52 protein-coding genes, 2 riboswitches and 1 other annotated feature (2 of these 55 cut by a window edge) are annotated in these 57,671 nt (G+C 39.2%); of the genes, 13 read left to right on the forward strand and 39 right to left on the reverse strand.

The features are described 5' to 3' along the window. Positions 1 to 445, forward strand: partial view of an endospore germination permease gene (locus LG307_RS14355; protein ID WP_404443204.1) — the 3' portion only. Its footprint begins 662 nt before the window's first position; 445 of the gene's 1,107 nt are visible here — the last part of the coding sequence; the start codon falls outside the window, past its left edge; its stop codon occupies positions 443 to 445. Between the two features lie 216 nt (positions 446 to 661). Here the strand turns inward: LG307_RS14355 and LG307_RS14360 are convergent, their stop codons facing one another. The 7 genes from LG307_RS14360 to LG307_RS14390 form a co-directional block, all read right to left on the reverse strand. Then, positions 662 to 1,264 (reverse strand): lysozyme inhibitor LprI family protein, encoded by a 603-nt coding sequence (locus LG307_RS14360; protein WP_404443206.1) that lies wholly within the window; start codon positions 1,262 to 1,264, stop codon positions 662 to 664. 525 nt (positions 1,265 to 1,789) lie between these two features. Further along, the gene (locus LG307_RS14365) at positions 1,790 to 2,143 is read right to left on the reverse strand and encodes a DUF3147 family protein (RefSeq protein ID WP_404443209.1); all 354 of its coding nucleotides are present in this window, start codon (positions 2,141 to 2,143) and stop codon (positions 1,790 to 1,792) included. After that, complete coding sequence (locus LG307_RS14370; protein WP_404443211.1) at positions 2,127 to 2,549, reverse strand: MarR family winged helix-turn-helix transcriptional regulator; 423 nt, start codon at positions 2,547 to 2,549, stop codon at positions 2,127 to 2,129. Before LG307_RS14370 ends, LG307_RS14365 begins: the two co-directional genes overlap by 17 nt. A 104-nt stretch (positions 2,550 to 2,653) precedes the next feature. Then, positions 2,654 to 3,151 (reverse strand): DinB family protein, encoded by a 498-nt coding sequence (locus LG307_RS14375; RefSeq protein WP_404443214.1) that lies wholly within the window; start codon positions 3,149 to 3,151, stop codon positions 2,654 to 2,656. A gap of 150 nt (positions 3,152 to 3,301) precedes the next feature. Next, positions 3,302 to 3,799 carry a GNAT family N-acetyltransferase gene (locus tag LG307_RS14380; RefSeq protein WP_404443217.1) on the reverse strand — a complete coding sequence of 166 codons (498 nt, stop codon included), beginning with the start codon at positions 3,797 to 3,799 and terminating at the stop codon, positions 3,302 to 3,304. Between the two features lie 115 nt (positions 3,800 to 3,914). After that, the gene (locus tag LG307_RS14385) at positions 3,915 to 4,502 is read right to left on the reverse strand and encodes a kinase (RefSeq protein ID WP_404443219.1); all 588 of its coding nucleotides are present in this window, start codon (positions 4,500 to 4,502) and stop codon (positions 3,915 to 3,917) included. 331 nt (positions 4,503 to 4,833) lie between these two features. Further along, the gene (locus LG307_RS14390; RefSeq protein ID WP_404443222.1) at positions 4,834 to 5,052 is read right to left on the reverse strand and encodes a hypothetical protein; all 219 of its coding nucleotides are present in this window, start codon (positions 5,050 to 5,052) and stop codon (positions 4,834 to 4,836) included. Between the two features lie 82 nt (positions 5,053 to 5,134). Between LG307_RS14390 and LG307_RS14395 the strand changes: the two genes are divergently transcribed. Beyond that, a complete protein-coding gene (locus LG307_RS14395) occupies positions 5,135 to 5,479 on the forward strand; it encodes a hypothetical protein (protein ID WP_404443224.1) in 345 nt (114 codons plus the stop codon). A 224-nt stretch (positions 5,480 to 5,703) separates the two neighbouring features. Here the strand turns inward: LG307_RS14395 and LG307_RS14400 are convergent, their stop codons facing one another. The 4 genes from LG307_RS14400 to nagE all read right to left on the reverse strand — a co-directional run bounded on the left by LG307_RS14400 (position 5,704) and on the right by nagE (position 13,918). Continuing rightward, positions 5,704 to 5,988, reverse strand: a complete 285-nt coding sequence (locus tag LG307_RS14400) for a hypothetical protein (protein WP_404443227.1) — start codon at positions 5,986 to 5,988, stop codon at positions 5,704 to 5,706. A 262-nt stretch (positions 5,989 to 6,250) separates the two neighbouring features. Then, positions 6,251 to 6,919, reverse strand: coding sequence for a DNA alkylation repair protein (locus tag LG307_RS14405; protein WP_404443228.1), 669 nt, complete (start codon positions 6,917 to 6,919; stop codon positions 6,251 to 6,253). Positions 6,920 to 7,235: 316 nt separating this feature from the next. Beyond that, on the reverse strand, positions 7,236 to 11,369 hold the full coding sequence (locus LG307_RS14410; RefSeq protein ID WP_404443231.1) for a S8 family serine peptidase: 4,134 nt from the start codon (positions 11,367 to 11,369) through the stop codon (positions 7,236 to 7,238). A 1,184-nt stretch (positions 11,370 to 12,553) separates the two neighbouring features. Next, entirely contained in the window at positions 12,554 to 13,918 is a 1,365-nt protein-coding gene (gene nagE / locus LG307_RS14415; protein WP_404443234.1) for an N-acetylglucosamine-specific PTS transporter subunit IIBC, read from the reverse strand. 201 nt (positions 13,919 to 14,119) lie between these two features. Here nagE and nagA point away from each other — a divergent pair, with 201 nt between their 5' ends. From nagA to LG307_RS14435, 4 genes are read left to right on the forward strand one after another with little or no spacing between them, the layout of a single operon-like run. Continuing rightward, entirely contained in the window at positions 14,120 to 15,310 is a 1,191-nt protein-coding gene (gene nagA, locus LG307_RS14420; protein ID WP_404443237.1) for an N-acetylglucosamine-6-phosphate deacetylase, read from the forward strand. 6 nt (positions 15,311 to 15,316) lie between these two features. Beyond that, entirely contained in the window at positions 15,317 to 16,054 is a 738-nt protein-coding gene (gene nagB, locus LG307_RS14425) for a glucosamine-6-phosphate deaminase (protein ID WP_404443239.1), read from the forward strand. A gap of 19 nt (positions 16,055 to 16,073) precedes the next feature. Next, positions 16,074 to 16,802: a GntR family transcriptional regulator gene (locus tag LG307_RS14430; protein ID WP_404443242.1), complete on the forward strand. Its 729-nt coding sequence runs from the start codon at positions 16,074 to 16,076 to the stop codon at positions 16,800 to 16,802. 15 nt (positions 16,803 to 16,817) lie between these two features. Then, positions 16,818 to 17,552, forward strand: a complete 735-nt coding sequence (locus LG307_RS14435) for a sugar isomerase domain-containing protein (protein WP_404443244.1) — start codon at positions 16,818 to 16,820, stop codon at positions 17,550 to 17,552. Between the two features lie 361 nt (positions 17,553 to 17,913). Here LG307_RS14435 and LG307_RS14440 read toward each other — a convergent pair whose 3' ends face one another. The 5 genes from LG307_RS14440 to LG307_RS14460 all read right to left on the reverse strand — a co-directional run bounded on the left by LG307_RS14440 (position 17,914) and on the right by LG307_RS14460 (position 22,548). After that, entirely contained in the window at positions 17,914 to 18,303 is a 390-nt protein-coding gene (locus LG307_RS14440; protein WP_404450466.1) for a sodium-dependent bicarbonate transport family permease, read from the reverse strand. Next, positions 18,287 to 18,550, reverse strand: a complete 264-nt coding sequence (locus tag LG307_RS14445) for a sodium-dependent bicarbonate transport family permease (protein WP_404443247.1) — start codon at positions 18,548 to 18,550, stop codon at positions 18,287 to 18,289. The genes LG307_RS14440 and LG307_RS14445 overlap by 17 nt, the downstream gene beginning before the upstream one ends. Before the next feature lie 142 nt (positions 18,551 to 18,692). Further along, positions 18,693 to 19,061: a DUF2294 domain-containing protein gene (locus LG307_RS14450; protein ID WP_404443250.1), complete on the reverse strand. Its 369-nt coding sequence runs from the start codon at positions 19,059 to 19,061 to the stop codon at positions 18,693 to 18,695. Between the two features lie 283 nt (positions 19,062 to 19,344). After that, positions 19,345 to 20,811, reverse strand: coding sequence for an alkaline phosphatase family protein (locus tag LG307_RS14455; RefSeq protein WP_404443252.1), 1,467 nt, complete (start codon positions 20,809 to 20,811; stop codon positions 19,345 to 19,347). Between the two features lie 63 nt (positions 20,812 to 20,874). Continuing rightward, a complete protein-coding gene (locus LG307_RS14460) occupies positions 20,875 to 22,548 on the reverse strand; it encodes a ribonuclease J (protein WP_404443255.1) in 1,674 nt (557 codons plus the stop codon). A gap of 624 nt (positions 22,549 to 23,172) precedes the next feature. Between LG307_RS14460 and LG307_RS14465 the strand changes: the two genes are divergently transcribed. Beyond that, positions 23,173 to 24,561 carry a PQQ-dependent sugar dehydrogenase gene (locus tag LG307_RS14465; RefSeq protein ID WP_404443258.1) on the forward strand — a complete coding sequence of 463 codons (1,389 nt, stop codon included), beginning with the start codon at positions 23,173 to 23,175 and terminating at the stop codon, positions 24,559 to 24,561. Between the two features lie 7 nt (positions 24,562 to 24,568). Here LG307_RS14465 and LG307_RS14470 read toward each other — a convergent pair whose 3' ends face one another. The 8 genes from LG307_RS14470 to LG307_RS14505 all read right to left on the reverse strand — a co-directional run bounded on the left by LG307_RS14470 (position 24,569) and on the right by LG307_RS14505 (position 33,914). Next, on the reverse strand, positions 24,569 to 24,730 hold the full coding sequence (locus LG307_RS14470; RefSeq protein WP_404443261.1) for a hypothetical protein: 162 nt from the start codon (positions 24,728 to 24,730) through the stop codon (positions 24,569 to 24,571). A gap of 49 nt (positions 24,731 to 24,779) precedes the next feature. Next, positions 24,780 to 25,340 carry a hypothetical protein gene (locus LG307_RS14475; protein WP_404443263.1) on the reverse strand — a complete coding sequence of 187 codons (561 nt, stop codon included), beginning with the start codon at positions 25,338 to 25,340 and terminating at the stop codon, positions 24,780 to 24,782. A gap of 192 nt (positions 25,341 to 25,532) precedes the next feature. Further along, positions 25,533 to 25,922 carry a cupredoxin domain-containing protein gene (locus LG307_RS14480; protein ID WP_404443266.1) on the reverse strand — a complete coding sequence of 130 codons (390 nt, stop codon included), beginning with the start codon at positions 25,920 to 25,922 and terminating at the stop codon, positions 25,533 to 25,535. Positions 25,923 to 26,405: 483 nt separating this feature from the next. Further along, a complete protein-coding gene (tyrS, locus tag LG307_RS14485) occupies positions 26,406 to 27,620 on the reverse strand; it encodes a tyrosine--tRNA ligase (protein WP_404443269.1) in 1,215 nt (404 codons plus the stop codon). Between the two features lie 85 nt (positions 27,621 to 27,705). Continuing rightward, positions 27,706 to 27,958, reverse strand: a binding site (T-box leader). A gap of 87 nt (positions 27,959 to 28,045) precedes the next feature. Continuing rightward, a complete protein-coding gene (locus LG307_RS14490; RefSeq protein ID WP_404443271.1) occupies positions 28,046 to 29,047 on the reverse strand; it encodes an ABC transporter permease in 1,002 nt (333 codons plus the stop codon). Beyond that, positions 29,037 to 30,551 (reverse strand): sugar ABC transporter ATP-binding protein, encoded by a 1,515-nt coding sequence (locus LG307_RS14495; protein ID WP_404443274.1) that lies wholly within the window; start codon positions 30,549 to 30,551, stop codon positions 29,037 to 29,039. Before LG307_RS14495 ends, LG307_RS14490 begins: the two co-directional genes overlap by 11 nt. A 60-nt stretch (positions 30,552 to 30,611) precedes the next feature. Then, positions 30,612 to 31,724, reverse strand: coding sequence for a sugar ABC transporter substrate-binding protein (locus tag LG307_RS14500; RefSeq protein ID WP_404443277.1), 1,113 nt, complete (start codon positions 31,722 to 31,724; stop codon positions 30,612 to 30,614). A gap of 109 nt (positions 31,725 to 31,833) precedes the next feature. Further along, a riboswitch (SAM riboswitch) is annotated at positions 31,834 to 31,939 on the reverse strand. A 304-nt stretch (positions 31,940 to 32,243) separates the two neighbouring features. Further along, complete coding sequence (locus LG307_RS14505) at positions 32,244 to 33,914, reverse strand: alpha-glucosidase (protein WP_404443280.1); 1,671 nt, start codon at positions 33,912 to 33,914, stop codon at positions 32,244 to 32,246. Between the two features lie 226 nt (positions 33,915 to 34,140). Between LG307_RS14505 and LG307_RS14510 the strand changes: the two genes are divergently transcribed. Further along, a complete protein-coding gene (locus tag LG307_RS14510; RefSeq protein WP_404443282.1) occupies positions 34,141 to 35,382 on the forward strand; it encodes a hypothetical protein in 1,242 nt (413 codons plus the stop codon). A gap of 649 nt (positions 35,383 to 36,031) precedes the next feature. On the opposite strand, the gene efp is transcribed toward LG307_RS14510, so the two are convergent. The 4 genes from efp to LG307_RS14530 all read right to left on the reverse strand — a co-directional run bounded on the left by efp (position 36,032) and on the right by LG307_RS14530 (position 38,820). After that, positions 36,032 to 36,589, reverse strand: a complete 558-nt coding sequence (gene efp / locus LG307_RS14515) for an elongation factor P (protein WP_063560322.1) — start codon at positions 36,587 to 36,589, stop codon at positions 36,032 to 36,034. Positions 36,590 to 36,682: 93 nt separating this feature from the next. Then, a complete protein-coding gene (locus LG307_RS14520) occupies positions 36,683 to 37,744 on the reverse strand; it encodes a M24 family metallopeptidase (RefSeq protein ID WP_404443285.1) in 1,062 nt (353 codons plus the stop codon). A 4-nt stretch (positions 37,745 to 37,748) separates the two neighbouring features. Continuing rightward, positions 37,749 to 38,186: a type II 3-dehydroquinate dehydratase gene (aroQ, locus tag LG307_RS14525; protein WP_404443288.1), complete on the reverse strand. Its 438-nt coding sequence runs from the start codon at positions 38,184 to 38,186 to the stop codon at positions 37,749 to 37,751. A gap of 106 nt (positions 38,187 to 38,292) precedes the next feature. Continuing rightward, entirely contained in the window at positions 38,293 to 38,820 is a 528-nt protein-coding gene (locus LG307_RS14530) for a YqhR family membrane protein (protein WP_404443291.1), read from the reverse strand. 183 nt (positions 38,821 to 39,003) lie between these two features. Here LG307_RS14530 and LG307_RS14535 point away from each other — a divergent pair, with 183 nt between their 5' ends. Together LG307_RS14535 and LG307_RS14540 are read left to right on the forward strand one after the other, a co-directional pair. Next, positions 39,004 to 39,951: a DUF1385 domain-containing protein gene (locus LG307_RS14535; protein ID WP_404443294.1), complete on the forward strand. Its 948-nt coding sequence runs from the start codon at positions 39,004 to 39,006 to the stop codon at positions 39,949 to 39,951. Positions 39,952 to 40,050: 99 nt separating this feature from the next. Next, a complete protein-coding gene (locus LG307_RS14540; protein ID WP_404443297.1) occupies positions 40,051 to 40,446 on the forward strand; it encodes an SA1362 family protein in 396 nt (131 codons plus the stop codon). Positions 40,447 to 40,469: 23 nt separating this feature from the next. On the opposite strand, the gene LG307_RS14545 is transcribed toward LG307_RS14540, so the two are convergent. From LG307_RS14545 to LG307_RS14575, 7 genes are all read right to left on the reverse strand, one after another. After that, entirely contained in the window at positions 40,470 to 41,354 is an 885-nt protein-coding gene (locus LG307_RS14545; protein ID WP_404443299.1) for a patatin-like phospholipase family protein, read from the reverse strand. Between the two features lie 136 nt (positions 41,355 to 41,490). Further along, complete coding sequence (gene mntR / locus LG307_RS14550) at positions 41,491 to 41,916, reverse strand: transcriptional regulator MntR (protein ID WP_047969258.1); 426 nt, start codon at positions 41,914 to 41,916, stop codon at positions 41,491 to 41,493. Between the two features lie 139 nt (positions 41,917 to 42,055). Then, positions 42,056 to 43,201 carry a Ger(x)C family spore germination C-terminal domain-containing protein gene (locus LG307_RS14555; RefSeq protein WP_404443304.1) on the reverse strand — a complete coding sequence of 382 codons (1,146 nt, stop codon included), beginning with the start codon at positions 43,199 to 43,201 and terminating at the stop codon, positions 42,056 to 42,058. Beyond that, entirely contained in the window at positions 43,198 to 44,658 is a 1,461-nt protein-coding gene (locus tag LG307_RS14560) for a spore germination protein (RefSeq protein WP_404443307.1), read from the reverse strand. Before LG307_RS14560 ends, LG307_RS14555 begins: the two co-directional genes overlap by 4 nt. After that, positions 44,621 to 45,742, reverse strand: a complete 1,122-nt coding sequence (locus tag LG307_RS14565) for an endospore germination permease (protein WP_404443310.1) — start codon at positions 45,740 to 45,742, stop codon at positions 44,621 to 44,623. The genes LG307_RS14560 and LG307_RS14565 overlap by 38 nt, the downstream gene beginning before the upstream one ends. A 156-nt stretch (positions 45,743 to 45,898) precedes the next feature. Beyond that, positions 45,899 to 48,469 (reverse strand): vitamin B12-dependent ribonucleotide reductase, encoded by a 2,571-nt coding sequence (locus LG307_RS14570; protein ID WP_404443313.1) that lies wholly within the window; start codon positions 48,467 to 48,469, stop codon positions 45,899 to 45,901. A 433-nt stretch (positions 48,470 to 48,902) separates the two neighbouring features. Further along, positions 48,903 to 49,739: a biotin/lipoate A/B protein ligase family protein gene (locus tag LG307_RS14575; RefSeq protein ID WP_404443315.1), complete on the reverse strand. Its 837-nt coding sequence runs from the start codon at positions 49,737 to 49,739 to the stop codon at positions 48,903 to 48,905. 172 nt (positions 49,740 to 49,911) lie between these two features. On the opposite strand from LG307_RS14575, the gene LG307_RS14580 reads away from it, so the two are divergent. Then, entirely contained in the window at positions 49,912 to 50,292 is a 381-nt protein-coding gene (locus LG307_RS14580) for a rhodanese-like domain-containing protein (protein ID WP_404443318.1), read from the forward strand. Positions 50,293 to 50,342: 50 nt separating this feature from the next. Here LG307_RS14580 and LG307_RS14585 read toward each other — a convergent pair whose 3' ends face one another. The 4 genes from LG307_RS14585 to gcvT all read right to left on the reverse strand — a co-directional run bounded on the left by LG307_RS14585 (position 50,343) and on the right by gcvT (position 55,071). Continuing rightward, entirely contained in the window at positions 50,343 to 50,837 is a 495-nt protein-coding gene (locus tag LG307_RS14585) for a DinB family protein (protein ID WP_404443321.1), read from the reverse strand. Positions 50,838 to 51,139: 302 nt separating this feature from the next. Next, a complete protein-coding gene (gene gcvPB / locus LG307_RS14590; protein ID WP_404443324.1) occupies positions 51,140 to 52,606 on the reverse strand; it encodes an aminomethyl-transferring glycine dehydrogenase subunit GcvPB in 1,467 nt (488 codons plus the stop codon). Further along, positions 52,606 to 53,949: an aminomethyl-transferring glycine dehydrogenase subunit GcvPA gene (gcvPA, locus tag LG307_RS14595; protein WP_404443327.1), complete on the reverse strand. Its 1,344-nt coding sequence runs from the start codon at positions 53,947 to 53,949 to the stop codon at positions 52,606 to 52,608. The genes gcvPB and gcvPA overlap by 1 nt, the downstream gene beginning before the upstream one ends. Before the next feature lie 18 nt (positions 53,950 to 53,967). Next, the gene (gene gcvT / locus LG307_RS14600) at positions 53,968 to 55,071 is read right to left on the reverse strand and encodes a glycine cleavage system aminomethyltransferase GcvT (RefSeq protein ID WP_404443330.1); all 1,104 of its coding nucleotides are present in this window, start codon (positions 55,069 to 55,071) and stop codon (positions 53,968 to 53,970) included. A gap of 198 nt (positions 55,072 to 55,269) precedes the next feature. Continuing rightward, a riboswitch (glycine riboswitch) is annotated at positions 55,270 to 55,369 on the reverse strand. Positions 55,370 to 55,638: 269 nt separating this feature from the next. On the opposite strand from gcvT, the gene LG307_RS14605 reads away from it, so the two are divergent. Continuing rightward, complete coding sequence (locus LG307_RS14605) at positions 55,639 to 57,336, forward strand: DEAD/DEAH box helicase (protein ID WP_404443336.1); 1,698 nt, start codon at positions 55,639 to 55,641, stop codon at positions 57,334 to 57,336. After that, on the forward strand, positions 57,314 to 57,671 hold the start of the coding sequence (locus tag LG307_RS14610; protein ID WP_404443339.1) for a YqhG family protein. 461 nt of this gene lie beyond the right edge of the window; the window shows 358 of its 819 coding nt (coding positions 1-358); its start codon is at positions 57,314 to 57,316; its stop codon lies beyond the right edge, outside the window. Before LG307_RS14605 ends, LG307_RS14610 begins: the two co-directional genes overlap by 23 nt.

The raw sequence follows: 57,671 nt of genomic DNA on the forward strand, positions 1-57,671 counted from the left end.
AGCAATTATCTTATATACCCTGTTCACTAGTTTTACTGCTTTCTTAGCTATTGGGGTACTCCACCCCAAACTCGCCTCTGGTTTTTTCTATCCGTTTATTATGTTAATCCAGGAAGTATCTAACTTTGATTTTATCGAAAGAGCAGATTTGTTAGTAGTTTTTTTTATTCTTTCCACAGCATATTTTAAGTTATCGTTTCTTGCTTATGCTTCAGCTAGACTCATTAAAGATGCATTCCCAGCCAACTCAATGAATATAGGAATCATCATTATTTTTACTACATTGTATTTTTTACCTTCCTATAAAGATGCTGATTTTTTGAATGAATTGATAGAAGGAAAATTAGCCATTTACTTTTTCCATTATTCGTTCCAGATTTATATTCCTCTTTTTCTTCTTCTACTCACGTTTTGGAAAAGACGAAAAAGCGGGATTCTCAAATAATTAAAAAGACACTTACCTTTTGACAGATAAGTGCCTTATAGTTGATATTAATATCACTAGATTGCTTTTTCCCAAAGATTAAGATTACACCAATTCTAGCTGCTAAAAATCGGCGAAATTGTTACTATTGTCAGTATCCTCGAACCACCATCTAAACTGACCGACATCCAAACTATCTAAACAGTCGGTTTATTGAGACTAGAGGATACAGTCACTTCACATCCGATTTGCAACTAACTCATAGCATCTTTCTTCTGTAAGATTTGCTAGCACAGCCACGTATTCCAGGTGTTCTTGGGTGCCACCTTTAAATTTGAGAGATGCTTCCAATGCAGTATCATCTCTATATTTTATCCAGTTCCGTTGTTCTTCCCGTAATTGGTTCATCTCTTCTGACGGCAGTTGGTCATTTAATACACTATAAATCTCATTTAATAATTCATCCCAAAGTTCCCATCTATCATTTTCTACTTTTTTCAAAGCGTAGGTAGATGAATCTGTTGCATTCCATTCTTCCGTTTCTTTTTTAGTATCATCAAATTGTTGGAGATACTTCTCCTGCATACTTGCTTCTATTTCATTAGTGGCAGATTCTTTTTCATTTGCAGCAACATCCACTTCTTCGTTTGTTTCATTCTTGTCTTTCATATCGGTTGCCGTACTGGCATTATCCAAAGGCTTTTCAGTTATGACTTCCTTTGAAGAATCATCATTTGTGTTTTGAGTAGCACCTGACTGATCAGTTGTGGTTCCGCAAGCAGCCAATATAAATAACCATAACGTCAACTTTACCATTATAATTTTTCGTTTGTTTTGCAATTTTAAAGCCTCCATACCTTTTGTCATTCTATTGCGACTTAATAATTTGATCGTTTATTAGTAAAGTAAAAAGATTCAGATAGTTTTAACAACACACATTTTAACATTCTTTACCAATAGAGTGGAATGCATTATTTTTTTAGTCTTCTCTGTAATTGATCTAAGGAAATCTATCGCTATTCATTCACACCTCTATTATAACATAAATATCCATTTTTGTTATTTTGTTAGAAATATATATTCGAATTTCAGTTGTCTATTAAATTCATTCTTAGCTTTTTAGACATTTGTTTGGATCAATTCTTCAACTGGCTGGCCAATAGTTTGCGGTTTGTATTAAGATCTCATTACGAGAGTCCATTTTTTTCTGAAGTACTGTTTTACCTTATTCACTATACTGCAAGATTAATAACTATTGTACATAGAAAAAGAACCTACCCTGTTCTAGATAAGCTCCCGATTGCAGAAGAAAATTATTTAAAGTGATTAATAAAGCCCTATTCTTTTGTTTCAAATCATCTTCCATTATTTGAAAAGATTTATTCTTAAAAAATCCACTAGGTTCTGTTGAATAAATAAGAATACTAACCATCCACTAATTCCAATAAAAATAGAAGCGTATAAATTAATTGATTGCTTTAATGACAGATAAACCATAAGTAGTAAAACAGCAGTAGCAGGAAATCCCCATAAAACACCAAGAACAAACTTACTCAAGCTCTCACTGGATTCACCTTGAACATATAACCAGATTATACTTAACAAACTTACGAGAGGAAGGGCTGCTATAACTCCTCCATATGTAGGAAATCGCCGAGCAATCTCCGTTACTATACCGATTATCACTGCTGATACGAGAATCTTAGTCAACAGGTACATTTTTCGCACGCTCCCTCAATAATTTAAAGGCAGACTCTACTAACGACTTTTCATCTGAAGACAAATCCCCCCATATATCAGTTAACTTGTTTTCGTCTAGACTTGTATTTCTTTGTAATACCTCTCTTCCTAGATCGGTTAATTTTAAGACTACCTTTCTTTCATCTAATGGATCTCTTTCTTTCATTAAATAACTTCGTTCGATAATGCGTTTAACATTTTCAGACGCTGTATTGTGAGACACATTTAGGTAGCAAGCAACTTCGTTAATGCCAATGTTCGGTTTTTTCTCAATAAGTTGCAGAACCCTAATGACCTGGTGTGTAATCTTTTCTTTATGCGGATAATGCAAATGAAAATAAATATCCGTCCAGTACTTATTTAACTCCTTGACGTTAAAACTCATTTTAAATCCACCTTTTTATATCGTATATACAGATTGTATCTTATAGTACGATATAAAACAAATAATTTCGGCGCCTCGTTATGGAAAGGCGCCTTTAACATCCTTTAAGTCCAATCAACACCACCCCAAGAGGATTGCAACTTACGGAGCAGGACAATTTGGCCGATATGGTACGTATCGTGCATCATGATATTACTGAGTAAACGCTCAGTAGAGGAGCTGTTTGCTGCATACGGACTTTTCAACTTTTCATCGTCAAGTTCCTCAATGACCTTTTTTAATTTATCTATGACCTCATTAAGGCGATGCACTGTCTGGGCCCACCCAATTTCATCTTCTGGCTCTCCTTGATTTCCAAAGGTTTCTTCATTATCTTCTGCCTTATGAGGATTCTCTGTGCCCTTCATTCGATGGATTACGTCTTCATTCCAAAATATCAAGTGGTTGACAATCTGCCAAATCGAATTGCTGATTCCAGAACTTGTCCATGCCGCTTCTGCTGCAGTAACTCCTTGAAGCGCCTGATCCATAGATGCAAACCACTCATTCTCATGGCAATGCATGTCAAGTTGTTCTAAAAACATTTTTGTTACAACTTGCATAAAATCAATCCCCTCACTGTTTAATTGCTTCCAAAGGAAATACGCCATTCTTTAAATGAAAATACAACCAATCACGCACTATGAATTATTCGACTCATCCAGCTTTGATTCCTTTAAAATAATTAAAAAGCAACTTTCAGGGAATGTCCGCTACAATAACTTTGCCATATAATACTCATCATAAGCTCTATCATTTATCATAAGTGAGTTTCTTTTCGTTCCTTCTATATCAAAACCACTTTTCTTGTAAAGTGCTACACCTGACTCGTTTTCGGTAACAACTGTTAACTCTAATCGTGAAATGTTTTGTTTTAAAGCCCAAATTGAAGCATGATCAAACAGTTTTGTACCTATTCCTTTTCCTCTATATTCTTGTAAAATACCTATTACAAGATATGCAGAATGCTTTGTTCTTTTAACGCTTCCGCCCATTACAAATAAGTATCCAAAGAATTTGCCATTCTCTTCTGCTATAAATATTGTTGAATTTTTTTGCTTATCAATTATTTCTATCCTTTTTTTCTGCTGTTCAAGAGTCATTTCTCGTTCCCCTGGCTCCATAAGCATAAAAGCAGATGTAGTCTCAACTTCCTCTATTAAGATTAATAAACTTTCTGCATCTTCGATTCTAATTTCTCTAATTATCATTCCAAACTCTCCCCATTCCTAGTTCAGTCCAACTCTTATGTATGGAGCGATCCATTGTGCTGCAATCACTCCAAATTTGCGGAAGATCCATTCAGATTCCTTCACTAGTTAGTATCTACGTCTCAATTATAGTGTCAGCAAATTTTATTGGGGTAAAGCTATTAATATAATATTCTTCTGCCTGCCAATATCTCTTTTCAAACTTTTCTCGATTAAGTTTTGTTTTTTCAGATTCACGAGAAAATCTTTTTTGTCGTGAACAATTCAAAAATAATACCTTGTCATAAAAGTCTTTCCACTCCTTGCGTTGGAGAAAAACTCCTTCAATAATTATTAGTCCATCCTGAGGCAACTTGATTTTTCTATTGTCATGCCTATCAGTTTTATTATCATAAAACGGTAGTTCAACATGTTGGCATTCTCTTAGTTTTTCAAATAAGTTCTTTCTTAATTTATCTACGTCCCACTGCAAATAAAAATACTCATACCACTCTTCAAATCCCGTATTATAACGTTGACTTCGCTTAACGATGTGATCATCAATATGAAAGATAGTGTAATCAATACCTTCTTTTTTCAAGTAATCACTTAAATGCTCTACAAAAGTTGTTTTTCCAGAACGGCTTAATCCATCTACGGCAAGGATGTGATTAGAATTAACTAATGCAATCAGATTAGAAATATCATAATTTTCGATCAACATGATTACAACCTTTCCCTTTTGCTGCCATCGCTCCCTCTTATCTTAACAACGAAGTTATATAAACTGTCCCCCAATAAAGAAAACTCATAGTTAAAAACACAGATCCAAATACAGTAATTGCTTTTGGTATTTTTCCATACAAATAAATTATTGCTAATCCTATAAATAAATGAAAAATAATAAAAAGAAAAATACTCACACATTTCACCCCTGCCAAATTTTAAGATTTTTTATTTGGTGATTATATACTTATTATTCCATTTAAATGCCCACTTCTTTTGCAAGGAGCGGTCCACTTGCAGCAATAGCTCCCAGTTTGCGGAATAACAATTTATTTTTTATCTCTTATCTCTTCCAATATTTCTATTACACGATTGTTTTGTTTTTCAATAGTTTTTAACCTTTTTTCAATTATGCTTGATGAGAAAAACACAATTAGTACGATAGCTGTTAAAATTATCAAATCCATCTCTATTCCCCCGTTTATGGACTTGTTTATCTGTACGTCCAACTGGTTTAAATTATTTGCTTGTTCATGTATTCCGCCCATTTTTAATTTCACCTTACATAAAAATTTTGCATTTGGGCAAAATTATAGAAACAAAACTTTAACTTATTGGAGTATAACATTTATGATTTTACTTTCTCTTTTATTAATGTTAGGTGGGTTATTGATTATTAATGCAATTTACGCTTACCAATCTAAGCATATTGACTCTAATTTTTTTCATACTTTATGGTACTATATTAAACTTGTACCTTTTTTCCTGTCTGCGAGTATGATGATCGGATACGGTGTGAAATATTTAACAAAAATTGTAGGTAACTTAACCTTTTCACTTATTGTATCTAAAGGAATGGAAATCCTAGTTTGTATTGTAATTGGATACATATTTTTCAAAGAAATCCCCAATTGGCGCACAGGATTCGGTATTACAATTATATTATTTGGTTTTTGGATATTAAAAGGAAAATAAGAAAAAACTGTTAAGTGGCAGAAAGGTTTTATAAATGACAATCATAACCGCTTGTGAATGGGGCTCAATCCTCTTTATGTAATAAGTTTCCTACACTCTCAAAAGAGCTTCCTAAAACTGAGTTTAACTACTTGCAATACTTGTCTATAGTAAGATTCAAAAATGACTTTCCATTTCTTTTACACAATAATTGAATATTATATAAATGGTGTGACAATAAGTCATTATTTCTTACCTTTTCGTTCTAAAAGTATAGGTGCTATATTTAGTAAGATAGAAACAATTGTCAAAAACCATAATGCCCTTTCCATACCAGGTACTACATCCATTAACGCAGCCCAATCTTCTACTTCTACCCACATCGATACAAGACTGTATTCTGCACAAAGTGTTAATGCTGTAAATGACAATCCCATCGCCATAGCGAGCCTATAATCCTTTCCTGCTGCAAACATATAAAGATTTATAAAAGTGATCACTATTGCAATAATCCCTAGTACTACCCACATAACAATTCCTCCAAATATTTTTATAAAATAATGCAAAATTGCTTCATCTCAATTTCTTTGCATTTTTTTCGTTTGCTTAATTCCAATTATTTCATAATCTAAAAATTCCTTCAATAAGATATTTTCCTTGGCCAAAATAAAAACGAGCACTAATCCTTGTTACAGGTTAGCGCCCATTTGTTGAAGAACGTATATATATTTCTAACTAGCCGCCATAATGCGGTGTGTTTGTGTGTTCTATTGATGATTTTTTCAGTGGAAACTAATTTATAATTCGTTTGTTAACTTCAATCGTAATGAATTCCGGCAAATAATTTGGTGTACATCCTTTTGATACCATTTCATCTTTGTAGAGTCCCGTTTTCTCACCAAGTTTTATACAACGTGCTCGATACTTTTCGTCATACACGCCTATCCATCCTGCGGTGAAATTCATAGCCCATTGAACTTCCGGTACTTCCTGCGTAATATTAGATTCAATTGTAGATAGTAAGTCTGCGGTGTTATCAGGCGGTGTCTGACCAGTCCATCTCAATCGAGCTTGATAATACCAGAAGGCACGCCTTTGAAGAGCAGAATGACTATTTTCCCATGACACCATCAATGCAATGTTCTTCTTGTCTTTGGTGAGTTGATTAGCCATTAACCAATCCATTAAGTTATTTCGCTCATCAAAAGTGTGGATCTGCATATCCTTATCAAGCTTATTTAGCACGTCTTGTGAAAGAAGTTTTTTGTCTATAATTAAAATTGCTAATAGTCTGGGCATAAACTCTTTGGTTGACCAAAGTTCCATGGCTAGTTCGTGATCTTTTTTAATGTCCTTTGCGATTTTTCGTAAGTCGCCTAGCTTAGTATTACTATTAATTTGAGATAGAATATTTTCTGCTTTTGAAGAGCGTTTTATTTCTGTATCTTTTTTTTCATCCATTTTATACAACTCCTTTTTTGACGGATGTATCTGTTAAACAAGAACTCTCTAATCTCATTTTACAATCCATAAAAATTTTATTTGGGTCAGACATTCTTCTTCAAGTCGTCACCCTCTCATATATTCAAGTACAACCTATTATTTCAAATGAAAGACATTTACTCAAGGTGCATTTCCCATAAAAAAGGAATCTTACCTTAGTTGAATTTAAGCTCTTAATTACGGTAGATATCAATAAATTTTTTTTATGTTGTGGATGAATAGTAAATGACCCCGGTCCAATACCGAGGTCATTTACTTTTTTCATAAGTTAATATTAATGAGTATGTCCATGCCCTTCTTCTTCAAGCAAGTGAGTTAATCCTAATTCTTCTAGAATGCTTAATAGGTTTACACCATCTACTTCTTCTTTGGGTTCAGGGGCATTTTTCAGCAAAGTATTTTGCTCTAAATAGTTCCTTACGACAAACCTCATGTCGTTTTCACCCACAGTACCGTCGTGGTCAAGATCGGCTGGACGTTCGTTTGAGCCGTAATGCTTTTTCATTTCTAGAGCATCTATGATATCAATGACTCCATCTTGATTTACATCTCCAGCAAGTGTCATGGCATAAAAAATGTATGTCATTCTACCTACGTCTACTCCGTTAAACTCATCTCCAAGGTGGCTAACTTCCACTACTCGCTCAAAGTGACCTGGTAGTTTAACAGAAAGTGTATATGGTTCATCTGTTGTAGGAAGGCCTTTGAAGATATATCTTGCTGCACTATTTATAGTCCCTTCATACACGGTTCCATCTTTTGAAGTCAGAGTAGCTGTTATTCCTGCGTTTAGCATGTCTTTCGTATAATCTAACCAAACTCCGCTCATGAATGCTTCCGGTAGAATTCCGCCTTCAAGTTGCGAAACAGTTGGCAAGATGTTGAATCCTTGACCAAACCTTTGCACATCACTAGAACCGTTATCATCATGAACGGTTGCCTTAGTTATATTAATATTCTGGATCCACTTTGCATAAGTAGCGTGATTTTCCTTCACAGTAAACGAAAGATCAAGTAACGGCATTTCATGAATACCTTCAATTTGACTATTTAATTCAAGCTGAATTCCCAACACTGCATTTGTACCAATGGTAGATGAACTAGTACTGATTGTCCCTTCTACTCCTTTGTCATCTAGTAATTGTTGCAATTCACTACTAATCTTCACATCTTCAAGCGTAAAAATATTTTGTGGGAATCGTAATTCTAAATTTGCTTTTTGCATTTTTTCTATATGTTGTGAAGATAACTTAACAGATACATCTTCTCCATATTTTACATCAATATTTTCAGAAGCAAGCTTTACGTAAGGTATGCCTGCTTTGATTAAATGGTAGGTTGAGTGCGGATGCTCTTGCATCCCGTTCATCGCTAAGTCTAATGTTCTAAGTGTAAACCTTGTAGTATTCGTTCCTTCATTCAACTTCAAATCCGTAGTAAAACTTCCGTCATCGGCTACCTCTAAATTTTTCGCGTTATAACGTGTAAGGTTTAAAAGGGTTACTTCGTTAGGAGCCTGTGATGTTTCCATACCATATTGGTTTAATACTTCTACGTGTTCATCAAAAATTTTTCCAGAAATAGTTAGCCCATTCTCATCTACTTCATATACTCCACCAAGATTGTTCATTGTTAATTCTGGCAATGTATTTTCAATAAATAACGGCTGGCTTTTACTGAAAACTTTCCCATTATCAGCTCTTGAAACTGCCTCTATCTCATAATTTCCGGGAGGTGCTAATTGTTTCGCATATTCAACCGGATGATCTTGGTTGCCGGTAAACGGGAAGTATAATCCAACAAACCCAAATTCCATACCGAATAATGTGTCTTCGTTTATATCTCCTTGATAGGATTCAATGATGCCTAACGCCTTACCAGTATCTCTTTCTTTAAGAACCAAGTCTAGGGCTACCATCGGGCTATTAAACGAGAATAAGACAGGAGTATAACCCATATAGCCATGATTATAGTCTCTTCGCGTTGTAAAACTCGTGTATGGAACAATTAATTCTTTAATCCCTTGTTTCATTAACACAGTGCCAAATGGAATATGGTATTGTTCGTTCTCGTCTTCCCGATTTGTCAATACAACCATTCCTTCATAGTAACCAGGCTCTGCATCTTTAGAAAATTCGAGCGTCACATCTCTTGTCATCGATTTTTTATGTGGTACTGTTAGATTTTTAGGTAGAGTTAGTTTCACTCCGTTTTCATCTAGTTTCTTTGAACCATTTGTATGGTTTTCTATAAATGAAACCGAGAATTTCTTGACCTTGTTACTATTGTTGGAAACTGTAATTGGCAACTTATACTTCATTTCCTTTTCAGAAGTATAGTAACTGCCAAAGCTTAAGCTGCCGCCATTTTCTACTAAAAGCTCTCCTTGGTGATTTTTTGTTTCCTGCCTAACAGAAATCGAGGTTTCTGTTTGTACCGCTTCATAAATATTGATTCTACCGGCACCACTTTCCCAAACACTTGTATTTCCGTTCAATTTTTCTGCGGTATTCATCAATGCTGCTTTGACTTGCTCTGGAGTAAGGTCTGGTTTAGCTTGAAGTAGTAGTGCAACTGCCCCAGCTACGTGAGGTGCCGCCATAGAAGTACCAGATGCTCTTCTATAGGAAGAGGTATAATCTTCTGTGTTAGTTGGATCCACTGTAAAGGCAGGAACCGTAGAGAAAACGTCCACTCCTGGAGCTACCACTTCCGGCTTGATGTCGTAAGTCAGTCGACTTGGCCCTTTTGAGCTGAATCCTGCAAGTACGTCCCCATCGGTTTTCACTGAAGATACATTTTGAAAAGATAATTTTGTTGTCTCTTTTTCTACTAACTGCTTAATTATCAAACCTTGGTCATACGTTAATGAAAAACTAGGAATATATGCATTTGCCTCTCCTAAGTAAAATGGGATATGCCCTTCTTCCTGGTTGTTATTGTACATAACAACTGCCTTGGCACCATTTTCTTTCGCAAAGACCACCTTGTCATGTAGAGCAAAATCACCTCTGGCTACTAAAACAACTTTTCCTTGCACATCTTTCCCTTGATAATCTTGCCTTGTCCCCTTTTGCACATAAACTATTTCTGTAGGGCTTTTCAAGAAGGACTGTAAATCTGCCATATAATCTTTACCTAGTAAAGGTAATTGTGTAAAAGTGTCATTGGCTGTTCCAGATTCATATGTTGCATCCATTGTTGGCCTTGAGATGGAGTAGCTGGATGCTCCGACTGCTATTCCCAGTGTGGAAGTCGCTGGAGAACCAATAGAGAAAGAGCCTAACGAACCCGAATTTCCTGAAGCTATTACCGCTACTACACCCGCTTTTACTGCGTTATCAATTGCCACTGCACTAGGATCAAATGGATGGTTTGCAGAAGAGCCTAACGATAAATTAATAACGTCCATCCCATCTTCTACAGCTTTTTCAATACCATCAATGACGATAGACATCATTCCTGATCCATAGGGACCTAAGACTCTATAACCGTATAAGTCTGCTTCTGGAGCAACCCCTGTTACAGCGTATTCCGATTCATTTGCCCCGTTTCCTGCAATAGAACCTGCAACATGTGTTCCATGTGACGTATAATAGGTGGTTTCTGACCATGGGTTTCTTTCCGGTTGACCTGAATTGAGCCAATCTTCAAATGTTGTTTCCATTGGGTCATTATCATCGTCTATTAAGTCATAGCCACCTTTGTACACTTGCTGTAAGTCAGGGTGGTTATAATCAATTCCTGTGTCAAGGACCCCTACCTTAATGCCTTTACCTGTAATTCCTTCCTCATGTAATCTATCAGCATTGATTTGTTTAATACTATCAAGTGCAGGAGATTCATTCGAAACTTTAGGAGATGCTACAGGCTCTACTGTCACCTCAAAATCTTCCCAAATCGCTTTTACGTATTCTAATTCCAATAATTTAGGGACTTCTTTGGAAGGTAGTGTCATAGAAACCCCATTAAAAGTTAGATCATAATTTCTTTTGATTTTTGCTTCCGAAGACTTAACTTTTGCGACATTTTTTTGAACGAAGCTTTTAAATTTATGATGTGTTTTACTTACTTTTTCTCTTTCTTTACTTAATGTTGTAGAAATTCCTTTTGCTTTCTTATTCTCGACTTCCACGATTGATGGCTCATCAGTGAATTGAACAATAATATTCACATCTTTGTCTGACTGAATATTCAAATCTGGAAATAATATTTTAGACTGCATACCTGTTGTTCCAGAGATTTCTCTCATTTTTTCACGATCATAACCTGTTACATTTTTTAAGTATTCTTCCACGTCATCAATCTGTTCACTTGTTGCTCTAACTTCATGTTGTCCAGGAAATACACTGCTAATCACCAACAAACTTACGAATAAAACGGATAATAGATACCGAAACCTACTCATTTTGACCTCCTAGTTTTCTAAATTTTCTTTCTACTTAAGGCTATAATAGAGAAGGTTTTTTGTCAGTTGGGGTTTTTAATTAATTCTTTAGACCTAATCATTGAAAATTTCCCATATGGAAAACCGTTGTAAGAAAACGGTAGAAACATTACACTTTAGGAAGAAATTTGAGTGAGGTGAATGATATGATGAAATGGTGGATTGTAGTGCTCGCTTCATTAATTGGACTAACTGTTTATTTTACACTTCAAAGATATGATTTATTTTATGTTGAGGTAACCATTCCTTCGTCTTTATTAGTGATATTAATGAGGAGGAGCGAATTTCCAGCTCAGAAAAGGAAGGAATCCTGGTTACCAAAAATGAGGATGGATCCATGACATATAGAATGAATAGATTAAAACATTACGAGAAAAAGTCTGAACATAAGAAAACATTCTACATACCATCCAAGATATCATAGCTGATGATGAGTACTATGAACCTATAAATGATGTGACCCATAACAAATCCCTTAACAATTTACTTTTTTCATAGATAGGTCTAAGAGTGAGGGGAGTCTTGGATTAGATAGAATTGTATCTTTGTTAATTGGCATGAATGCTGCTCTGTACCTATTGTACAATGGAGCCTCACTGGACAACTATCACGTAAATGTCCGCCTGCAAAACATGGACACGTATGAAATCATTAGTGAAACAACTCTTCCGTAGAGTGGACGGTGCTACAATTGCTACCAGTAATATGATCAAACCTATCGAAACTCTGAAAAGTAATTTTCTTTTTTACCCAATTAAACTCCCCCTTTGTAAAATAGCTTACCATAAGCTGCCATCTTTGCTTTCTAAAGTATTCTGCTCCCATTGCTTAATTCCAATATTTTATAATTTACAAATCCATACAATATGCTTACACTCTGGTAAAAATAAAATGAGCGCTGATCCTTGTTCCTAGATCGCGCCCTATGGAGGAATGATTTAAGTTAAAATATCAGATTACGAATGTACAAAATACCATATAACAAAGCCCCACCAACAGGAAGGTTTTTTTTCCTCTGCATTTTGATTTCTAATTGTAGGTTTTCCATGATGATTCACCTTTCTAGTATTCTATGCTTTCTACTAGTATATAATTTCATTTCAAATCTAAATAGATAAAAAAAAACCAGCCATACTAGACTGGTCTTATCCTTTCATTTTATCCCCTACAAATTGGACATCTGTTCCAACAATTACTTGCAGGTTTGTTTGGTTTACTTTTATGACCCCTTTGGCCCCATGTTGTTTTAATGAATTTTCTTGTACTTTACTCATATCCTTGATTGTTAACCTGAGTCTTGTTGTACAGTAATCAACCGCAGCAATATTTTCCTTACCACCTATATCATCAATAAAATTACGAGCCATTACAGAATATTTATCTTCACCTGTTCCACCTGTTCCTTTTTCTTCTATTATATCTTCTTCATCTTCCCGACCTGGTGTTTTTAAATTAAAGGTCCTAATAAGAAAATAGAAAACAAAGAAATAGATTGCACCATAAGCCAAACCGATGATTAAAAGTAACAACGGCTGTTGTGCTATCCCCCAATTCAGGAAAAAGTCGATGGCACCGGCAGAGAATCCGAAACCATGCTTAACATCCAATAAGTAAACAATAACCATGGAGCTTGCTGTTAATAATGCATGTATGACGTATAAAAACGGAGCCAGGAACATGAAAGTAAACTCAATCGGCTCTGTAATACCAGTTAAAAATGAAGTAAAGGCGATACCAATCAGCATTCCTGATACAGCTTTACGGCGATGTTTTTTTGCTGTTGCAACCATCGCCAGCGCTGCAGCAGGCAAACCGAACATCATGACAGGGAAGAAACCGGCCATAAAAATACCAGCTGAAGGGTCACCAGCAAAGAATCGATTTAAATCCCCAGTAGCACCATTATATTCTCCAAATACAAACCATACTAAACTATTGAGTACATGGTGCAAACCTATTGGAATGAGAAGACGGTTCAAGAATCCGAAGATACCAACTCCTACAGCTCCTGCATCTATTATCCACTGACCGATGTTGTTAATAAATTCTTGGATTGGAGCCCAAATGACACCAAATATTCCCGCTAAGATTACCATCACAGTAGCGGTAATAATAGGAACAAATCGTCTTCCTGCGAAAAACCCAAGCCAATCAGGCATTTTAATATCATGAAACCTGTTGTAAAGCAATCCTGCTACAACCCCTGATATTATCCCGCCAAGTACGGCCATATCAATCTCTTCATTGATTGCTTGCGTGCCACTTACCAATACCAGGTATCCTATAGCAGCAGCCAAGGCCGCAGATCCATTATTGTCTTTGGCGAAACCAATCGCTATCCCAATAGCAAATATAAGCGCAAGATTAGCAAATACTGCGTTCCCTGCATTTGCAATAAATTCAATACCCAATAAGTCCTCTTGTCCAATTCTTAATAATATTGCTGCAGCGGGAAGCACAGCAATCGGCAACATTAGTGATTTTCCGATTTTCTGTAAAAAACCAATCATTTATATCAATCCTCCTTAATCTTTTGTAAGTGCTTGCAACGAAGTAATACTAGCACATCTTACAAATAGTTGTCTATACCAATATTTCTGAAAAACACTTAAGATATCCATTATCAAACGATCAACAGAATAAAATTGGTATATACAACTATACATAATTCTGTTAGAATCAACATATAATAGTCGTGAAAGGAGACTTACATGAGTACTTTCTTAAATAGTTATTCCCTGCTTTCCGTCAATCTAATAAAAGAGAAAACAATTCAAGAAACTGGATTTATTAAAGTTAAAGAAGGAAAAATTTTCGAAATCGGAGCTATGGATCACTATCAAAACACTGAAAATCTGCAGGAAATTCGATTTTCCTCCGATCTGTATGCTGCCCCAGGGTTCATAGACATCCATATACACGGTTTAAACGGAGCTGACACGATGGATGCTTCTGAAGAGTCATTGAAAACAATGGCAGCAACATTGCCACAGGAAGGTACAACTAGCTATTTAGCAACAACTATTACGCAAGAGCGATCTGTTATTGAAGCAGCCTTACGCACAGTAAATAACTATTTAAAAATAGAGAAAAATGATTCAATAGGCAGTGAATTACTTGGAATACATTTGGAGGGTCCATTTATATCCCCGAAGCGCGCAGGTGCACAGCCATTAGAACATATTGTGAATCCAGATATCCAATTATTTGAAAGCTGGCAGGTTGAGTCCGGAAACCAAATTAAAGTGGTTACCATGGCACCCGAGCAGCCTAACGGAATAGAATTTGTCCATCATTTAACGAAAAATAAGGTCATCACTTCCATCGGACACTCTGATGCTGTTTATGATGAAATGCTCGAAGCTATGGAAGCAGGTGCAGAACACGTTACACATTTTTATAACGGGATGCGCGGCAGCCACCATCGTGAACCGGGTGTTGTAGGTGCCGGACTTGCCCATGATGACCTGTTGGTCGAAATGATAGCTGACGGTATTCACGTTCACCCTGCAGTCGTAAAAGCAACCTATCTTGCCAAGGGAGCAGATAGAATTCTTTTAATAACAGATTCCATGAGAGCAAAGTGGCTCGAAGATGGAGAATATGAATTGGGTGGCCAAAAAGTCGAAGTGGCAAACAATACTGCACTACTTGAAAATGGCACACTTGCAGGAAGTGTTCTAAAAATGAATGAAGCATTAAGAAATATGAAAAAATTCACAGGCTGTACACTAGTAGAAGCCGTCAGAATGGCTTCTTCAACCCCTGCAAAAAGACTTAATGTTTGGGAAAGAAAAGGAAGTATCGAAGTTGGTAAAGATGCTGATATTGTAATCATGAATCAAAATTGCGAAGTCAAGATGACCTTTTGTAAGGGTCAATTAGTTTATAAAGGAGAGTAGGCCAAAATGGATATTATCACCGCTAATACTTATGACGATCTAAGTCAAGTAGCTGCTGAAATTATTATTAATAAAGTTAAACTGAATCCTAACCTTGTAATTGGAATGGCAACAGGAAGCACACCAACAAAACTCTACGAATTTTTGATAAAAGACTATAAGGAAAACGGTACCTCCTATCAAGGTATAACTACTTTTAATCTGGATGAATATGTTGGTTTAGATAAAAATGATTCGAACAGTTATTACGAATATATGAATAGAAACTTATTCAAACATATCAACATCAGTATAGAAAATACTCATATTCCGAACGGAAAAGCAGAAGATCTCGAAATAGAATGCAGAAATTATGAACAGAAACTCCATAACAAAGGTCCTGTAGATATCCAAATCTTAGGTTTAGGAGAAAATGGACATATTGGTTTTAATGAACCTGGAACCCGTTTTGACAGCAGAACTCATGTTGTAAAACTTACAGAATCGACTAGAAAAGCCAATGCACGTTTTTTTGAAACGATGGAAGATGTTCCCTCTCACGCTATCACAATGGGTATAGATTCCATTATGAATGCGAAAGAAATACTACTTTTAGTGTCTGGAAAAAACAAAGCCAAAGCTTATGAACAACTGATGAATGGCAGCCTTTCTGACTCCTTTCCTGCAACTATCCTAAAAAAGCATCCTTGTGTTAGAATTATTGCAGACAATACAGTTCTTCAAAACTCCAGTATTATTGCTTGAAAGGAGATAAACAGGGTAAATGATAGATAAAAGTTCCCCCATACCATTTTATTACCAGCTAGAATCTTTCATTAAGGATCAAATTAACTCAGGTAATCTTGTTCCTGGAGATACTATACCTTCAGAGAGAGAATATGCCGAAGCTTACGGAATAAGCAGGATGACCGTTAGGCAAGCCATTAATTCACTGGTGACCGAGGGGCTTCTCTATCGTAAAAAAGGAAGCGGCACTTTTGTAGCAAATAAAAAAATCGAACAGCCACTTCAAGGCTTGACCTCCTTTACAGAGGATATGAAAAAACGAGGGATGAACCCGACAAGTGAATTGATTCATTTTGAAATAGTGCCAGCCTCCATTAATATAGCTGATGAACTTCATATCAAGGAACATGCACCTGTATATGAGATAAAAAGGATACGTTTGGCTGATGGTGAACCGATGGCACTTGAGACAAATTACCTCTCTGCTAATTTAGTCAAAGGACTAACGGAAGAAGTAGTAAACACTTCCATTTATGCTTATATCGAAGAGAAGCTAAACCTTGAAATCGCCCATGCAGATCAGATGATTGAATCCATACAAGCTTCCAGTGAAGATGCCAAACTTTTAAAAATTAATAAAGATCATCCAATGTTATACATTAAGCGAAACACATTTCTACAAGATGGGACTCCTCTGGAACTAGTAAAATCCCATTATAGGGGTGACCGATATAAATTCTACATCAAAATGAAGAGATTCGAATAGTAAGGGAGAGGTTTCATGGATACGAGTTATTTATCAGCTGTTCAACAGCTCCTGACAAAAGTGGAAGAAAAAAACAGTAAAGAGATAGAGCAGTCATCCTCTCTCCTTGCTGACTGCTTTGGAAATGAAGGCATTCTACATGTTTTTGGATGCGGCCACTCCCACATGATCGCCGAAGAAGTATTTTATAGAGCAGGTGGAATTGTCCCAATCAGACCTTTATTTGTGGAAGATCTCATGCTGCATAAGGGGGCTCTACGTTCCTCTGATTTAGAGAAAGATCCCTTGTTCGCAAAAACCTTTCTCCCTTCACAACCATTCCAACCAAATGATGTATTATTGGTTGTCTCCACATCTGGAAGAAATCCTGTTCCAATAGATGTTGCACAGTATGGGAAAAAGATGGGACTGAGGATCATGACTATATCATCTCATGCATACCACACCCTTTCTTCTCGTCATTCTACCGGTTTACATTTAGCGGCTGCAGCTGATATTGCTCTTGATAACCTTATCCCTGTAGGAGATGCATTGATAACATTACATAATCACCATTCAACCAATAGTATAGGACCAGGATCCACTATCATAAATGCAGCCATCCTGAATCAAATAATTGTTAATTCCGTTGAACTTCTTACTAAAAAAGGAAGGGAGATTCCTATATTTAAAAGCGGGAATGTTGACGGTTCTGAGGAGCACAATAACGAATTGATAAATAAGTATGGAAAGAGAATTGAATTCTTTTAAAAGTACCACCACTTCGGGTGCAATAGGAAAAGAGCCGGGCTGTCATGATCCGGCTCTTTTCCATTTAACAGTTCAGAAAAACTTATCCTATATCATCAAGCGTTCTAAAAATTTGCCGGGAGTAGGATAACTTTATAACAAATTTCTCCCGAAGGTTTCTCAGCCATTCAGGATGCTTTTCTGATTCAAGAATATCTAATTGAACGAAGGATTCTCGTATACGAATACAGTTGATGCATTCTTAGAAACCCCTAGATTTGTTGAAGGTAATTTTCATCCAGATTGGTTACCGTCCTATACCCTCTTATGAAGTTTTTCACTTGTGGCTTCTTGATATCTTCCTTATTCGCAAGAACATCTCCTAACGCAAAAACATTGGAATAATTTCTTCACCAAGAGCCAGCCCGATCAATAAGCTACCAAGTAAAAGTAAGATACTCTTACCAAAAAGGCTTTCTCTAATTACTTCTTTATCAAATAATTTGATGGATGTTGGTACAAACCCTACGCTATGAGTCGGCATATTTAACGTCGATTTGGTTTTCTCCGTTATTTCCATCAAAAAAATAGAAACCAAGATTGCAGGGCTTTCCATCAACACAACCATTGCATTCATAAAACCTTCATAATCTATACCATTGCTATCTAGAAAAGAAATGGCAGCACCATACGTAACAATACTTATAGAGCCGTAGGTAGCTGCAAGGCCAATGGAATTTTTAAGTCCATCTTCATCAGTCGCATAATACAGAGTATGATAAAAGGAACCATCCCCCTATTAGCAGCGTAGCCATAATCGGTCCAATAACAGAAGGAAGGGAGTATTGAGATAATATTATTCCGCCTTTAAGTCCTATGGCAATTAGAAGGTAAATGCTCAAACCTTCACTTAGGCCATTCGGAAATTTTAAATCGGATTTAAAAATTGCTGCTAAAAGTCCTAAAACAAAGAACAGGACTACAGGTGATAATAAGTTTGGTACAATAACTTCTGACATTGCAGGCTTCCCTCCTACATATTATTCAATAAAAAAACCGACAAATTCAGAAAAAATAGCCGTTTACAGCCACTTTCTTTCAAATTTGTCAGTTTACTTCCAATTGTTAAAATAAACCCTTGGAAAGTCTCCCTGCTTACTTTTATTTCTTGCCAACTATCTCTTCGAAGTTATTACCCAGCTTAAAGACTATAACCCGCTCTCCTGTAACAGTACTAATATTTGTATAAAAACTTTTGGTATCTTCCCCAGTAATATTTTCAATAATTTCTTTGAAATCTTCAATCCCAGACTCGACTAAATCGGAACGAGTTCTTTTTATTGATATCACCCCTTCTTTCGTGCCACATATCGTTAACTCAGCGGGTGTTAGAACTTCCTTTAAATTTACAATAATCATATCGCGCATTATATCAGTTTTAACAGACACAGAGCCGCGTCCCAAATAGTCCTTTTCCCACTGTGTCAAGGCTTTACTAATTTCTGATTCAATTGAACCTTTTGATTTCATAAGTGTTCCTCCCTTACATAACCAAAAAAATCGGTATACTTCTTATTCCCTCGTTAAGAAATATACCGATTTATCTTAATCTCTTTCTAAGTTTGAGTAAGAAAAGTCTTTTTCACACGAACAATCAATTATTAACAGTGCGCTAAAGCATTCTAAATCATCAGAAAGAATCCTGGTCTGTCGGTTACTAACTTAAATAATACTTTAACTTCCATTATCCGGGATGTAAATCTCTATCTTCATATGTACATCTTCTATTCATAATTTTAAACAACCTAATCCCTCATCCAATTAGTGACAAAACCCATTCTTTTATTTCTTTCATTCGTAAATAGGAAGGCTGTGAGTTAGTTCCTGTAACAACTAAAGGGACCAAGGAGTCTTGTTTATGCAGGCCGCCATGGCTCGCACCTCCTACATGAGTAGGGGAGCCTTCCCCGATGAACTCATAACCTGGCTTCGCACTAACAATGATGAAATCCCCTTGATGGGAATATAGACTGCTATATAGCCTTTCCAATGCATCAGGATAGTCCCCATAATGAATGCTTTTGCCCTTGACTGTCATATCCAATAAATTCAAGTTTCCTTCGATATCCCATGATTGGTTATAGGAATCAATTAATGGTCCTCCTTTTCGGAAACGAAGTTCCCCTTCCTCTTTTCCGGCCTTAACTTCTATGTAGGAGCCTTTTTTCCAAGCAATCACGTCAATTCGTTCCTCATTTTTCGCGACATGAACAAGCTCATCCATTGATAATTTTTCTTTATCTAATGTGTATACATAAGACATCCGTTCATTTACCGCCAAGACAATTTGATCGTGTGACTGAACTCCTTTTTTCAGCTTCATAATGTTGTATTCACCAAATAACTCCCTTAGATCTATCAGGGCAATTTTACGATTAGAATCAATCCATGCCTGCCCATTATCACCAATGGTAATCCAGATATTATGCTGTATGGCTTCTTCCCATGTATCATAAATATTCAGCAGTTTCTGCAAATGCCGATCAACTTTTTCTATGCCTTGAATATCCATACGACCATTCTTATGAACACGTTGGTCCAGTTCCGGAAAATATACAATTGTAAATGCGGGTAATTGGTCAGTTTCAATTAAATGAGTTAACTCCTGGACGGAAAAAGAATTGTTGAACCCAAACTTCTGCCAAAGCCGTTGAAATCGATTAGAACCACTGATTTTTTTCAACGATCCATACGTAAAAACGGTTGGTGCAAATGTGGGACGGTCTTTTTTTATGGAAGTAAACCATGTGATTAATCTCGGCAATTTATATGTATGGGACGTATTGCCTCGATAAACGAGTGCATTTATTGAAGCAGACTTTTTACCTTGCTCCTCAATCTGTTCATGGATGGTTTTTACATCTTTACTTATATGGCTTCCATTCATATGAAATAAAATATCTTCTAACGATTGGCTTATACCAAGTTTCCATAATTCACGAATATGTGTGCCATAATTTACGAGTCGATTTTCTTCACTATCAAACCAGACCAATCCCGGAAGACGATGTTCATTACAATAAGTTCCTGTCAGAATTGTCGTGTCCACATTAACAGACATAGTAGGAAAAGGACTGACCACATCAGGGAAATACTTGCCCTTCTCCATCAAAAATTTCAGTGCTGGTGCCCGGTCGCCTTTGATAGCTTCTTGTAGAGGCGTGTCCATTAATGTGTCAATTACAAGCATTATTATCGGCTTTGATTGTAGCGACACCATGTAAACCATCCTTCTTTACTTAAATTTATTCTTGTTATGGTGATGGAGTAATAATTTTCATGTTTATATCTCTATAATTATAGGTAAGATCATTGGTTTCCGTTTAGTTCGAGTAAACAAATATTGACCAACCGCTTTTCTAATGCTTTGTTTTATAACGGTCCATTGATTTCTGTCTCCTTTTTTCAATTCGTTAACCGTATTTTTTATTAGTGTGTTAACGTCTCTAAGGAGCTCTTCCGAATTTTTGTGATACACGAACCCCCGGGAAATGATGTCCGGATCATGAACTAGCTTTGCTTCCCTTTTACTCATTGTTAAAACAATTACGAGCATACCGTCTTCAGAAAGTTGTTTACGATCACGTAAGACAATATCCCCAACATCACCAACTCCAAGACCATCAATATAAGTATTTCCTGAATGTATTTTGCGAGTTTGGCGGGCGAGGGAATCGGTAATGTCAACAACATCCCCATTATTCATAATGAAGGTGTTCCCTTGCTCTACTCCAACTGATTCAGCCAATAAACGGTGATGATATAGCATTCTATATTCACCGTGAATAGGAATGAAATATTTTGGTTTCATTAAAGTTAGCATCAGTTTTAAATCTTCTTGGTAACCATGTCCAGAAACATGCATTCCTGAGGAACTTCCCGTTCCATAAATCACTTTTGCTCCTAGTGTAAGTAAATTGTCTACGACACGTGTAACATTTCGCTCATTTCCAGGTATAGGACCAGCGGCAATGATAACTGTATCCTCCGCTAAGATTTCAACTCCACGGAAGTTTCCAGTTGATAATCTGGAAAGGGCAGCTAACGGCTCTCCTTGACTCCCTGTACATAAAATAGCCACTTTTTCAGGGGCCATTTCATCGATTTCTTGTTGTTCTATCAACATTCCATCTGGTACTGTTAAATACCCCCTTTCCATGGCAACGTCTACTACATTCACCATACTACGTCCAAGCAACGCAACTTTACGATGGGTTTTTTGAGCCGCATCGACCACTTGCTGGATTCTATTGATATTGGATGCGAAGGTAGAAAGGATTACTTTCTGCTCCGCTTTCATAAAGGCTTCCTCTACATGTTTCCCTACCATTTGTTCCGACGGGGTTAAACCTGGACGTTCTGCATTGGTGCTTTCAGACAATAGAAGAAGTACTCCATCCCTACCGATTTGGGCCATTTTATGAATATCAGAATGCTCATTATTTGCAGGAGTTAAATCAAATTTGAAATCACCCGTATGTACTATTCTTCCCTCTGGTGTTTGAAACACTACCCCTAAGCAATCTGGAATACTATGATTCACTTTAAAAAAACTTATACTAATTTCATCAAAGTTTAAGTTTGAATTTGAATCTATTTCGATTAGTTCCGTTTCCCTTAAAAGTTTATGCTCTCCTAATTTCAATTCAATCAATCCTAAAGTGAAACGTGTGGAATAGACGGGTACATTAAGTTTTTTTAAGAAGAACGGGATTCCTCCGATATGATCTTCATGGCCATGTGTAACAATTAATGCTTTTATATTATCTTTATGTTCAAGCAAGTAGGTGATATCAGGAATGATCAAATCTATCCCTAATAAACTTTCATCAGGGAACTTATTACCACAGTCGATAATCACGATATTGTTTGAATATTCAATTGCATACATATTTTTCCCGATTTCATTCAGACCACCCAAAGCGAAGATAGATAATACATTCTCGTTTGTCCTCAAGAATTTCCCCTCCAAATCGATATTTATTTTTACTATCTCCATTGAGGAATCTATTTATTAAACGGGAAAATATTGAGGCTTTCTTTCTTCAATAATGGCCTTTTTCTTAATACCAGTAATTTCAGTTTTTAAAAAACGATTCAGTAATACGCCTTTTAGTTAGTACAATAACATCGGAGTATATATTTTCGAATGTAAAGGATTTTCATCTTCTTGAATCCAAGCTATGTCCTCAAGTTTGATTCGTTTTTCTACTAGATAATGAACAATTTTCATATTTCTCTCATGATTCGTTGTTCCTGTATCAATCGTAAAACTAGTTATAGAAATGGTGCAATGCCTTATCCGTTTCCCCGGCTAAATTTGGTACTATTAGACAGTTCCAATCATATTCTTATAAAAGGCTCTTTTCTCAAAGATTGTTGCTATTCACTTGTAAAAAGTCGGCAATTGGACTTTTTACTGCTTACATACTCTAGAAATTGCAAGTAGTATTCTTAGTACAACAGGGAAAAGAGCACGACAGTAAGTAATATATACGGTTGATTTGAATATACGAAACAGCATCAAAGTTTACAAAACAGCCTTATAAAAAGAAAAACACAGGAAGGAGTGCTAAGACTGTTGATAAAAGTTAAGGTTGGTTTACGCCCCATCGTAAGTAAGATAAATTTACCTACAGTTTTGAAAACAACTGTTCTTCCAGGCGACTCCATTGAAAGTTTATTTATCGCAACCCAGGTAGGAGAAATCTTTCTCGTAGGAAATTCTGGTTTAAGGACTTTTTTAGATATTCGCCAGCGGATTCTAAAACTTGACGGTTATGATGAACGGGGATTGCTGGGGTTAGCATTTCATCCACAATTTTATTATAATGGTCTGTTTTACCTTCATTATTCGTTAGCTGGAACACAGGGACCAGGTGCTCTCCCTGAATCTTTGAATCCTGACCCATGTAATCCTGACACTTTAAATCTAAGGTGGGTAGATAGGGAAACGCAATATGATCATATTGATACATTGGAAGAATGGGTTTTAAAAACGAATGGTCAACCCCAAAAAAGACGGACATTACTTAACTTAAGAAGGCCATTTAGTAATCACAATGGTTTCAATAGCTTAAACTTTTCACCTGAAACAGGAAGGTTAGTTTTAACCACTGGAGATGGTGGATCAGGTTATGATCCATTTAATTTAAGCCAGGACGATATGGAAATAGCTGGGAAAATAATTGAGGTGGATGTAAGTAAGAAAACATACATCGATCATCCACCCAATGTCACCCGCTTTAATGAACTTCCCGCAGCAATTCAGGAAACGCTCACGGTAATGGCCAAAGGGGTTCGCAATATACCAGGTATTTCCTTTCAAAGATTTCATAATCAGTATATTAAATATGCGGGAAATGTCGGTCAGGATCTAGTCGAGTCAATTTTTTCATTCGGTCCTTATAAGACAATACCTGTCCCTCAGATCACCATGAAATCCGGTATTAAGACAAAAGGATTGATCAACTTTGGCTGGAGGGGTTGGGAAGGTGCTTTTCCCACTTCGATTATAAGAGGCTGCAGTACCAATCCCGCAATCGATGAGAAAACAATTGCTTTTTATAATGAAGCAATAGCAATTTTAGAGAGTCGTCTTCAGCCTTTAACCAGTTATTTTCATAAGGATGCCAGACCCGATAAGTTTGCAGGAACGGCCCTTACGGGAGTGCAAGTCTATATGGGGAACAGAATCCCCGGTCTAACCGGTAGCGTTGTGTTTACCGATCTTGCTCGGAAAGAATCCCAATCTCAGGCTAGCGGGGCTTTAGCTTATACCAGAGTTAAGCCAAATGGCAAAAGCAATGATTTTAGCGTGATTCAAACCGAATATGATTTTGGGTCCCAATCAGCCTATTATGTTAGTTTGGGAACGAATCTGAATCAAACAAGATTATATTTAGGCGTTTATGGTTCTATGAAGGTGACTGATTTTAACCAAGGTACCATTTTTGAGATAGTTCCATGAATCACAACTAAAACCGGGCAGGATGATCAAAAAATATAATCATCTTTTTTCCTTTTTGATCTGTTAAAACCTTGATTTCCTCAAAAGGCGTAGCAATCGCAGGGCTGACGAGCACCTCTTCGTCCTGCGAAGTTTCCAGTCTACCGCTATTTCCCTCTGGAAACTTCAACTTTCGCTCCAATCACCACCTATGTCTAGTATGAAATTTTTTAAAAACACTATTCTTTAACAGCGGGCAATCTTTTAAAAATGATTAAAGCCATTTCCACCCATAACCAGCTATAAAGGAAAGCAAACAGTAAGATACTTCCGGTTGTTAGAAATGAAAAGGTAGAGGAGACGACTGGACCTAACACTGGATAGCGGAAAATATATAATAAACTCATAATTCCTGCCAATAAAAGAATCGCTCCAGTAGCAATAATACTCAGTCTCTTTCTGAAAAAGTTAAAGGCTCCCCCTATGCCAAGCCCCAACAATCCTGTTGTAAGAGGGAATATTATCAGTTCCGTTGGCTGTAGGATGAACAACAGCATCATTGCCGAAAAATAGCACATTATTCCAATTGAAAAGGAAAACATGGAGCATAACAGGATAGGTGCAGAGGCAAGCGCACTTAATACATATCCTATGCCCGGTAAAAACCCCCCGGAAGACTGCAGCATAGCAGCAATACAGGCAAGAATAGACGTTAAAATGAGCTTCATCGTTTTTTTATGCTTGTTGAATATAACCTGTGATAAACGAACTTCATCTGAAATAGGTTTCAAAAAGTACACCTTTCCACCTCATTCTAAATGGTTTATACGTAACCATACATTATATTTACCGTTCATTAGAGGAGGAACATTTATTAATAATTCAAACCTTCATTTAGTGAGGAAAGTAGGAAAGTAGGAAAGTTTACTGTTATGATGACTTTGGCTTATAACCTTTTTCTAATAAAAAGCAAGGCCATACTGGCCCTGCTTTTATTGAACTATTACTTTTCCAACCATTCCTTGCTGGAGATGGTACCTGCAAATCAGTTCATATGTACCTGGCCGTGTCGGCTTCACGGCAATGCTTTTTTCTTCTCCTGGCTGGACCTCTTCGTCAACTCCAAGCTTTTCCACTGTGAAGGTGTGCTCTTTGTTACCTTTGTTTTTTAATACCAACGTTAGGGATGCACCACTCGGAATAGTGATGACTTTCGGATCAAAGTAATCATCGTTCAACTCGACCTCAATTGTATTCACCCTCTCCATCGGATGAATTGCAACACGAGATTCGGCTATTACATCGATTGAACCTAGTGTTGTCACAACCACAACAACGGCAAGCACAACGACCAATCTTTTTACCCATTTTTTAATAGACATTCACAAACCATCCTCCCTTCCCATTATTTTCCTCCGATTCATAAAATATTATTACTTTTATTTTGCTTCCTTTGCGTTTGATATAAATCATCTCTAAGATGTTTCTCTGGAGGTTAATAGTTTATCCAAGATTTTGGGTGCCAATATTACGAATTGGGGTTCTGTTGCTTCATAATAAAGCGACTCTATAATTATGAATGCAAATATAAAGAAAAGGTCTTCCACCAGCTCATTGAACTGATAAAAGACCTCATAGGCAACCATGTATCAACGTAACAGCAATCTGTCTTCATCCCTGTTATGTGATTTCCACCTCCATGATAGTCGAATATTACCTCATAAAACTTCGTAATGGGAAGTTTTTATCCTACTTAGTATTTTCAAACTCCTTTACTAATAACATACGATATTGATTGCATAATTAATTAATATATGGGTTCCTATATTTTTTACAGTATTTATAAAACCATACTTACTTGATGTTTATTTTATAAACCGTATAAATCTCTTTTTACCGATTTGCAACACTTCATCGTTCATTAGTACGCGATCTAGCTCATCGATACTTAATTTTTCTTTGTTGAGTTGGACTCCGTTTTGCTTGATTAAGCGCATGAATTCACTTTTGCTTTTCACAAATCCTTTCTCTACAAGCTGTGGAATGATGGCTACGACCGTTTCTGCTCCGATTTCAATCAATAACTCTGGGATGTCATCTGGGATTTCTTTTTTGCTAAAGGCCGTTTCATAGAATGTGATTGCTTTTTTCGTTTCTTCTTCTCCGCAGTATAGATTCGTAATGATTCTAGCCAATTCAAGTTTGATATCTCTAGGATTTGCTCCTTGTTCTAACTGTTGGATCCAATTTTGAATCTCTCTCGGATGTTCATCCGTTGCTAGTTCAAAGTATTTGATAATGAGCTCATCTGGTACTTCCATCACTTTTTTGAACATTACTTCAGCTGGCTCATTGACACCGATGTAATTACCAAGGCTCTTACTCATTTTCTCTACTCCGTCCAACCCTTCAAGCAATGGCATGAAAATGGCAACTTGCTTTTCTAATCCCCATTGTTTTTGGAGAGTCCGTCCCATGAGAATATTAAATGTTTGGTCTGTGCCACCTAGTTCAATATCCGCTTTGATTTCTACGGAATCGTATGCTTGCATTAATGGGTAGAAAAATTCGTGAATGCCGATCGGCACTTGGTTATTGTATCTCTTTTGGAAATCTTCACGCTCTAGTATTCTTGCCACAGATGTGGTGGCTGCTAGTTTGATTACTTCCTCAAAGGTTAGTTTAAATAGCCACTCACTATTGAATCGCACCGTCGTTTTTTTTGCATCTAACACTTTAAAGATTTGTTCACAGTATGTTTGAGCATTCACTTTTACCTGCTCATCACTTAAGGCTTTGCGACCCTTTGCCTTTCCAGTCGGATCCCCGATACGCCCTGTGAAATCCCCAATGATGATAACAATTTTATGGCCTAGATCTTGCATTTGTTTCATTTTTCTAAGCACCACTGCATGACCTAAATGAATATCAGGTGCGGAAGGATCAAGCCCTAGTTTAACAGTCAGAGGTGTCTTTGATTCATAGGACTTCTCCAATTTTGCCAATAGCTCCTCTTTGTTTACTATCTCCTGAGCACCCTTCATGATGATGGTCAATTGTTCTTCTGGTTTTACTAACATACTAACATCTCCTTGGAATATTATTTCTAATATTGCAAGCTCTATAAGAACCAAAGGAATAAAAAAAACGCCCTTTTGGATTAACCAAAAGGACGATTATCTCGTGTTACCACCTTTAATTCATAAGCAATTCACATTGCCTACCTTTGAAAGTACAGTCATACGACGATACTCCAGCACATGATTACGGGTGCTTCACCGGTGTAGCCTACTCAAGTCTTCACTCTTCGGTACACAGCTCCAAGACGTATTCACAATCGTTCAACATGCACCTCTCATCAGCCGGTAACTTTCTGTCTGTTTACATGATTGCTACTCTTTCTTATCATAGCCTTTGTTCTTATACTCCGAAATGTTTATAACAAATCTTCGTTATGCAGATATTAATAGTTATTTTATCTATTTCATTTCAAATGTCAATAGTTTTATTTTTGCTTATAATACGTAATCCCCAACGCAAAGGCGAGCACAAGCCCTTTCACGATATCCATCGCATAATAAGGAACGGACATCATGACGAGGCCATTTTGTAGGATCCCGATCAATACCGCCCCGATGAATGTGCCGAAAGCGTTAGGTTTGCCTGCTCCAAGGACGGCAAAACCAATGAACGCGGCCGCTACAGAATCCATTAAGTACGGGGTACCTGCATTGATTTCTGCTGTCATAATCCGTGAAGCAAGCACCATCCCTCCGATTGCTGCTAATAAGGCGGAAAATAAATAAGCCGCTACTTTGTATTTGTTCACCGCTATCCCAGAAAGTTTGGCCGCTTCTGCATTTCCTCCGATGATGTACATGAATCTACCGTGCTTGGTGTAGGTGAGGAAAATATGAACCACCACCACAATCGTTAACATGATGACGATGATCCATGGTACCTGTCCAAATTTCTGAAATAGCGGGCTGATGGTTCCCGTTGCAAACGTTCCATCAGCCATGACCATATTTTGCGAAATTGTAGAGCCTTTTGTATAAGTCAACGCAATGCCCTGAATGATGAACATGGTCGCAAGAGTCATCAGCATATCAGGAATTTTCAGTTTTACAATCATAAAAGAATTGAAAGCCCCGACTACCAGTGCTGCCGCTATTGCTGAAAAGATTGCCACTGCAGTATTTTGCGAAAACCAGACAAACATGGAGATAACGATGGCATTGGACAGGGATGCAACAGACCCCACGGATAAGTCGAAGCCGTTTACTGTTAGGGAGATGGTGATGCCGATCGCGATAATCGTAACGATCGAGATGGACCTTAAAATATTTATCACATTATTAGATTGGATGAATGCTGGATTCGCAAGGGCAAACACGGCAATCAATACAAAAATGGTAATGATGGTCCCGTATTTGTATAAAAAGTCGAACAGTTCAAAGCGGAAGGCCGGTTTGGCGTTCTCCTGCACTGGTATGTCAGTTTTCATTTCTTTTTCCCCCTGTTGAAAAATATAAAAGCTCTTGTTCGTCTGTTTCTGCGGTGGAAAGTTCTTTTGTAACCTTGCCATCGTAAAGGACATACACTCTTTTTGTTAGGCCCACAATCTCTGAAAGCTCAGAAGAGGCATAAAGAATGGCTTTGCCGCGTTTCCCAAGGGCTGCAATCAGTTCAAAAATATCCCGTTTTGCTCCGACATCGACCCCTTTTGTTGGTTCATCAAAAATGTAGATTTCCGCATCGGAGACAAGCCATTTGCCTATGGCGATCTTTTGCTGATTTCCTCCTGAAAGGGTGTGTACACTTGTCTCCGGTGATGGCGTTTTAATCCCTAATGCTTGGATGATCTCTTGGGATTTACTTTTCTGCGCTTTTTTATCAAGAAAATGCAGGGCCTTCGTGAATGCGTGAAGATTGGCGGAAACTAAATTGGTTTGCACCGATTCATGGAGGATGAGACCTTCCTTCCTCCGCTCCTCTGGAACAAATGCCAGCCCATTTTGTACCGCTACATGGGGGCTTTTTACTTTGACCGTATTTCCTTTGATTTTTATTGTCCCTGTGGTTTTAGATGATCCAAACAACGCCTTACACAGTTCTGTTTTCCCCGCTCCGACAAGTCCAGCAATTCCCACCACTTCGCCTGCTTTTACGTGGAGGCTAACATCTTTAACTATAGTATGGTCGCTGAGTCCTTCTACTTCTAGCAGAGTCTCACCAATGGAAGGATGGTGTTCTGGAAACTGCTGCTCCAGTTTCTGACCAAGCATCCACTCGACTATCTTTTCAGGAGTTAGGTTTGCCACGTTGTCGCGCTTGACTACCTGTCCATTTCTCATAATGGTTATTTCATCACAGATCTCCACGATTTCAGGAATCCGGTGGGAGATGAAGATTATCCCTACCCCTTTCTCTTTCAATCTTTTGATGATGGAAAATAGCTTTTCTGTCTCCCTGTTGCTAAGTGGCGCTGTAGGTTCATCTAGAATCAAAAACTTGCAATCTGTTGAAATAGCTCTTGCCAAAAGGACCATCTGTTTCTCTGCCAATGTCAGCGAGCTTACTAGACGTTTGGTCGAGATGTTGCTATTCAACTTCTCCAATTGTGTGGCTGCTTTCTTATGTACATTTCTCCAACGGATCCACTGCTTGCTTCCAGAATTCTGCACCGTCTCCTGAAGCATGATGTTCTCCGCTACCGTCAGAGTCGGAATCAACGCCGCATCCACTTCCTGATAAACGATTTGCACGCCGGCCTTTTGGGAGTCAGTTGGTTTCGAAATAGAAAGTTGCTTTCCTCCGAGATGGATTTCCCCGCTAAAATGATCGTACGCTCCAGCCAGCACTTTCATTAACGTCGATTTCCCCGCTCCATTAGCGCCGATTAAGGCATGCACACTTCCGGGTTTCGCTGTAAATGTTACCTGGTCCAAAGCTTTCACTCCTGGAAACTCAATGGATACGCCTTTCATTTCAAGTGTTGTGTTTGTCATTCTGCTCCCCCTCTCTTCAAACATACAAACACTCTCTCCTGATGAAGAGAGTGCGTTTTATTATTTTTTATAATGCTCTTTCAACGTGTTCATCCATTCTTCTAAAAAGGCATCTGATTCACCCCATCCTTCCACGACTGATGAAAGGTTGCCCATGTTTACCGCTTCACTTGATTGTTGCAATTCTTCTTGAGAGATTAAGGAAGCTTCCAAATCATATGTTTGCGGGGTTTCTTCGCCGGCGATTTTTTTAGCAAGTAGGCGAAGATTCACAGCACCGATCAATTTTGGATCCACAGCAGCCGTGTATTTCCATGGACTTCCTTCCGTACTGATTTCCTGTAAGTCCGCATTAGAAACATCTATTCCGTAAATCTTGATCTCTTCACGGCCTGCCTCTTTCAACGCACGTGCCGCACCCACTGCGAATGCATCCCATGTGGCAAAAATAGCATCAATGCTTCCTTTTGGGTGCTTGTTCAACATTGCCGCAACTGCGTTCTGTGTTTGAACGGAAGTATCTGCCGCTGCAACGCCAAAGCGTTCCACTTCGTTCAGCCCAGGATTATTTTCTAATGTTTCTTTATACACATTGTTGCGTCGAACCATTGGCGGGAAACCGTCTACCCACAGATACACTACATTTGCTTCCCCCTTGAAATCGTTGACCAATTGATCAAGGGCTAACGTTGCCAGCTCCTCATCATCTTGAGAAGTTAAGGCTACCCCATCAATGTTTGCAAGGTCTCCATTGGAATCAAAGGTAACCACTTCCTTGCCGCTGTCAACAAGCTGCTGAACACCTTCCACTGTTGCCGCATCATCACCATGAGAAATGATCACCCCGTCATAATCTTGGTTAATGGTTTGATTAATGGCATCATGAAATTTTGGACTGTCTCCATTTGCCGTAAACACATCCACTGTAAATCCGAGGGACTCCCCTTCCTCTTTCGCTCCAGCTAAAAATTGAGCCGTATGATCATCCCCGCCAATCTTTCGAATCACCTTAATTTTCGCACCTTCTCCATCTGCAAACTTCTCTGGTACATTTTCAATCGGCCCGGTCGGCTTACTGCTAGCAGCAGAGTCGCCTCCTCCACTACAACCTGTCAATAATAAAGTTGCAGTTGTTAATGCAACAATTCCTTTTTTGAAAAAGTTTTTTTTCATTCTTTTTACTCCCCTTTTTACATTTTGCTTTATTGCTTTAATAAAATAAAAAAGCCTCTCCAAGAAAGAGAGGTTTGAGCGCTAAATGAAAACAAATAGACTTGTCCCTCTCTTATCTTTCAAAACATCACTGTTTTGCAGGATTTAGCACCAATTCCAAACGGAACGGTTGCTGGGCGTCATAGGGCCAGTCCCTCTGCCACTCTTGATAAGAGATCGAAATATTTAGTTTATTAAAAGAATTAAGTATTACTTTACCGCCTTAAAGGAGAAGTGTCAATGTTTTTTTGATAGATATAAAAAGTACACAAGAAAACTTAGGGTTGATAGTTTAATGGGCTGTTCATCTCGCCTTTATAGAGGCGATGAAGACCTCTCTTTCCTATTTCTCACGAAACTGACGTCTTCATAAGATTGATGAGGACCTCTCTCCTCCCTACTTCACCAAACTGACGTCTTCAATAACCTAAAAAATGAAAAAAGCCTCACCCAAAAGGTGAGACTTTCCCGTCACATTTATTATTTCGCCACTATATAAACACGAGTTTCATAAGGCTTCAATGTCAATTCAGACACTCTTTCATGCGCAGCAACCTCATAGTTTTGAAGACGAAGGTCTGCAGAAGAAACCTCAAGGTCTTCAAGCTCTACTGTTACTTCTTCTTCACTCAAGTTACATAATACAATCGCCACTTTGTTATCAAGCGTTCTTGTATAACCATAAACTTGTGTGTCATCTTCAAGAATCAGATTGTATCCGCCATAAACAAATACTTCTTCTTCCTTACGAATTTTAATCATGTCGCGGTAGAAGCTTAATACAGAATTCGGATCATTCCATTGCTTTTCTACATTGATGGTTTTGTAGTTTTCATTCACGCCCATCCATGGAGTACCAGTGGTGAAGCCTCCGTTTGGCTCGTCGTTCCACTGCATAGGTGTACGGGAGTTGTCACGGCCTTTAGCCCAAATGATCTCCATCACTTTTTGAGCATGCTCTTCGCCCTTAGCACTCTCTATGTCATAAAGATTTTTCATGCCAACATCATCGTAATCGTTAATGCTGTCAAACTTCACATTCGTCATACCAAGCTCTTGACCTTGATAGATGAAAGGAGTTCCTTGCATCAAGAAATACAACGCACCTAGTGATTTCGCACTTTCTACTAGGTATTCTTTATCGTTACCCCATGTAGAAACAGAACGAGCCTGGTCATGGTTTTCAAGGAATAATGCATTCCAGCCATTCCCTTCCAATCCTTTTTGCCATTTTGTCAATGTTTTCTTCAGTTGAAGAAGGTCTACGCCGCCTTCTGTTCCTTTTTCCCAAAGGCCAAGGTGTTCAAATTGGAAGATCATGTTGAACTTCCCGTTCTCTTCCCCAACCCACTCATCTGCTTGGTTCAGCTTCACACCATTTGCTTCCCCGACAGTCATGATGTCGTAACGCGCAAACGTTTGCTCTTTCAGTTCCTCAAGATGCTTTTGAATTCCTTCCACATTCATCATGTAGTCAAAAGATGGAACATAATCTAAGCCTTTTGGATTTGGCAGGTCTGGGAATCCTGGCTCTTTTTTGATATGAGAAATAGCATCCACACGGAAACCGTCAATCCCTTTATCCAACCACCAGTTGATCATGTCGTACAATGCAAATCGAACATCTTTATTTTCCCAGTTCAAGTCAGGCTGTTCTGTTGCGAAAATGTGCATGTAGTACTGTCCAGTTTTCTCGTCCAACTTCCAAGCGGGACCATTGAAAATACTTTCCCAGTTGTTCGGCTCCTTGCCGTCTTTTCCATCTTCCCAAATGTACCAATCGCGTTTTGGATTGTCCTTAGAAGATGCTGATTCAATGAACCACTCATGCTTATCAGAAGTATGATTGATTACCAAATCAATGATAAGCTTCATGTCACGGTTATGCACTTCGTCAAGTAACTCATCGAAATCCGCCATGTTCCCGAAGTCTTCCATGATATCTTGATAATCACTGATGTCATAGCCATTATCTACGTTTGGAGACTTATACATCGGACAGATCCAAATAACATCTATACCCATATCTTTTAAATAATCTAGTTTAGAAATAACTCCACGTAAATCACCAATACCGTCCCCATTGGAATCCATGAAACTTCTAGGATATACCTGATAGGCAACTGCTTCTTTCCACCATATCTTTTTCAATCTTGATACACTCCCTTATTAACTACACTGAACTATGATAACGGTTGCATGTTTTTGCGTAACCGTTTGCACAAATCTACAAAAAAAATATCACTTGGAATAATTCCACTACTTTACTATACCATCTTTTTCGCTAATTTCAACTTAAATTCTGATTTTGTTTTATTCATGAAATGTTGGCAGATGGTAACACTAACTGGTAGGAATATTTTAGGAGGATTTTACCATGAAATATTTATTGATTTGTTTATTGGCTGCATCCGTTGTTTTCGCACCTTTATCTAGCTATGCTGCAACCACTGAACACCCAAAAGCAGCTTTTACGAGATACCATTCTTTATGGCTGTTTGATAGAACTAAGGAAGTTCCATTACATGAAAACATCGATGTAGGTAAGTTCAGTTGGTCAAATGACGGTAAATGGCTTGTGTATGAAGCAAAGCAAATGGAGATGGCATCAGAATCAGAGGAATATGACATTTGGTTATATAATGCTGAAACAATGAGTTCTAGCAAACTGAAAATTGCCGGACATGATCCACAGTGGAACCCGACGGACCGTTCATTGGCTTTCCTGTCTGGGTCCATTCTTTGTGTCGTGGAGCTCTCTTCGGGAACACCTATTATTCATCAGCTTACGGGTGGTGTGTCTAGTTTCACTTGGGATGCTGAAGGTGTGAATTTAATTGCATCTGCTGGTGCCGCTTTGTTTCCCGATGGCTGGAGTCATCCGAGGCTTTACGAGGTTCACTGGGGGATAGAAAAGGAAGCACATGAAATGGATGTAAAAGTAACACCCATCCACACGATTGGATCTCCATTAAAGTATGAAGATATTTCGATACTCTCGGTAGATGTAGAGGACTTCTCCTGGTCACATGACGGGAAAAGCCTGGCAATGGTGGTGGCTCCGACTGCTTCGTGGTCTGCAGACAGCAACATGCTGAGCGTTTATGTAAAAGAAAATAAGCTTTTTATTCCACTTGGGGAAGTCCTTCTTGATGCCGGTTGGATTAAGTGGGCGCCGACTAAGCCTCTTCTTGCCTCTATTCAGGGCGGTGGCAGGATGACCAGTGGCGGTGTTAAAAATAAAGTGCTGACAACAAGCACCATTATCCCAAATTATAAAAAGGCACATACGCCAAAAGGCTTTGCGGATGTGGATTTTGACTGGGTGGATGATGAGAGAATTGTGGTGGCGCGGGGTCGTGAAACAAGTGACAGTTCGGATAAGTTTAAGTCCTCGTTGTATATGGTGAGTTTGAAGGAAAAAGAAGCAGTTAAGATTGTTGAAACACCGGAAGGTTACTCTGATGCTGAGCCCGTGGTGCTTAGAGGGGGTTCGTCGTTGGCATGGGTTCGGGTTGATGGGGATGGAAGAAGGCATATTTGGATGAGTAAGGTGGATGGATCGGATGCTCGGATGGTTGTGGAGAATGTGTTTGATGTGGTTTGGTTTGGAGATTGAGGTTGGGTGAGATTCTATGGGACCGTTTTCGTGGATTTGGGTGGTTTTCTGGCGTAGATAAGGCTTCTCTTTGACCGTTTTTGTGAATTTGATCGCTATTCGGGAGTAGAGAAGGCTTCTCTTTGACCTTTTTTATGAATTTGATCGCTGTTCGGGCGTAGAAAGAGCTTCTCTTTGACCATTTTTGTGAATTTGATCGCTATTCGGGAGTAGAGATTCCTTTTATTTCCTTCTATTGGACAGTTCGCGCGAATTTTGTTGCCGTTCGGGCGTATAGAACGCTTCTATTAGACATTTCACCACGATCTCCCTGCCGTTCGGGCGTATAGAACGCTTCTATTAGACATTTCACCACGATCTCCCTGCCGTTCCGGCGTATAGAACGCTTCTATTAGACATTTCACCATTATTTCCCTGCCGTTCCGGCGTATAGAGCCCTTCTATTAGACATTTCACCACGACCTCCCTGCCGTTCGGTCGTATAGAACGCCTCTATTAGACATTTCACACTAATCCGCCTATCGTTCAGGCATACAGAATCCTTATACTGGAAAACACACACTAAGTCCCCATCACCAAACAACAAAAAAAGGAGAAGCTCCCCTTACAAACACGGGATCTTCTCCTTTTTATTAAAAATCAACTCAAATTACGCTCTTGAAACGTAAGAAGAATCAGTTGTATTGATGATCAATACGTCGCCTTCATTTACGAAGAACGGTACGTTAACTGTTACTCCAGTTTCCATTATAGCAGGCTTGGATCCACCGGAAGCTGTGTCGCCTTTGATACCAGGCTCTGTTTCCGCTACTTTCAGTTCCACTGTGTTTGGAAGTTCTACACCTAGAGTCTCACTATGGTACATCATGATGGCAACTTCCATGTTTTCTTTCAAGAATTTCAATTCGTATTCGATTTGAGCAGATGGAAGTTCCAACTGGTCATAAGACTCGTTGTCCATGAATACGTGCATGTCGCCGTTTGCATAAAGATATTGCATTTTACGGTTGTCGATCTGTGCTTTTGCTACTTTTTCACCAGCACGGAACGTTTTTTCTTGGATTGCACCATTACGTAGGTTACGTAATTTTGAACGTACGAATGCTGCTCCTTTTCCTGGCTTAACGTGTTGGAAATCCATTACGCGCCAAATGCCATTGTCTACTTCAATTGTTAAACCTGTACGAAAATCGTTTACTGAAATCATTTATTAGTTCCTCCTAAAGCTATGTAAAATAATGCCCTAAACGTATTGTATCCTTGAGACCCATACTCTAGTCTACACCACGCTAGATACATTTTACAGTATAATAAGTTCTTTTGTAGAGAAGGAAAGTGTTTCGTTACCTGTTTCTGTAACGATTGTATCGTCTTCGATACGAACTCCGCCTAATCCTGCAACATAAATACCAGGTTCTACTGTTACAATCATTCCCGGTTCTAAAACAGTTTCTGATTTCACAGATAGAGATGGCCCTTCATGTACTTCCATTCCAAGTCCGTGGCCTGTAGAATGTCCGAAGTACTTTCCATAGCCTTTTTCTGTAATGTAATCACGAGTAAGTGCATCGGCTTCGCGTCCGGTAATACCTGCCTTGATGCCTCTCATGCCTCGCAACTGTGCTTCCAATACAGTATCATAGATCTTTTTCAGCTCATCGCTTGGCTCTCCCACAGCAAGTGTTCTTGTAATATCGGAGTTATAGCCTTTATAGTAAGCCCCAAAATCAAGCGTTACAAATTCACCTTTTTCAATCACTTTATCTGAAGCAACGCCATGAGGCAGTGCAGAGCGGTAACCTGAAGCGACAATAATATCAAAGGATGAGGAAACAGCTCCTTGCTTTCTCATGAAGAATTCCAACTCATTGGACACATCCAATTCTGTCAGACCTGGCTTGATGTATGTAAGAATATGTTCAAAAGCTGCGTCAGCAATCTGTGTAGCTTCCTTTAATATCTTAATCTCTTGTTCACTCTTAATCAAGCGTAACTTTTCAATAACGCCAGAAACAGGGACAAGATCTGCTTTAATGGTTGTTTTGTAGTTTAGGTATGTGGAAAAAGTGACATGGTCCTGTTCGAAGCCAAGCTTTTTTATTCCAAGGTCTTTCACTACAGCTGCAATTTCGTCGACTAGTCCGCCTGTGTGCTGGACGATTTCAAAGCCTTCGCATTGCTTCGCAGCTTGCTCCGTGTAACGGAAATCAGTGATGAATACAGCTTTGTCTTCTGTAACTACTGCTATACCTGCTGAGCCGGTGAATCCTGTGATGTATTGGCGGTTTTTGCCACTTGTAATTAGTAATGCGTCAATCCCTGAAGCTTGAAAGCTTTCTCTAAGTTTTGTTAATTTTGTCATCTTGCTATTCCCCCTTGTACTGATTCAATAAAGCTAATAGTGCTAGTTCGTATCCATAAAAGCCAAGCCCTACAATCTGGCCTACTGCTACAGGTGCGGTAACGGATGTATGTCTGAATTCTTCCCGCTTATGTATGTTGGAAATATGGACTTCCATCACCGGTACAGATATGCTTGCAATGGCATCGCGGATGGCATAGCTGTAATGAGTGAATGCACCAGGGTTGATGACAATCCCTTCATAGCTACCTTCCGCATCATGAAGCTGATCGATAAGCTCTCCTTCGTGGTTGCTTTGGAAACAAGTTAGTTCACATGAATGTTTGCCTGCAAATACTTGAAGTTGCGCTTCTAGATCCTGCAATGTTTGACTGCCATATACTGCGGGTTCTCTAAGTCCCAGTCGGTTTAGGTTGGGTCCGTTAAGAACAAGTAAGCGCATTCCTAAATCTCCTTTTCAAAAAAAAGTAACTCAAATCAACACCCTGATTTCAAAAGAAAAAGAATGTCCAATTACTGAACATTCTATCACATTCCGCTATTCCCTACTACTCATTCGATGAGGATTGTGTTTGTTGTTTCGAATGCTGATTCTGGTGTTGCATCTCATTGTGTTCAAAGGAGATAGAATAGCCCACAAAAACCCCGAAAAGTATGTATAAACATACATTTGTCACGTTCGTATCAAGAGTAAGTTCCCCAACTGTCTTGATAGAAGGAAACATTGGATTCAATAAGAAGAAAACAAGTCCCCATAGGGCGATTCCATAAACGATTCCTATCCAGAATTGCTGAAACTTCTTCAATATTGCTGCATAAATAAGGGCAGCGCCGATGCCAAACAACCCAAGCAGGATAATACTAATGATATGACCCAGCCATCCTTTTTTCCAATCACCAAGAGCCCATGGCTGAAGGACCACGTTTGGGCTGATTTCGGTAAAGCTAAAAATGTAGGCAATATAACCAATCATACTCCACAGCACCCCACCAACAAAGCCGGTGACAATAACTTTTGTCATGAAGCCCATCGGTTCTTCACGTTGATTTTGTTCTAATTTCTTCTTTTCACTCATTATTTGGCTTCCTTTCTTCTGCATCTATACACATATCTTTCCATTAGAATGACAGAACCATACAAAACAAGAGCAGTTTTTAAAAACAAAGAATCTCAAGGAGTAGAGGTTTTTTGAAGATTCGGGTAGAATATTAAGTAATAGAAATTTTTTCTTCTTAGAAAAGTTAGGTTGGTGCTATTTATGTCAAAAGATTCAAAACCTGTTTATGGCGGACAGGCTGTGGTAGAAGGAGTCATGTTCGGCGGAAAACGCCATTATGTCACTGCCATCCGCAGAAAAGATAATTCCATTGAATACCTCCATGTCCCAAGAAAAACAAATCCGACATTACAGTCTCTCAAAAAAATTCCTTTTATCCGTGGGATTGTTGCGATAGTGGAAGCAGCCGGGAACGGATCGAAGCATCTTAATTTCTCCACGGAACGGTATGATGTGGACCCAAGTCAAGATGAGGAAGAAATTTACAACAAAAAAGAGCCCTCCAAGCTGGAAATGATTCTAAGTGTGGCAGCAGTCGGGGTTTTATCCTTTATATTCGGGAAGTTCATTTTCACGCTTGTTCCAGTATTTTTGGCTGAATTGACCAAGCCGATTTTCCCGGGTGATTTTGCGCAGGTATTAGTAGAAACTGTTTTTAAATTGATGCTGTTATTGGCATACATATATATCATCTCCTTTACCCCGATCATTAAAAGGGTATTTCAATATCATGGGGCGGAGCATAAAGTGATTAACGCTTATGAAAATGGGAAAGAATTAACTATAAGCAACATCCAAGCGCAATCAAGATTGCATTACAGATGCGGCAGCAGTTTTATTCTTTTCACAGTTATCGTGGGATTCTTTGTTTACCTAACGGTTCCGCTAGATCCTTTATGGCTGCGGGTTTTAAACCGTCTTGCACTGATCCCAGTCGTTTTAGGTATTTCTTTTGAAGTTTTACAGCTTACGAACAAAGTCCGAGATATTCCTGTTTTAAAAGTTTTAGGGTATCCTGGCCTTTGGTTGCAACTATTGACAACAAAGGAACCAACGGACGATCAAGTGGAAGTGGCCATCCTTTCCTTTAACAAATTATTGGAGCTAGAACAAGATTCCGAGAAAAAGATTACCGAAGAAATAGTATAAAAATCCGCAACAAGCCTTATCCTAGAAAATATACTATTAAAACAATCAGTGGTGGTAACGGTTGTATAAAGCAAACCGATTACCTGGGAGGTGGCGAAAATGAAAAGAAGCTATCGAAAACCTATTTTTTACTCCCTCGTTTCCTTAGCAGCTTTTTATTTGATCATTGAATTAATCAGGAATCCAGGAGGGTTGTTTACCAATCTCCTTTTAATTGTAGGAGGTGCAACCGTATTTTATTTGATTTTCCGTTATTTTATCCAGGGGAAAATCGGTGCGAAAACGGATGCCCGGTATAGTAAAGCTGTCAAGCAATCAAAAAAGAGATATGCTCCTACAGGAAGCGCAAAACCATCTATCAGTCCGATTACAACTAGCAGGGATCGCGCAAGTTCGAAACCGTCAAAGCCATCGGTACCCAAACGCAAAGCCCCATCCCATCTGACCGTCATTGAAGGGAAAAAGGGCAAAAAGAAAAACCGTGCTTTCTTTTAAATAAGGAAGCTCGGTTTTTTCTATTAATAGCACCATTTCATCAGAAATGCCTCTGCTCGCTTCTTTCCTATTTCCACAAGTCCCCTTTTTCTTTCCTCTGTTAAGGCAAATTCCGTTACTGCTATATGGTCCATCGGGATGAAAATGACATCCTTTTCATGACGGCTTGAGATATGTTTGGCATCGTGTGCATCCTTCATCGTTTCAAATAAGGCGCCAAACATAGTGATGGCATTGTTTATTTGGTTGACCGGACGATCTTCTTGCTTGGCGCTTAACTGGATTCCAAGTACAGGCCGTACTTTAGGAATTCGATCATTATCAAAAAGCCAAATAGGAAAATTACTCAATACCCCGCCGTCCACAAATAGATAAGTAACTCCCTTCCCCTTTATCTTGACCGGTTCAAAAAAATAAGGGATGCTGCAGCTCATCCTTACCGCTTTCGCTACAGAAAACTTCTTCGGGTCCATATTATATTTTGGAAGGTCATCAGGAATGACCGCTATAGTCCCACTAGTAAGATCAGATGCAATGATTCTAAGATGATCTTTAGGAAGATCTCCAAATGTTCTGATCCCCTTGTCAGCAAGCTTCTTCTCTAGCCACCTCTCCAACACTTCCCCTTTATACAATCCTAGCCTCCAATATAGAAGCAGCCACTTTGTCATCGGCGATGGTAGAAACGTTCTTCTTTGGTCAAGGAAATTCATAATATCTGTTTCATCAAACATGTCATGAATTTCGGTTGCTGTATAACCGGCGGCTGTAAACGCAGCTACAATGGATCCTGCACTGGTGCCCGCTAACCGCTGGAATGTCATTCCCCTACCCTCCACAGCTTGCAGAGCCCCAATAAGTGCAAAGCCCTTAATTCCGCCTCCAGAAAAAACACCATCTATCTTCAATGGAACCCCTCCATCACATATAACCGAATACCTTCCTTTTACATCTTTAATAAGGAAGAAGGGGAAATATACCGTTTTCCTTGTTCCACTAAAAAAAAGAGACAGACCTCACTGCCAACCGGCAAGGTCTATCTCTTTATTGGTTTTCTTCATTTTGCTTCTGAATAGTTTGCAGTGCTTCCACCCGTTCTTTTTCTTCTTCAAAATATTGTACAAGATCACCAATACGATCAATTGCATTCCAACTCAGGTGATGTTCAATGCCTTCCACGTCTTCATAAATATTTTCCTCATCCACACCTATCACTCGCAAAAATTGCTCGAGCAACTCGTGACGATATACTAATCGCTTCCCAATTTTCTTGCCTTTCGAGGTAAGAACCAGTCCGCGATATTTTTCATAAATTAAGTATTGGTCCTTATCAAGCTTCTGGACCATTTTCGTTACAGAAGAGGGATGTACCGCCAATGCTTCGGCAATGTCTGATACTCTTGCGTATCCTTTATCTTCAATTAACATATAGATCTGTTCTATGTAGTCTTCCATACTTGGGGTAGGCATAATATCCCTCCGTTTCCAATCCACGTTCTAAGCCGTCATATAAAATGATACCCTAACTGATGGGGTATGACAAGTTAGGGTTTTGTTACAAAGAGAAGGCTGGGCTTATTTGGGAGACCACATTCTTTCTTCCACTTTTTCATTTCCTCTCGTATTCATAGCTATTGAAATGAAAAATCTGGACGTTAACATTTACTTCTTTTAAAGATTCTCTTTTGAGATAAAAGCTTTTGGAATTCTTTAATTCCTTATATTTCTGAGGACGTTCTCTAAACCACTTTTCCCCTACATTTAGGAGGTCGAGTCGGTTTTCAACTCCGGTATAATAAACGTTTTCGACTTTCTTTTTGATATCATCCTCTATTATTTTTTTTAACTTGTCTATTGAGATTTCCCCAATATTTTCAAGTAGTTCAGCACTTGCCGATATTTCTAAGGAGCATGTCGGTTCAGAAGAAATTTCATCATATATTACTTTCATATCTGGACTTGATAGATTCACCGCCGCAACCAATTCTTCCTCTTCTTCCACAGCGTGGTCCATGGAAATTTCCTTTTCTATTAACCAGTCGAGAACCACGGCTTCATCGAAAGGGACATTTCTCACAAATTCTTGTTGCTCAAATACCGTGTACCCATCAAAGAAAAGAACCGGATAATCCTGGTCTGCCTTCCATGTATCTTTATCAATACTAACGGAAGGAATTTTTGCTATCCCCATTGGTTCATAGTAATTCCTCAAAAAAATCATTAGTGAAGTAGGCTTTAATTCTTGTTGCCCCTGTCCTTTCACTTTCCCTTTAAAAAGGACTGTGTATATCGCAGGGTAATTGAATAAAGCTTTTATATTAAAAATGTCCTCTATCTCCTCCTCTGTTGTCACCAAGCGTAATGTATGCCTTAAAGATCGATTTCTTGCCACCTCTTCCAAGACCTCTTGTGATTTACTATTTATCAAACGTTGACTTAAAATTAGCGTTCTTACATGCCCAAAATAGATGGGGGGCTCAGATTTCTTATACAACTCGCTAACTGCAAGATTCAAGGTTTTCCCTCTTGAAGAAGCAACAAAACTTGGAATGCTCTCTACAGGCTTTCCTCCTTCCTGCTTTGCTACATTCGCAAAATTCAGTCCTTGGAGGTACACGATATACTCCTTTGTGGCATCATCATAATCCATCCCTATTGCTACAATATAGGTCAGGTCTTGTATATTCTTTACCCCTCCACAACCAGTAAGAAGAATCATGATAATAAGAATGCTAATGGTGCTTTTGTAGGTCAATTTTGATTCCCCCTTGTTGCATCATCCGGACTCGTGGATGCATTTCTAGATTTGTAAAATTGAACAGGGGCCCTCAAGAAGGATTTCACTGCTTCCTTTAGACTTATTGGAGCCAAGGAACCAAAATAAGGAACTCCAAATGAACTCAAAGTTGAAAAATAAAAAACGGTCAAGATAAATCCTAAAACTACCCCGAATAATCCGAAGAAGGTACTTAACAGGATAACGGTGAAGCGAATGATTGTTATGGCAGAACTTAATGATTGATTTACTAGTGTAAACGAAGCAATGTATGTGATCGCAGCTACCACCAACATGGTTGGGGAGGTTAGACCTGCTCTGATAGCAGCGTCCCCAACAATTAATCCTCCTAATACCGCTACAGTCTGTCCGATGGCTCTGGGCAAGCGCACCCCTGCTTCATTAAATAGTTCAAATAAAAAGAGGATAGTGAACATTTCTATAGGCGCCGACAACGGCAGGCCAAATCGCGAAACAGAAATAGTGGCAACTAGCAAATAGGGAATCTGTTCAATATTAAAGGATGAGAATGCAATCCAAATACCCGGAAGAAAAGCCGAAACCATGATGCCAACCATTCTAATCAACCGTTCAAGCGATACATATGCAAAATTTATATAAGTATCTTCCGGAGATTTCGTTTGTAATAGTAAATTTATCGGCGCAAAGGAAACAGTTGGATTTCCGTCCACCAGTAAGGCGAACCTTCCCTGATTCAGGGTTTGCACCACAAAGTCTGGCCTCCCTGTAAAATCCATTGTCGGGAAAAGGGAATAAGGATGATCACGAACGGATGATTCCAATTCATAGGTACTAGTCAAGACGTCCAATTCTACTTGGTCTAATTTTTTCCGTATTTCCATCAGGACCTTTTCATCCATCACATCGTCAAGATACATCAGTACAACCTTTGTCTTGCTCCTCTTGCCAATCGTGAATTTCTCCAGGCATAGTGATGGGGTATTGAGACGCCGTCTGATTAACGAGATATTGGTTTTTATATCTTCCACAAACCCGTCCTTAGGTCCTCTGATCGAAGTTTCCAATGCCGACTCTTCAGGTTGACGCTTTGGAAATTCTCCTGCTTTAATACTTAAAAGACTATCCTCCACTAAAAAAAGGACATTTCCTTCAAAAAGCAGAGAATTCATCTCTTCTAGTGATTTGGAAGTGACTTCTTCCACTTGAAATAACGTTTGCAGGTTCAATTTAACAGAAATACCCTTACACTCGTTAAGTTTAGGTAGTATGTATTGATCCAAATATTGTTGGTTTATGAGGCTCTCTATGTATAGGAGTTCAAATGTCTCGGAGTCTGTTGTATGCTTTTTACATACTACATCCTGGCTCTGACTAAACTGTGATTTCAATTGTACAATCTTTTTGGTGAGATTATCATTAAAATCCGACTTGGTTGCTTTTTCCACGGCGTTCATCTCTTTTCCTCAGTACTAGCATCAGTAAGGATGATACTAGTATTTGAAAAAGGAAAAATGCCATACATGCTGGTAAAAAATAACGAAAGATAAACTCATAGAAATAAAAGGTTTCCACTTTCACCCACATTACACCGAAGAATATAAGGTAAATGACTCCAATCAGTATTGGGTTCAACTTATAATGTCTCTTCTTCTTGGTAAAGAAAGCTGCAGCTAGATAAATAAATAAGCCGACCCTTATAATGGCCCCACTAAGCCATTGATAAAGAGCAAAAAAATCAAGATGCGAGATGTAATCCCCTATTTTTAGTACACGCCACTGTTCATAGGCAGGATAGCGGAAATTTGCCGATTCAACAGGTCCAAATTCCATGATGGAAGCAGTTAAAGGTCCTAAAATCAAACCAGTCAAAATTGTTAAAAGGATGAATAATTGACTGAATTTTATAGGGGCTTGAGAATACGGTTGTACCAATATTACGATATATATTTCAAGAAGGCCTGATAACGAATAGACAATTCCTTGCAAAAGAGGAGCGGACCCTTCACTCAACAGCGGGAATAGTAAGCTTGGATCCTTTATTGAGGTGTTGGTGAAAGCGATAAAAATACCAAAAAGCATAACTAGCGGCAATAAAAATCCACTCGAAATAGCCATGTACTTTATCCCACCCAACGTAATTACGCAACATACCACAATAAGAATCATATTAATTATCGTAACAGAAGCGTCCGCTAAGAAATACGCATTCAACCATATCATCAAGTCTCTTAACGTGATATAGGCACTAACAAAAAGAAATAGAACCACAGGCATCGATAACAGAAAGGATACTACTTTACCCATTCTCTTTTCAATCATGTAAAAAAAACCTTCTTCGGGACTATTTTTGGCTATATAGTAAACCAACCATAAGAAAAGAAGAGCAATAGGGTAAGCCAGTATCACGCTTAACCAACTGTCCCTGCCAGCAGCATTCAATAAATTAGGTATTAGGATAACATGATTAAGTAGCCCAGTAGACAAAACAAGCAGCATGAACAGCTGCCTTGGGAGTAGGACTTTCACTAAGTTCTGCATAGACATCTCCAGCTTCATAGAAGTACTGTTATTTTTACCAATAGATGATAAATTATTCCATCTTGGATGTCGTTGCATAGAGAGGATAAGTGGGGTAGTTTAGAAACTAAAAAAGAGTATGAAATCCGCCAAGATTCCATACTCCTTCCATTTACATTATAATCCGCACTTCAACTGCGCGCCGCAATCCGTACATGTATTGCAGCCGCCTATTTCCTTAACCGTTCCAATACGGCAGACCGGGCAAGTATTCCCTACTTCTGAGCCATATTGGACATTGGTGGAACGCAGGTCGTTAATTGTTTCAACGAGCACGACCGGTTTCTTCACTACGTCTTCCATTTGGATCTGTTCGCTTGTGTCATCCATTGTGTTCTCTTCTGCTTTTAACGTCAAGACTTGGGAGTCACGGCTTCCGTCTACATAAACGGTACCACCCTTAGCTCCACCTTTGTAAAGGCGTTCGTACACTTTTTTCACTTGATCAACTGTATATCCTTTCGGTGCGTTCACCGTTTTGGATATGGAGCTATCAATCCAGTTTTGGATAATGCATTGAACGTCAGCATGTGCTTCAGGAGCAAGTTCCATAGCAGAGATGAACCAGTTTGGAAGGTTCTCCGCATCTGCTTCTGGGTTCGCATCCAAGTACTCTTGAACGATGTCCGCTTTTACTTCAATGAACTTCCCTAAGCGTCCACTGCGGAAGTAAGAGAAGGAGAAGTACGGCTCAAGTCCAGTTGATACTCCTACCATTGTTCCTGTAGAACCAGTTGGAGCTACCGTTAACAGGTGAGAGTTACGGATACCTGAAGTCAAGATGCCTTCTTTAATATCTTCCGGCATTTTGCTCATGAAGCCTGTTTTCGTGAAGGCGTCACGAAGACGATTTGTTTCTTCTTCTGTTGCACCCTGTAAGAACGGAAAGCTTCCTTTTTCTTTTCCAAGTTCCATAGAAGCACGATACGCGGTAACTGCGATTGTTTCGAAAACTTTATCTACAAGCTCGTTGCCTTTTTCAGAGCCGTATTCTGTTTCACAATAGATTAGAAGATCGTGAAGACCCATTACTCCAAGTCCAACACGGCGCTCTCCCAATGCTTGCTTTTTATTTTCTTCTAAGAAGTAAGGCGTCGCATCGATAACGTTATCTTGCATTCTTACGCCGACTTCCACTGTTTGTTTCAGCTTTTCAAAGTTTACTGTTTTTGTTTCCTTGTCCGCAAATTGAGCAAGGTTGACTGCTGCCAAGTTACAGACGGAAAATGGTGCGAGGGGTTGTTCCCCACATGGGTTGGTTGCTACAACCTTTTGTCCGTAGGCTTTTGCATTTGTCATATCGTTAGCGTTGTCGATGAAGAAGATTCCAGGCTCGGCGGAATATGTTGCACAGATATTGACCAGGTTCCAAAGTTCTTTTGCCTTAATCTTTCTGTACACTCTCACCTTGTGACCAAGTTTCTCCCACTCTCGTACGTCTCCAACTTCTGACCATTGTTCATTGTAGATGGCCATTTCGTCTTTATCGTATGCTTCCACATCTGGGAAACGAAGATCAAAGTCAGCGTCGTTTTCAACAGCTTCCATGAACTCTTTCGTGAGGGTAATGGAAATATTGGCTCCTGTCAGAAACTCTGAGTTATGAACCGTGTACGTTCCGCCTACTTTTAACTTCTGCTCTGCATCCTTGATGATAGCTTCAGTAAATCCGCCATATCCAGGGATGTGTTTGAAGTTTGTCACAGATTGGTACATGGTGATTTCTTGGTCTGTTAATGGAGTGAACTTCAACTTGTCCTCTGCCGCTTTTTTAATGCTTTCGTCATTTGTATTTTCAATTAAATAACGAAGAATTCTAGGGTTTTGCATTTTGGAGATGATGAATTCTACGATATCTGGATGCCAGTCTGCTAGCATGATCATTTGTGCTCCACGTCTTGATCCACCTTGTTCCACAAGATGTGTCAATTTTGCAATGTCATCCAACCAGGATACACTTCCAGAGGATTTACCGTTAACCCCTCTTGCTAGCGCGTTTCGTGGGCGAAGCGTGGATCCGTTTGTACCCACCCCGCCACCGCGGCTCATGATTTCCATTACTTGTTTACGGTGTTCCGAAATTCCTTCACGGGAATCTTGTACAAATGGCATCACGTAACAGTTGAAGTAAGTTACATCTGTGTCCGCCCCAGCTCCGTATAAGACACGTCCTGCTGGCACGAAGTTCATGTTAACTAGTTCATGATAGAACTTTTCAAACCATTCCTGGCGCTTCTCTTCTGTCGTTTCTACCGCTGCCAATCCTTTAGCGTTACGTTTGGCAATTTGCTCATAGAAGACTTCGAGAGGCTTCTCAATAACATCCAGGGAACGAACGACAACGCCAGTTTCGGCTTCACCTTGCTTTGTCAAAACTCCACGATACTCTTCTTCAATTAGTACAGAAGCCTTTTTGGTAGACCAGTCTATGTCTTGAATATAACCAAGACCTCTTGCAGGGAATTTAGGATCTTCCTTTATCGTTAATACAACAAAATCTCCAGCTGTAAGGGTTACTTTCTCTGTATCTTTGAATGCGTAACGATCGAGCATGACCAGGCGGGAAACACCTTTATGTGTGGTGGTCATGTCCTCTGTAACGGGGTGTACTTGAGGAAACAAGCCGATGTCCTTGTTCAAGCGTTCTACATTGATTTTCAATTTGTTTTCATTAATTGCGATCGTCATTATTACAACTCCTCTAAAACTAGTAGTTCTACCAAAAGTTACTTTTGTAAAATTTGTTTGTACAGATAAGGTATCATATCTTCTAACAAAATATCAACATATAGTATATGAAATATTTTCGACACTACTATATATTGATTTTCCGCAGAATAAATCTAAATTTGTCAAATTGTAAAAGCGTCAAATCAGGGAGGAATATCAAGAGAAACGAAGAATATAATCTATTTTCGAGGCAGAATGACTTTTTTTGTCGCTTGCACATTTTTACGAAATATAGGGAGCCTACTGTATCAACGTTTTAAGAAAATCCTTCCTATTTGACGAAAAATATTTTTTATTTTCCATCTTTGACTTTTACATATCTAGATGACTCTTTACACTACCCTACTACATGTAGTGCAAAACAAAAAGATAACGAGAATTTAAATCCTCGTTATCTTTTATAATTCCACTCGTCTGTGGAATATTTCTTTTCCATTATGGCATGAACTTCAGCGAGTTCCGCTTCCGTCAGCTCATGTGGTTCAAGCGTAATGTTCAATCCCTTTTCAAAGCCATCATAAAAAGCTTTTTTTGCTTCTTCGATGGTTACTGGAGTTTCGCGAAGGGCATTAATCGCCACCGCTTTATTTTTAAAATTCTTTTGCATCCGTTCCTTCACTCGTTCACTAGGGTAGTTGAACAGGCTAAAAAGTAAGTCTTCATCAATATCTAGTAGGATGGAACCGTGCTGCAGGATTACACCTTTTTGACGTGTCTGTGCACTGCCGGCAACCTTTCTTCCCTCCACCACAAGCTCATACCAGGATGGTGCATCAAAGCAAACGGAAGAACGTGGATTCTTCAGCCCTTCCTTTTCTTCCTCTGTTCTTGGAATAGCAAAGTATGCATCAAGTCCAAGTGCCTTGAAACCTTCCAAAATGCCTTCTGAAATCACTCGATATGCCTCTGTAACGCTTTGCGGCATTTCTGGATGCTCTTCCGTTACGATGACACTATAAGTAAGTTCCTTATCATGAAGGACACCTCTTCCTCCTGTTGGACGCCTTACAAAGCCAAGTCCTAACCCTCGCACACGTTCCATATTGATTTCTTTTTCTGCTTTTTGAAAATAACCGACAGAAAGAGTCGGGGGATTCCAGCCATAAAAACGAATAGTAGGAGGAATTAGTCCCTCACTATGCCATTCTAGCAACTTTTCATCAAGCGCCATATTAAATGCAGGAGATTGATTTTGGGAATCAATAAACCGCCATGTTTCTTTCGTCATATTATGTACCTCATTTATCTCTATATGATGAATTAGTCTACCAAAAGTAAACGTGGATTTCAAAGTTAAAGCTTGGCAGTTTTTTTGAGGGAATAGTAGAAAAGGATGACATTTCGTTCAAGCTTTTATATAATATACTTTGGTATAAAAAGAAAAAGAGGGGTTGTCTAGCTTGGCTTTGTACGTAACATTAGGAATTTTGGCAGCATTTATTGTCTATTCAGTGATCATGTTCATCTACCAACGTAAAATTTTAACAACCTTAACGGAAGAAGAATTTCGCGCTGGCTATCGTAAAGCGCAACTGATTGATGTCCGTGAACCGAAAGAGTATGAAGGCGGACACATCCTTGGCGCAAGAAACATTCCTTTATCTCAAATGAAAATGAGAATAAGAGAGGTTCGTCAAGACCAACCTGTCTACATTTATTGCCAGAACACCATTCGCAGTGGTCGTGCAGCTCAAATGTTAAAGCGTAAAGGCTACACACAGCTTTATCAACTAAAGGGCGGCTTCAAGCAATGGGGCGGCAAAATTAGAACGAAGAACTAATAGATAAGAGCACTGGCAGAGAGAGTAACACTGCAGGTGCTCTTTTGTGTTTATTGAACGGTATTGTTTAATGTTTGGTTGATTTGTTCAATATGACGGCGCTCGTGGAATCCAATCAGTTGTACCCATTGCTGTGCGGAGAGGTCCCCTATCCAGCGATGATTGAAACCGTATTTATGTAAAGCTTGATCGTCCACTTCTTGGATGAATGTGTTCAAGTTGTTTCTCGATTGCTCCAACAGCTCAACTAGTTCTGCTTTTGTATAAGGATGTTCGGAAGGTACGATGTCTTCTGGCGCTTCCACCTTATATGTTCGATTGGCCAGCATTTTTGCTAGTGGCAAATCTTTTTCTTCTACTTCGTTTTTCACTTCAATCGCTTTTTTTAGGCCGTTGGTGATCTTGTTTTCAATCAGGTATAAGTGCTCGACGTTTTGTGAAACTGTCCAGAGGTTTTCGTGGTTTTGATGCAGTTGTTCTTCTGAGATTCCTTTTAGTAGTTCAAGTAGCTCTTCTCTTGCTTTGTAGGTTTGCTCATAGTACATTTGCTTTCCCTCCCTTTGGTTCTAGTTATATCTTACGGGTTTTTGAAGAGTTTGAGAAGTGATAAGCAGCCAGGTGTGCTGATTTGTGACACTATGACGATAGAATGGAGTCGGGATGCTGTCGATATCAAGAAAAATTTCCTTATATCAATAAAATCTGGGAAATTTCAATAATTTTCGAGATATATCAATAAAAATCAGATTATATCAAGAAATTTACATAGCTCGTCAAAATTTGACATCTTCACCCCCAACACAAAAAAGAGAACAGGTCCCCCTGTCCTCTCCAATCAATATCCTAGTCAAGCTTCCTTCTTATAACGCAACACCGGCTTACGCGCGGCCAACGTTTCATCCAATCTTTTAATTACGGTCGTATGTGGTGCTTCTTGTACCACTTCCGGATTTTCTTCCGCTTCACGCGCAATCTGAATCATCGCTTCGATGAAGGAATCCAATGTTTCTTTTGATTCCGTTTCTGTCGGCTCAATCATGATGCACTCCTCCACGTTCAGTGGGAAGTAAATCGTTGGCGGGTGGTAGCCGAAGTCAAGCAGGCGTTTGGCGATGTCCAATGTACGAACACCTAGTTTCTTCTGTCGCTTACCGCTCAATACGAATTCATGCTTACAATGTCTGTCAAACGGCAGGTCGTAATGCTCTGCCAAGCGGCGCATCATATAGTTCGCATTTAAAACAGCATATTCTGTTACTGCTTTCAATCCATCCGGACCCATAGAACGGATATACGTGTATGCACGAACATTGATGCCGAAGTTACCGTAGAACGGCTTCACACGGCCGATAGATTCTGGACGATCGTAATCGAATCCGAACGTGCCGTCTTCTTTTTTCACAACTAACGGTTTTGGCAAGTATGGGATTAAATCAGCTTTTACGCCGACCGGTCCGGAACCAGGGCCACCGCCACCGTGAGGTCCTGTGAATGTTTTATGCAAGTTCAAGTGAACCACATCAAAGCCCATGTCTCCAGGACGTGCTTTGCTTAATACGGCATTCAAGTTTGCACCATCATAATAAAGTTTTCCACCTGCATCATGGACGATGCGCGCCATCTCTAGGATGTTTTCTTCAAAAAGTCCAAGCGTGTTCGGGTTTGTTAGCATCAAAGCAGCCGTGTCTTCTCCGACCACTCTGCGAAGATCCTCTAAATCCACCAAACCGTTTTCGTTGGATTTTACCGTGATAGTTTCAAGACCAGCTACTGTTGCAGATGCCGGATTTGTTCCGTGTGCGGAGTCAGGAACGATTACCTTTGTACGGTTAAGGTCGTTGTTCGCTTCATGGAAAGCGCGGATCATCATAAGACCTGTCCACTCACCATGTGCTCCTGCTGCTGGTTGAAGGGTTACTTCGTCCATTCCCGTAATTTCAATCAGGTGCTCTTGCAAGTCGTGCATTAACTCTAACGCGCCCTGGACAGTGGACTCATCCTGTAACGGATGAATATGAGCGAATCCTGGGAAGCGTGCTACGTTTTCATTGATTTTCGGATTGTATTTCATCGTACAAGATCCTAGCGGGTAGAAGCCAGAATCCACACCGTGGTTACGATTACTTAAAGCTGTATAGTGACGCATAATATCAAGCTCGGAAACTTCCGGTAGTTCTGGTGCTTCCTCGCGGATATATTCGCTTGGGAAAAGCTCCGCTAAATCTACTTCAGGTACATCGTTTTCAGGCAGGCTGTATCCGATACGACCTTCTCTGGACATTTCAAAAATGAGTGGTTGATTTTGCTTCTTCATTACTGCTGAGCCCCCATTTCTCTCGCTAGTGTGTCGATTTCCTCTTTTGTACGAAGTTCTGTAACTGCAAGCAGCATATGATTTTCAAGTTCTGGGTAGTACGTTCCTAAGTCGTACCCACCAATCAATCCTTTTTCAAGAAGTTTGCGGTTTACTTCTTTGATTGGCGTGGAAAGCTTTACAACAAACTCGTTGAAGAATGGACCAGTGAACGTTACTTCAAGGCCTGCAGCTTCCAATGAACGCTTCGCATATTGCGCTTTTTGGATGTTTTGTACTGCCATCTCTTTGACACCCTTTTTGCCCAGTGCAGTCATGGCAACAGAAGCAGCCAGGGCATTCAATGCCTGATTGGAACAAATGTTAGAAGTCGCTTTGTCACGACGGATATGCTGTTCACGTGCTTGAAGCGTCAAAACGAACCCGCGTTGGCCTTCCTCGTCCACAGTTTGCCCTACTAATCTACCAGGAACTTTACGCATCAATTTAGACGTTACTGCAAAATAACCACAATGCGGTCCGCCGAATTGTGTTGGAATACCGAACGGCTGTGCATCACCTGTTACGATATCAGCCCCGAATTTCCCCGGAGGAGTCAAAGCCCCAAGCGCTAACGGATTAGAAGAAACAACGAACATTCCCTTATCTGTATGCGCCAGCTTTTCTATTTCTTGAAGAGGCTCCACCTGACCGAAGAAGTTAGGATATTGAACCATAACTGCCGCTACGTCTGAAGACATCATTTCTTCAAGCGCCGTTACATCGGTTACTCCGTCTTTCGTTGGGATTTCTACCACTTCGACATATTGTCCTTTTGCGTAAGATGTTACCACGGCTTTTGCTTCAGGATGTACTGCACCTGAGATAAGCACTTTTTTCTTTTTCGTATGACCGCAAGAGAGCATCGCTGCTTCCGCAAAGGCTGTTGGACCGTCATACATAGAGGAGTTTGCCACGTCCATGCCTGTTAGTTCACAGATCATGGTTTGGAATTCAAAAATCGCTTGCAGTTCCCCTTGTGAGATCTCCGGTTGGTATGGCGTGTATGCTGTATAAAATTCAGAACGTGAGATAACATGGTCCACAATGACAGGCATGTAATGATCGTATACGCCAGCTCCCAAGAAGGACGCGTGTTTTCTTAGATCTTTATTTTTCGCAGCCAATTCAGTTAGCTCGCGCATCAATTCTGATTCTGATTTTGCTTGTTTAATTTTCAGTTCTCCGTCAAATCGAACGCTTTCTGGGATGTCTGAAAATAGTTCATCAATATTTTGTACTCCTATTACTTGCAGCATTTCCTGAATGTCTTGGTCTGTCATCGGTAAATAACGGTGTTTCATGTGAGTTCCCCTCTCCGGTTAGTTTTTCGGGCGTTGATAGAATGGCGCTTTAACCACTTTAGCTTTAAGACGTTTTTTACGAACTTGCACTTCCACTTCTGTATCAAGCTCTGTGAACTCTTTCTTTAAAAGTGCGAGGCCGATATTTTTCTTTAACGTTGGAGATTGCGTACCTGTTGTCACTTCTCCAATTAGCTCATCACCAACAAACACTTCATATCCGTGGCGAGGAATTCCTTTGTCTATCATTTCAATCCCAACGATACTACGAGGTGCTCCGTTTTCTTTTTGCTCTTGTAAAACTTCTTTCCCAAAGAAATCTTCTTCTTTGTTTGTTTTAACAGCAAAACCGATACCAGCTTCAATCGGAGTAATGTCTTTTGACAGCTCTTGCCCGTAAAGTGCAAGCTTTGCTTCAAAACGCAAAGTATCACGGGAACCTAATCCGCATGGAACTAGCCCGTCTTCTTTTCCAGCTTCAAGCAATGTGTTCCAAAGTTGAACCGCATCTTCTTGCTGGCAATAGATTTCAAATCCATCTTCCCCTGTGTAACCTGTTCTGGAAACCAGAGCTGTCACTCCATCGATATCTACATTTTCTTTAAATTTAAAAAATTTAATTTCTGAAAGGTCCGTGTTTGTCAGTTTTTGCAGAACCTTCTCCGCTATCGGGCCTTGAATTGCCAGCTGTGCAATCGTTTCAGAAATATTTATTACTTCCACTTCTTCTGTTACATGGCTTTTTAACCAGTCAAAATCTTTTTCTATATTGGATGCATTCACAACAAGCAGATAATCCTCATCCGCTTTTTTGTAGACAAGCAAATCGTCTACCGTTCCACCGTCCGGATAGCACATAGCTGTATATTGCGCGCCACCGTCTTTTAGTTTGGAAACATCATTTGTCATCATTTTTTGTAGATAAGCAAGACTGTCTTTTCCTTTTACTTCAATTTCTCCCATGTGAGAAACATCGAATAATCCAGCTTTCGTACGAACCGCTTCATGCTCTTCTTTGATGCTTGAAAATTGAACGGGCAGATCCCATCCGCCAAAATCGATAGTTTTGGCACCATGTTCTTTGTACACGTCGTATAATGGTGTTTTTTTAAGTTCAGTCATTACTTTTCTCCTCCTTTTACTAACCAAAAGAATGTCAACCTACTAAATTCCGTTTTTGCTGCCAAAAAAGGACAGAGAAACTCCTTTTTCATAAAAAGAGTTCTCTGTCCTTTGCACCTGAAAGTTTACCTTATGTAGAAGGCTTTCCCCTTTGGTGGTTTATTCAAAAAATTTACGAATAAACACTCTCCAGAGTCGCGTCCAACAAGAGTCTTTTTGCCTGAGAGATTCACAGTCATTCTGCTTGCTCCTTCGGCGCTGCCGTATTCTTTCTGGCAGTCTCTCCCCTTGTTCTCATTCGCAATATAATATTTTCTTTAAACATGGCCATACTAGATAAGAAGCTACAACATTCATGTTTATATAGCCAAGCATACTACCTTTAAAAGCTCACTATTATCCTACCATTAGATAAAGGATTCTGGCAATACAAAAACACTTATCATTATTATTTTTATATAGCTAAACGTTCGTGTTTAAACAAGCATATTATCAATATTTTCTAATGAAAACGCTATCCTTTTACAACATACTATAAATTGGATAATTCAGAAAGGATGCACAACAATGAATGTAGAGATTGTTTTTGATAAGGAATGGCAGGACGAACTGCTAAAACGGATGACGGATGACGGTCCTTGGGCAAATTACGAATTATTCAAGCTTGCTTTAGAAGTAGAAAATCATCTTAGCATACCAGAATTTGAAGGATTGCTTGCTCCTTCCCATCTGCCTCAACTTACCCCACTACCTCACCAATTGGAAGTTGCCAGAAACGTGGTGGAGGAGATGAACGGGAAAGCGATACTGGCTGACGAGGTAGGTCTTGGTAAAACAATTGAAGCAGGGCTGATTCTTAAAGAATATATGATTCGCGGACTAGTGAAGAAAGTTCTGATATTGGTTCCGGCCTCACTTGTTTCTCAATGGGCCATTGAATTGAATCAAAAATTCTATATTCCTGCTATCGGCCAGAGAAAGAGTTATGTATGGGAGCAATGCGATGTCGTTGTTTCTTCTATTGATACGGCAAAAAGGAGCCCGCATCGCGAAACCATCAACAGTCTCGAATACGACATGGTGATCATTGACGAGGCTCATAAACTGAAAAACAATAAAACCAAAAACTATGAATTTGTGCAGAATTTAAAGAAGAAGTTTTGCCTTTTGTTGACGGCTACGCCTATTCAAAACAAAGTGGAGGAAATTTTTAACCTGGTCTCCCTTCTTAAACCCGGTCATCTTGGCAGCGAAAGCAATTTTACTGAGGTGTTTCGTGCAAAAGACCGGAAGCTTGAGAACGATGACTATTTAAAAGAACTCGTCAATAAAGTGATGATTCGAAACAGGCGCGGGGACACGGGAATCGATTGGCCAAAACGGAATGTGGAGTCTTGTATCATTGAATTTTCAAAAGAGGAACAGGATCTTTATGATGCCATTAATCAGTTAAAAACAGATCCATATGTGCCCATTACTAGTCAGTTCTCCATTATGACCTTGCAGCGCGAAGCATGCAGCAGCAGGGAGGCTGTCTACTATACCGTTAAAAATATGATTGAACGGAAGCAGCAGGAAAATCCTCACTATCAGCCTGCACAGGGGTTGCTGAACATTTTTGAAAAGATTGATTTGGTTGGACGTAACTCTAAGGCAGAGAAAGTGTTAGAGTTGATTCAAAATGTAAAGGATAAGGTCATTATTTTTACAGAATATAGAGCAACACAAATGTACCTTCAATGGTTCTTAAAGCAAAACGGCATTACCTCCGTTCCATTCCGCGGCGGTTTTAAGCGGGGCAAGAAGGATTGGATGAGGGAACTGTTTAAAAACCATGTTCAAGTGCTTATTGCAACAGAAGCCGGTGGCGAGGGTATCAACCTGCAGTTCTGTAACCATATCATTAATTACGACCTTCCTTGGAACCCTATGAGACTTGAGCAAAGGATCGGCCGGATTCACAGGCTCGGACAAGAACGTGATGTGAATATCTATAATTTTGCTACAAGCAACACCGTCGAGGAACATATACTAAAGCTGCTTTATGAAAAGATCAATCTGTTTGAACGTGTCATTGGGGAGCTTGATGATATCTTGACAAAGATGGATATTAAGAATCTTGAAGAACATATTCAAGACATCATGCTTCATTCTAAATCAGAGGGTGAAATGAAAATAAAGATGGAAAATCTGTCATCTATTATTGAGTTTGCCGATCAGATGAAAAAGGAGGACGGACCACATGCAGCAGCGGGAAATTCATAGGTTTTTAGAGCGGTATTTTACGGCAAACAGTTGTGAAATAATCGAAAACACAAACAGCCATCTAGCCGTTCAATTGACCATTGATATGGATAAAGAATTGATGAACCGTCCTTTTTATTGGCATTATCTCGAAAAAACGGGCGGTGTGCCAAATCCGATGAAGATGACATTGATTACAGACAGCAACAAGGCACCTGAAGACCTAAAGGGAGATCATGTTCATTTTGGCTCACCGAGGATGCACCAAATTTTTGAATCGACCAAAAGTCTTGCAGGGTATATTCGCCTGTATGAAAATATTCCTTCTCATCCCGGCGCAGGCCACCTTCCTCTTC

It is taken from the genome of Sutcliffiella horikoshii, assembly GCF_044809035.1.
Taxonomy (GTDB): Bacteria; Bacillota; Bacilli; order Bacillales; family Bacillaceae_I; genus Sutcliffiella_A; species Sutcliffiella_A horikoshii_G.

Excerpts from the sequence above, each read along its gene's own strand:
- LG307_RS14365 (WP_404443209.1), bottom strand. The coding sequence starts at position 2,143 with ATGTACCTGTTGACTAAGATTCTCGTATCAGCAGTGATAATCGGTATA.
- LG307_RS14395 (WP_404443224.1), top strand. The coding sequence starts at position 5,135 with ATGATTTTACTTTCTCTTTTATTAATGTTAGGTGGGTTATTGATTATT.
- gcvPA (WP_404443327.1), bottom strand. The coding sequence starts at position 53,949 with ATGAAACACCGTTATTTACCGATGACAGACCAAGACATTCAGGAAATG.
- LG307_RS14370 (WP_404443211.1), bottom strand. The coding sequence starts at position 2,549 with ATGAGTTTTAACGTCAAGGAGTTAAATAAGTACTGGACGGATATTTAT.
- mntR (WP_047969258.1), bottom strand. The coding sequence starts at position 41,916 with ATGCCTACCCCAAGTATGGAAGACTACATAGAACAGATCTATATGTTA.
- LG307_RS14495 (WP_404443274.1), bottom strand. The coding sequence starts at position 30,551 with ATGACAAACACAACACTTGAAATGAAAGGCGTATCCATTGAGTTTCCA.
- aroQ (WP_404443288.1), bottom strand. The coding sequence starts at position 38,186 with ATGCGCTTACTTGTTCTTAACGGACCCAACCTAAACCGACTGGGACTT.
- LG307_RS14540 (WP_404443297.1), top strand. The coding sequence starts at position 40,051 with ATGAAAAGAAGCTATCGAAAACCTATTTTTTACTCCCTCGTTTCCTTA.
- LG307_RS14410 (WP_404443231.1), bottom strand. The coding sequence starts at position 11,369 with ATGAGTAGGTTTCGGTATCTATTATCCGTTTTATTCGTAAGTTTGTTG.
- gcvT (WP_404443330.1), bottom strand. The coding sequence starts at position 55,071 with ATGACTGAACTTAAAAAAACACCATTATACGACGTGTACAAAGAACAT.
- LG307_RS14575 (WP_404443315.1), bottom strand. The coding sequence starts at position 49,739 with ATGACGAAAGAAACATGGCGGTTTATTGATTCCCAAAATCAATCTCCT.
- LG307_RS14450 (WP_404443250.1), bottom strand. The coding sequence starts at position 19,061 with ATGAAATCAAAAGGTTCAATTGAATCAGAAATTAGTAAAGCCTTGACA.
- LG307_RS14560 (WP_404443307.1), bottom strand. The coding sequence starts at position 44,658 with ATGAACGCCGTGGAAAAAGCAACCAAGTCGGATTTTAATGATAATCTC.
- LG307_RS14405 (WP_404443228.1), bottom strand. The coding sequence starts at position 6,919 with ATGGATGAAAAAAAAGATACAGAAATAAAACGCTCTTCAAAAGCAGAA.
- nagA (WP_404443237.1), top strand. The coding sequence starts at position 14,120 with ATGAGTACTTTCTTAAATAGTTATTCCCTGCTTTCCGTCAATCTAATA.
- LG307_RS14605 (WP_404443336.1), top strand. The coding sequence starts at position 55,639 with ATGAATGTAGAGATTGTTTTTGATAAGGAATGGCAGGACGAACTGCTA.
- LG307_RS14500 (WP_404443277.1), bottom strand. The coding sequence starts at position 31,724 with ATGAAAAAAAACTTTTTCAAAAAAGGAATTGTTGCATTAACAACTGCA.
- LG307_RS14585 (WP_404443321.1), bottom strand. The coding sequence starts at position 50,837 with ATGTACTATGAGCAAACCTACAAAGCAAGAGAAGAGCTACTTGAACTA.
- LG307_RS14535 (WP_404443294.1), top strand. The coding sequence starts at position 39,004 with ATGTCAAAAGATTCAAAACCTGTTTATGGCGGACAGGCTGTGGTAGAA.
- LG307_RS14480 (WP_404443266.1), bottom strand. The coding sequence starts at position 25,922 with ATGTCTATTAAAAAATGGGTAAAAAGATTGGTCGTTGTGCTTGCCGTT.
- gcvPB (WP_404443324.1), bottom strand. The coding sequence starts at position 52,606 with ATGAAGAAGCAAAATCAACCACTCATTTTTGAAATGTCCAGAGAAGGT.
- LG307_RS14455 (WP_404443252.1), bottom strand. The coding sequence starts at position 20,811 with ATGGTGTCGCTACAATCAAAGCCGATAATAATGCTTGTAATTGACACA.
- efp (WP_063560322.1), bottom strand. The coding sequence starts at position 36,589 with ATGATTTCAGTAAACGATTTTCGTACAGGTTTAACAATTGAAGTAGAC.
- LG307_RS14385 (WP_404443219.1), bottom strand. The coding sequence starts at position 4,502 with ATGTTGATCGAAAATTATGATATTTCTAATCTGATTGCATTAGTTAAT.
- LG307_RS14445 (WP_404443247.1), bottom strand. The coding sequence starts at position 18,550 with ATGTCAGAAGTTATTGTACCAAACTTATTATCACCTGTAGTCCTGTTC.
- tyrS (WP_404443269.1), bottom strand. The coding sequence starts at position 27,620 with ATGTTAGTAAAACCAGAAGAACAATTGACCATCATCATGAAGGGTGCT.
- LG307_RS14530 (WP_404443291.1), bottom strand. The coding sequence starts at position 38,820 with ATGAGTGAAAAGAAGAAATTAGAACAAAATCAACGTGAAGAACCGATG.
- LG307_RS14430 (WP_404443242.1), top strand. The coding sequence starts at position 16,074 with ATGATAGATAAAAGTTCCCCCATACCATTTTATTACCAGCTAGAATCT.
- LG307_RS14400 (WP_404443227.1), bottom strand. The coding sequence starts at position 5,988 with ATGTGGGTAGTACTAGGGATTATTGCAATAGTGATCACTTTTATAAAT.
- LG307_RS14375 (WP_404443214.1), bottom strand. The coding sequence starts at position 3,151 with ATGCAAGTTGTAACAAAAATGTTTTTAGAACAACTTGACATGCATTGC.
- LG307_RS14565 (WP_404443310.1), bottom strand. The coding sequence starts at position 45,742 with ATGCAGAACTTAGTGAAAGTCCTACTCCCAAGGCAGCTGTTCATGCTG.
- nagE (WP_404443234.1), bottom strand. The coding sequence starts at position 13,918 with ATGATTGGTTTTTTACAGAAAATCGGAAAATCACTAATGTTGCCGATT.
- LG307_RS14390 (WP_404443222.1), bottom strand. The coding sequence starts at position 5,052 with ATGGGCGGAATACATGAACAAGCAAATAATTTAAACCAGTTGGACGTA.
- LG307_RS14570 (WP_404443313.1), bottom strand. The coding sequence starts at position 48,469 with ATGACGATCGCAATTAATGAAAACAAATTGAAAATCAATGTAGAACGC.
- LG307_RS14490 (WP_404443271.1), bottom strand. The coding sequence starts at position 29,047 with ATGAAAACTGACATACCAGTGCAGGAGAACGCCAAACCGGCCTTCCGC.
- LG307_RS14510 (WP_404443282.1), top strand. The coding sequence starts at position 34,141 with ATGAAATATTTATTGATTTGTTTATTGGCTGCATCCGTTGTTTTCGCA.
- LG307_RS14435 (WP_404443244.1), top strand. The coding sequence starts at position 16,818 with ATGGATACGAGTTATTTATCAGCTGTTCAACAGCTCCTGACAAAAGTG.
- LG307_RS14520 (WP_404443285.1), bottom strand. The coding sequence starts at position 37,744 with ATGACAAAATTAACAAAACTTAGAGAAAGCTTTCAAGCTTCAGGGATT.
- LG307_RS14380 (WP_404443217.1), bottom strand. The coding sequence starts at position 3,799 with ATGATAATTAGAGAAATTAGAATCGAAGATGCAGAAAGTTTATTAATC.
- nagB (WP_404443239.1), top strand. The coding sequence starts at position 15,317 with ATGGATATTATCACCGCTAATACTTATGACGATCTAAGTCAAGTAGCT.